Below are 43,768 nucleotides of genomic sequence, written 5' to 3'. Positions count from 1 at the left end.
GAGGTGAAGGAGAAGGGCACGCATGCCGAGTTGAAGGAACTGATGTCGCGCGTGGCCGGCACGCTGGGTGGCGTGTTGCTGGTAGTGGCTGCGCTCTGCGTGCTGTTCGCGCCGCAGGTGGCGACTGTGTTCACGCCGGGTGCGGTGGATGAGCCGCACAAGTTCACGCTGACCGTCGAACTGCTGCGGCTCACGTTTCCGTTTCTATTGTTCGTCTCCCTGACCGCGCTGGCGGGTGCGGCGCTCAACAGCTTCCATCGTTTCGGCTTGCCGGCGTTGACGCCCGTGATCCTCAACCTGTGCATGATCGCTGGTGCATGGTGGCTATCCAGGCATTTGCAAACGCCAATCCTGGCGATGGGCTGGGCCGTGCTTGTCGCAGGTGTTTTCCAGGTGCTGTTTCAATTGCCTGCGTTGCGCACGCTCGATCTGCTGGCGGTGCCGCGCTGGGGTTGGAGCCATCCGCAAGTGCAGCGGATCATGCGGCAGATGGTGCCGACGTTGTTCGGCTCTTCGGTCGCGCAGATCAACCTGTTGTTCGACACGGTGATTGCGTCGCTGCTGATTTCCGGTTCGCAGACGTGGCTGTCGCAGGCCGATCGTTTCCTTGAGTTGCCATTGGGCGTCTTCGGCGTGGCGCTGGGCACGGTGATCCTGCCCTCGCTGTCGCGCCATCACGTGGCGACCGATCATGAAGGTTTTTCCAAGGCACTGGATTGGGGGCTGCGCACCACGCTGCTGATTGCGGTGCCGGCGATGTTCGGCCTGATGCTGCTGGCCCAGCCATTGGTCGCCACGCTGTTCCAGAACGGACAGTTCCGGCCGTTCGATACGCGCATGACCACGCTGTCGGTGACGGCATTGAGTTTTGGCGTGCCGGCCTATGCGCTGGTGAAAGTCTTGCTGCCCGCGTTCTATGCGCGCAAGGACACCCATACACCAGTGCGCGCCGGTGTCACTTCGCTACTTTCCAACATGCTGCTCAACGGCGTGTTCCTGTTGACGCTCTACACGCTGTGGGCGCCCGCGGCATTGAAGTCGCTCCCGTTGCTGGACGGCCTGTCGAAAGTGCCGGGGCTGCATCTGGCACTGGGCATGGCCAGCGCGATAGCGAGCTACGTCAACCTGGTGCTGTTGTGGCGTTGCCTGCGTCGGGCGGATATCTATCAGTTGCAGCCGGGGTGGGGTCGTCATCTGACTCGGTTGGCGTTGGCTTGCGCGGCGATGGTCGCGCTCTTGCTGCTGGGCCGCTGGTATTGGCCGGACTGGACGCAACTGCAGACGTTCGGGCGCATCTGGCGATTGGCGCTGCTGGTCGGTGGTGGTGGCGCGGTCTATGGGCTGGTGCTTTTTGCCGCCGGCTTTCGATGGCGTGATTTGCAGCACGATTGAATGTTTGCGCGCGGCGGATGTTGGGGTTCGCACCCCAACCTACGTGGAAGGCAGATCGTGCGAACAGGGGCATCCCTTATACTCGCCGCATGATGAAACTGTCCCGGGACGTCGCGGGGCCGTGCCTGGCCCCCGGCGGCAGTGTGGTTGCGGTCGGCGCTTTCGATGGCCTGCACCGCGGCCATCAAGCCTTGCTAAGCGAAGTGCGCAAGCGTGCGCAGGCGCTCGGCTGCACGCCGATCGTGGTGAGCTTCGAGCCGCTGCCGCGCGCTTATTTCTCCAAGGAACCGGTGCCGCGCCTGTCGAGCGTGCGTGAAAAACTGCTCGGCTTCGCCGCCGCCGGCATGGAACACACGCTGCTGCTGCGCTTCAACCAGGCGTTGACGGCCATGTCGCCGCAAGACTTCGTGCAACGCGTGCTGATCGATCGCCTCAATGTTCGCGAAGTGTGGGTGGGCGGCGATTTCCGCTTCGGCCACAAGCGTGCCGGCGACGTGCCCATGCTGGAGCGGATCGGCAAGCAACGCGGCTTCATCGCGCACACCATGCCGGCCGTGCTGCTGGATGGCGAGCGCGTTTCCGCCAGCCGGGTGCGGGCCTTGCTGGCTGCCGGCAATTTCGGCGGCGCCACGCCGCTGCTGGGCCGGCCGTTCGTGATCGAGGGCAAGGTGGAATACGGCAACCGCCTCGGGCGCGAGCTGGGTTTTCCCACCGCCAACATTCATTTGCGTGATCGCGTCACCCCGGTACACGGCATCTTCGCCGTACGCGTGGGCCTGGGCGAGGGCGAATGCAGCTGGCCGGGCGTGGCCAGCCTGGGTACGCGGCCCACCGTCAACGAAGTGGCCGAGCCCCTGCTGGAAGTGCACCTGTTCGATTTCGAGGGCGATCTCTACGGCCAGCGCATGGCGGTGGAGCTGGTGGCCAAGCTGCGCGACGAAATGAAATTCGACGGACTGGACGCATTGAAGGAACAAATGCGGCATGATGCGCGTTCCGCCCGGGAAATCCTTGGGATGAACCCGGCATTGATCGACGCGAACCAGGCCGCATCATGAGCAGCACCATGTCCAGTTTGCACATTCCATCCACGGCACCAGCCTTGGCGATCATTATTATTTGACAGCACCCGCCGAAGCGCGTGCGCTTGCCGCCGCGCGCGGCGAGTGAATAGCACGAGGCTTCGGTTCCCCTGCGGGCATCGAAGCGGAACTACCGTCACCACACGGCACCCGAGCGATGACCCAGGACTACAAGAGCACCATCAACCTGCCGCAGACCACCTTCCCGATGCGCGGCGACCTGCCCAAGCGCGAACCGGGCTGGCTGGCCGAATGGGAAAAGGCAGACCGCTACGCGCAGATCCAGGCCAAGACGGCCGGGCGCCCCCTGTTCGTGCTGCATGATGGCCCGCCCTATGCGAACGGCACCATCCACCTGGGCCATGCGATCAACAAGATCCTGAAAGACGTGGTGGTGAAATCCAAGCTGCTGGCGGGCTTCCACGCGCCGTACGTGCCGGGCTGGGATTGCCACGGCATGCCGATCGAAATCCAGATCGAAAAACAGTTCGGTAAGAACCTGCCCACCAGCGAGGTGATGAGCAAGGCGCGCGCCTATGCCAGCGAGCAGATCGCCAAGCAGAAGGGCGATTTCAAGCGCTTGGGCGTGCTGGGCGAATGGGATCGTCCTTACCTCACCATGGCGCCGCAGAACGAAGCGGGCGAAATCCGCGCGCTGGCCGAGCTGCTGCGCAAGGGCTACATCTATCGCGGTCTGAAGCCGGTCAACTGGTGCTTCGATTGCGGCTCTGCGCTGGCCGAAGCGGAAGTGGAATACGAAGACAAGACCGATATCGCCATCGACGTCGGCTTTGCGTTCGATGATCCCGCTGCAGTAGCCAAGGCGTTCGGCTTGGAGAAGCTGCCCAAGCCCAACGGCCAGCTCGTCATCTGGACCACCACGCCCTGGACGATTCCCGCCAACCAGGCGCTCAACCTGCATCCGGAATTCAGCTACAGCCTGGTCGACACGCCGAAGGGCTTGTTGATTCTTGCCACCGATCGCGTCGAAGAATGCTTGAAGACGTACGGCATGGAAGGACACATCGTCGCCTCGGTGGAAGGCCATGAGCTGGGCGATCTGAAATTCCGCCATCCGTTGTATGCGGTCGATCCGGGTTATGCGCGCCTCGCGCCGATTTATTTTGCTGACTACGTCACGCTGGATAGCGGTACCGGCATCGTGCACTCCGCACCCGCGTACGGCGTGGAAGACTTCCAGTCGTGCAAGGCCTACGGCATGAAGGATGCCGACATTCTGAACCCAGTGATGGGCAACGGCGTCTACGCATCGTGGCTGCCGCTGTTCGGCGGCATGTTCCTGTGGAAGGCCAATCCCAAGATCGTCGAGGCGCTGGACCAGGCCGGTTCGCTGCTGCACCAGAACAAATACGCGCACAGCTACATGCATTGCTGGCGCCACAAGACGCCGATCATCTATCGCGCCACCTCGCAGTGGTTTGCCGGCATGGACCTCACGCCGAAAGACGGCGGCAAGACGCTGCGCGAAACCGCGCTGGAAGGCGTGGAAGCCACGCAGTTCTTCCCGGCGTGGGGCAAGCAGCGCCTGCATAACATGATTGCCGATCGCCCGGATTGGACGTTGTCGCGCCAGCGTCAGTGGGGCGTGCCGATGGCGTTCTTCGTCCATCGCGAAACCGGCGAGCTGCATCCGCGCACGCCCGAGCTGCTGGAAGAAGTCGCCAAGCGCGTCGAGCAACATGGTATCGAAGCGTGGCAAAGCCTCGATCCCGTAGAACTGCTGGGCGCCGATGCCGAACACTACGAAAAGAACCGCGACACGCTGGACGTGTGGTTCGATTCCGGTACCACGCACTGGCACGTGCTGCGCGGCTCGCACGCCGACGTGCAGCATTTCCCGGCCGATCTTTATCTGGAAGGCTCCGACCAGCATCGCGGCTGGTTCCATTCCTCGCTGCTCACCGCGGCCATGCTCGACGGCAAGCCGCCGTACAAGCAGTTGCTGACGCACGGCTTCACCGTCGATGCGCAGGGCCGCAAGATGTCCAAGTCGCTGGGCAACGGCATCGAGCCGCAGGACATCATGAACCGCATGGGCGCGGACATCCTGCGCTTGTGGGTGGCGTCGACCGATTACCGCTACGAGATGTCCTTGTCGGAGGAAATCCTGAAGCGCGTGTCGGATATGTATCGCCGCATCCGCAATACCGCGCGCTTCCTGCTCGGCAACCTGGATGGCTTCGATCCGGCCAAGCACCTGATGCCGGTGGAGCAGAGCCTGCTGCTGGATCAATGGGCAGTGGCGCAAGCCTATGAGATGCAGCAAACGGTGAAGGCCGCGTACGAGCGCTACGACTTCCCCGAAATCGTGCAGCGCGTGCAGAACTTCTGCACCAACGAAATGGGTGCGCTGTACCTCGACATCACCAAGGATCGTTTGTACACGATGCCGACGGAAAGCCTCGGCCGGCGCAGTGCGCAGAGCGCGATGTATCGCATCCTGGAAGCACTGGTGCGCTGGCTGGCGCCGATGCTGTCGTTCACCGCGGAAGAAATCTGGCAGCACATGCCGGGCGAGCGTAGCGAAAGCGTGCTGTTCGAAACCTGGTACGACGGCCTGGTGAATACGCAAGGCTCGCCGGAGCAGCGCCGTTACTGGGCCGAGCTGCTGGCGATGCGCGATACCGCCTCGCGCGTGCTGGAAGACATGCGCAAAGCCGAAAAGATCGGCGCCGCGCTGGAAGCGAAGCTCGTGCTGCATGCCGATCCGGCCACGACCGAGCGTTATGCGGCAACAGCGGATGAACTGCGCTTCTTCTTCATCACCTCGGAGCTGAGCTTTGCGCCGTTGCAACCGCGTCCGGCCGATGCAGCGGCGTTGCCGTTTGAAGGCGGTGGCGAGGTGTACGTATCGGCCAGCGTGAGCGATGCGGCCAAGTGCGTGCGTTGCTGGCATCGGCGTGAGGATGTGGGCAGCAACCCGGCGCATCCGGAACTTTGCGGGCGTTGCGTCAGCAATGTGGAAGGGCCAGGCGAACATCGCCGGTGGTTCTAACCCGCGTAGGTTGGGGTGAGAACCCCAACATCGGGATACCCATGCGCGGCCATGTTGGGGTTCGCACCCCAACCTACCGGCATCCGCAAGCTAACAAGGAACATCCATGCACCCCAAACCCAACGCACTTCCCTGGCTGCTGGTTTCCGCCCTCACCATCGTCCTCGACCAGCTCACTAAATGGTGGGCGCTCACGTCGCTGCAACCGGAAGGCGTGCCGCATCCGGTCATCCCCGGCTTTCTCAGCTGGACGCTTGCCTTCAATACCGGCGCCGCCTTCAGCTTCCTCGCGCAAAGCAGCGGCTGGCAGCGCTGGTTCTTCGTATTGCTGGCGGTGGCGATCACCGCGGCCCTGGTGGTGTGGCTTACACGCACGGCACGGCGCGAATGGCGCACCGCCTTGCCGCTGTCGCTGGTGATCGGCGGCGCACTCGGCAACCTGATCGACCGCCTGCACGCCTCGCAGGTCACCGACTTCATCCAGGTCTACTACCGCGACTGGTACTACCCGACCTTCAACGTCGCCGACTGCGGCATCTGCGTCGGTGCGGTACTGCTGATCCTGTTCGGCCTGCGCAAGTAGGTTGGGGTGCGAACCCCAAACACCGCCATGCTGATCACCGCCACAGCCGCCAGAAAGTGACCTAAACAGTCCCTGCCGCGCGGCGGCACAGGAGAATTGCGTCACCGCCACGTGCGCGCCACCGCGCCGCACCGGATCGCCCCTCCGCCAGGATTTCCCCGCTAAACAAGCCATTACCGCGGGTTGCGGCCGTTTTTCGCTCGCGCGTTCCCGGCCGGCCACCGCTTCCATCCATCGATTTGCCACGTGCCAGCCGTCTTCACACGCGCTGGCCCGATTCTTGCGACTCCTCTCCTGCACAGACAAGGGGGTTCGACGGAGCAGGGATCAGCGCTTCAGCGGATTTTTGATGCTTCACGTTAGACGCGAGGGCGGGCACTGGCGATGGGTAAGCGCGTGCCAAACAAAAGGGTATCCACGACGCGGGCAGCGAGGCTGCGGCGTGGGACGCTGGCGGTGCTCGTCGCGCTTGCCTTGTGTTCGGCGTGCGACGGTGTGGTCGCACAAAGCACCGCCGACCGTGACGCACTGCTGGCGCAGGCGCAAACCGAGCGCAACGCCGGCCATCGCGTGGAAGCCTTGGCGCATTGCCAGGACGTGCTGGCGCGTTGGCCCGATGATCGCCAGGCGCAGCTGCTCACCATCCAGCTGTTGTCGGAGCTGGGCGGCGCCGCCCGCGCCAAGGAGCTCTCCGCCACGCTTTCGCCGCCGCTCGGCGCCAGCGAGCGCGAAACGCTTGAGGCCGATGTCGCCTCGCATGAAGTGCGCTGGGCCAAAGGCGTGCCCGCTGATGCCACCAAGCCGTACGCGGATAACGACAAGGCGATCGACGATATCCAGCACATCGCGAACGATCCCGCCGCGCCCGCCGACGTGCGCAGGCGCGCGCAGCTCGATCTGATGGTGGCGTTGGATCAAGGCGATCGCGCGAAGGAAGCATTGGCCGACTACGCCCAACTGAAGCAGCAAGGCGTGCAACTGCCGCCGTATGCGGAAAACGCCGTGGCGGATGCGATGATGCAAGAGCATCGTCCACGCGAAGCCATCGCGCTGTACGAAGACAGCATTCGCCGCGATCCAGGCCCCTATCAACCGGGTGATGTCGATCCGCGCATTGGCTTGGCCTCGGCATATTTCGATGCCGGGCGCATCCACCAATCGCTCGCGATGGTCGACAAATTGGCCGCCGACGAACCGCGCTGGCTGCACACACCAGGTGCGCGTGGCGCGAAACAGAACTCGCGCAAAGTCGACGCCGACACCACCGCCATTCAATTGCACGAAGACGCCGGCCAGCTTGCCGATGCGTACAAACGGCTTGCTGCGATGTGCGCCGAAGCACCCGGCAATGCGGATCTGCGCCGCCAACTGGCGATGGCAGAGCTGGCGCGCGGTTGGCCGCGCCGCGCGGCGGAAACGATGAAAATCGCCGACACGCTCGAAGACGAACACGACACGAACGCCGATCTGGATGACGCCAGTCTGCGCAGCGCGGTGCATGACTATGCCGGCGCACAAGCGGCGCTCGACCAGGCGCAACAGCAAGCCGGCCGCAGTGGACGCGTGCAGGATGCGCTCGATGCATGGCATCGCCAGCTCGACTGGCAATTCGATCTCACACACGACAACGGTTGGGGCAGCAGTCCCGACTACGGCGATCGCGACCAGGAAACGCAGGCGACGCTGGCCAGTCCGCTGATTGACAACCATTGGCGCGTGCTGGCGATCGCACGTGCGTCATCTGCCGCTTTGCCCGAGGGCCACGTCGCGAGGGATCGCGGCGGCCTCGGCGTGCAGGGTTTCATGACCGACCTGTCGTTCTACGCGCAGGCGCTGCTGTCAGCAGATCGCTACGTGCACCGCACGGATCTCGAAGCGGGTTTCAACTGGACCATCAGCGATCACTGGTCGTGGTCCACCGATTGGGCCAGCGCCGGTGCGGATGTTCCGTTGCGTGCGCAGTACTACGGCATTAGCGGTAAAACACTCAGCACTGCCGTGCAATGGCGCGCAAGCGAACTCACCTCCGCACGCCTGGCGCTGTATCGCGATCAATTCACCGACGGCAACGTACGCAAGGGCTGGTTGGGTAATGTCGTGCAGCGCGTGCACACCGGGCCGAACCTGACGTTCGACGGTGGCGTGGAGATCGGCGGCTCCACCAACAGCGAAACCAATCGCCCGTATTTCAATCCGGCGTGGGATCGCTCCTACGCGCTCACCGGCGTGCTGCAAAACGTGCTCGACCAATACGACGACCGCGTGTGGAGCCAGCGCTTCGATGTCGCCTTCGGCCGTTACGCGGAACGCAATTTTGCCACCGGCTGGATGGCCAGCGCGCGCTATGGACAACTGTTCCAGGCGCGCGCCGGCTTGCGTTTCGGCTGGGGTGTGAGCTGGCATTGGCAGCCTTACGACGGCCGGCACGAGTCGCGTGTCGTGCTGGACGTATCCATGCATTGGGGAGAGTAGCGATGCGCATGATCCTGCTCGCCCTGCTTCTGCTGCTTATCGCACCGTTGGCGTGCGCGAACGAGTTCGTGCCGGATGCGTCGCTGATCGTGCTCACCTATCACAACGTGCGCGACGACGTCGGCCTGCAAGGCGATCGCGATCCGGATGCCACCAGCACCGATCATCTGATTGCGCATTTCGATTGGCTGGAAGCCAACGGCTATCACGTGGTCAGCCTCGACCAGGTGATCAAGGCGAAGCAGGGTGGTGCGCCGCTGCCGCTGCATGCCGTGCTGCTCACCTTCGACGATGGCCTGGAAAGTTTTTACACGCGCGTGTATCCGCTGCTACGCGCTTACAACTATCCGGCGGTGTCAGCGCTGGTCGGTTCGTGGATGGACATGCCGGCCGGCCAGACGATGCCGTACAACGGCGGTCCGTGCACGCGCGATTGCTTTATGACGTGGGAACAGGTGCGCGAGATCCAGCAATCCGGTCTGGTGGAATTCGCCTCGCATACCTGGGACCTGCACGAAGGCATCACAGCCAATCCGCAAGGCAACCAATTGCCCGCGGTGGTGACGCTCGAATACGACGCGCACACGAAAAACTATGAAAGCGTGGCTGCCTACACCGCACGCCTGCGCAAGGATCTGGCGCACAGCGCCGAGGAAATCGAACGCGCCACCGGCCACCGTCCGCGCGCAGTGGTGTGGCCGTACGGTGCCTACAACCTGCCAGCCACACAGGTGGCCGCCAGCGAAGGCATGAGCGTGTCCTTCAGCCTGGATGATGTTGTGCCGGTATCGCCGGACGATCACACGCTGCCGCGCTTGCTGGTCAGCGGCAACATCAGCGCCAACCGGCTCGGCTGGCTGATTCGCCATCGAACCCGCGTCGACCCCGTGCGCGCGGTGCAGGTGGATCTCGACTACATCTACGATCCGGACCCGGCGCAGCAGGAGCGCAATCTGTCGCATCTGCTCGACCGCATTCGCCGCATGCATCCCACGCAAGTGTGGTTGCAGGCCTATGCCGATCCGAAAGGTGACGGCGTGGCACAGGCCGTGTATTTCCCCAATCGCCATCTGCCGATGCGTGCGGATCTGTTCTCGCGCGTGGCCTGGCAATTGCGCACGCGTGCTGGCGTGCGCGTGTATGCGTGGATGCCGGTGCTTGCGTTCCGTTTTCCGGATGCGCCAAATTTGCCGTCCCTCGGCGGCGAACCCAGGCCCGGCGGCGATCACTATCGCCTGGCGCCGTGGGATCCGCGCGTGCGGCAGATGATCGGGGATGTCTATGAAGACCTCGCCATGCATGCCAACGAAGCCGGTCTGCTGTTCTCCGACGATGCGTACATTCGCGATACCGACTATCTCGGCCCCTGGTCGAACAACTCTCCGGCCGAACGCACTGCCGCGCTGATCGGCTTTACGCAAGAGCTCACCGCGCGCGTGCGGCGCTGGCGGCCGGAAGTGAAAACCGTGCGCAACATATATGCACGCACGATTTTCGATCCGAAGTCGGAAGCGTGGTTTGCGCAAAGCCTGCCCGCTTTCCTGGCCAGCTACAACGTCACCGCCATCATGGCGATGCCGCAGCTGGACAAGCAGGATGACACCGCCAGCTGGTATCGCGCACTGGTGGCGCGTGTTGCCGCGGCAGGCCCGCATGCGCTGGATGGCGCCTTGTTCGAGTTGGCCACGCACGACTGGCGCACCAGCCAGCCGATTTCCAACGAAGATCTCGACGCGCGCTTCCATCTGCTGCAGGTCGAAGGCGCGCGCCACCTCGGTTACTACCCGGACGACTTCATCCAGAACCATCCGCAGCTCGAAGCGGTTCGCCCGGCGATCTCCATCGCTGACTATCCCTATCCGGAGCGATAACCATGCATACCCATGCGCTCCAAACCTTGCTCAATTTCGCCTTCTTCTATCCGTTGGCGATGTCGCTGATCTGGATGAGCGGCGGACTGATCTATTTCTTCCGTTGGGAACGCCGTGAGCCGTCGCGCGTGAAACCGCCGCCGCTGCCGTCGTATCCGCTGGTGTCGCTGATCGTGCCTTGCCATAACGAAGGCGAGCACGTGCGCGAAACCATCGATCACTTGGCGAAGCAGACCTATCCGAACTTCGAGATCATCGCGGTGAACGACGGTTCCACCGACGACACCGGTGCGCAGCTCGATCAGTTGATGAAGGAAATTCCGGAGCTGCGCGTGCTGCATCTGGCCACCAATCGCGGCAAGGCTACCGGCTTGCGCGCGGCAGCGCTCGCCGCCAAGGGTGAATACCTGGTGTGCGTCGACGGTGACGCCTTGCTCGACAGTTACGCCACTCACTGGCTGGTGATGCACATGCTGGACAGTCCGCGCGTGGGCGCCGTCACCGGCAATCCGCGCATCCGCAATCGCTCGACCTTGCTGGGACGCCTGCAAGTGGGCGAGTTCTCCTCGATCATCGGGCTGATCAAGCGCGCACAACGCGTGTACGGACGCATCTTCACCGTCTCCGGCGTGATCTGTGCGTTCCGCAAATCGGCATTGCACGACGTCGGCTACTGGACCACCGACATGGTGACCGAAGACATCGACGTGAGCTGGCGCCTGCAAATGCGGCATTGGGAAATCCGCTACGAACCCAATGCACTGTGCTGGATCCTGATGCCGGAAACGTTCCGCGGTTTGTGGCGGCAGCGCCTGCGCTGGGCGCAGGGCGGTTCCGAAGTGCTGCTGCGTTACGGTTTGAAACTGCTGCGCTGGCGCCAACGCCGCATGTGGCTGGTGGCGTTCGAATACCTGGTGAGCCTGGCGTGGTCGTTCGACATGGCCGTAATCGTGGTGTTGTGGTTGCTCGGCCACGTGATTCACATGCCGCCCGCCTTGCACGTGCCGGCGCTGTTTCCGGAATGGAACGGCGTCGTGCTGGGCGTGGTGTGCATGCTGCAATTCATGATCAGCCTGCTGATCGATCGCCGCTACGAAGCGCGTATCGGCCGCAACTACTACTGGATGATCTGGTATCCGCTGGTCTACTGGATGCTGACCACCGCCACGTCCATCGTCGCGTTGCCCAAAGCCATCCTGAAGCGCAAAGGCACGTTGGCGATCTGGACCAGTCCTGACAGGGGAATACGATGAAAGCCGATCTCATCATCAACCGCCCGCACCGTCAGCAACCGCTGCAACGGGGCTTGTTCGCCATCGTCACCATCGTGGCGTGGACGTTGTGGATATCGCTGTGGCTGCCGGTGATCACCTTCTTCGCCTGGCTGTTCGGCCTCGGCGATGCGTACAAGCAACTGGGCCTGATGCATCCGCTGCACGCCGCCAATGACTTGAGCATGGTGCTCACCATCGCCGCGGTCTGTGCGTTCTCGATGGGCTCTTGGTCGCAATACAACCGTTTTCGCTTCGCCGGCAAGCAACGCCGCCGCGGCAACCGCGCGCTGGATATCGCCGAAATGGCACCGGCGTTGTCGGCATCGGTGGATACGGCCAAGCAGTTGCGTGCAAGGCAGCGCGCGGTGATCCACTTTGGCCAGAACGGCGAAATGTTTGTCGATACCGCAGCAGACTGATCGAGCTTTTGTAGGTAACCCAACGATGCCGCTCCGAACGGTTGGGTGACGCCGCGCTAACCCAACCTATGTCCGCGCCATGGTCAGCACCGTCGATGCGTAACCCGGCTATTCAAACCTACCCGCTCCAGTCCTAGACTAGCCCGCGCAAGCAACGGCAGAAGATGGCGTCGTCTGTTCGGCGTACCTACCGGTCAAGGGCGAGTGGCAGGGAGCCACCTGCACTTGATCGCTCTCGCGGGGGAGGGGTTATGCGCGTTGTCATCGCTGATGATCATCCCATCATCCTGGTGGGCGTGCGCATGCTGCTGCAAAGCCAGTGCGTCGATTGCCAACTGGTGGGCGAGGCGCATAGTGGCGCTGCGCTGTTGGCATTACTGGCCAGGCAATCCTGCGATCTGGTGCTTACGGATTTTTCCATGCCGGTGGATGGCAAATCGACGGATGGCATGGGCATGATCACCCAGTTGCACGAACGCTATCCGCGGCTGGCCATTGTCATACTCACCATGTCGCATAACCCTGCCTTGATAAAAGGCATGCTCGCTGCCGGCGCCAACGCCGTGGTTGAAAAAACCGCCATGACCAGGGAGTTGGTATTGGCGATCCAGATGGTGCGCAACGGGCGCAGTTACGTCAGCGAATCGCTGCGCAAGCGGTTGGCGGACGGTGCGGCTGAAAGCGGTGCGCAACGCATCGAAGAATCGGGTGGTTCCACGCTGTCCGCGCGCGAGGCCGAGATCATGCGCATGCTGGCGCGCGGCATGACGGTGACGGAAATCGCCAAGGCCACCGCCCGCAGCATCAAGACCATCAGCCAGCAGAAGCACGATGCCATGCGCAAGCTTTGCATCGACAGCGATAGCCAGTTGTTCGAATACATGCGCACGCATGGCATGTGACTGCGTCGTGCCGGCATTGCTTGGGGGTGGGGTTTTCCCACCGGGGTTGGCAAAACGTTCACGCCACCATAACGAACGATTGAGCTAGAGTTTACGCACCGATCACGCTTCTATCGCGTTCCAGTTGTTATGGCCTCACAGGCCATGGACGTTTCAGATGTAAAGCGGAAGAAGCGGCAGAAAGGGAGTAGTGCTGGTAGGACGAACAGCACCTGAGGGACGTTCCCTTAAACCGTGAAACGAGGGATTTCACGTATGACTACTGGCAGTCGAACTACCGCTGTCCCGTCCTGGCGCACCGCGCGCAAAACATCTTTCCCATCATTCACCGCCACGGCATTCATCCACGCACTTGGGCTCGATGATCGACATCGACGCTTACATGTGTTCCGTCTGAAGGTTCGCGCCTAGCACCACCACCTGCTTGGGAACCGGGTTTTCTCTGCCGAGCGAGGCAGGAGCCTGGGCGTCCTCCCGCGCCTGTATTTCTTCACCGCGGTCGAACGCAGGTCGGCCTGTTTTTTTGCGCGGGTAGGAGAGTTCTGATGTCGATGCAAAAAAAGGCTGGATAGCCTTGCGCATAGTCACCCACAGGGGGCATTGAGCATGATCGTTGGAGCGAAGCGGCAAATGGCTACCATTGCCCATCGGCGGCGAGCACCCGTCAAGCTGACCGCGTTGGCTTTGGCTCTGATGAGCGCGGTGCCGCTGTGGGCACAGACCTCGCGCCCGAATGCCGGCCAGCTATTGCAGCAAACCGCTCCGGCCTTACCGCCACCGGCACCAGGCAAAAACCAGGGCGTAGCGCCGCCTGCGGCGCCTGCCATGCCGTCGCAGGCTTCGGCCGCGACCGTGGAAGTCAAGGCGATCCGCTTCTCCGGCAATGCGCATATCGACGACGCCACCCTGCGCAGGGCCATGCCGGAGATCGCACAGATCGAAGGCAGGCCGGCGACGCTGGCGCAGCTTAACGACCTGGCCGATACCGTTACGCATTACTACCGCCAGCACGGTTATTTCGTCGCCGTCGCTTATGTTCCACGGCAGACCGTGGAAGGCGGCGTGATCACCATCCAGGTGCTGGAAGGCAAGCTCGATCAGGTCCACGTCGGCCGTTCGGGCGGCTACGATCCGGCGCGCGTGCAGCGCTATGGCGATGAGGCGCTGTGCGGGCAAAGCAGCGGTTGCACCGATGCCACGTTGACGCGTGCACGCGCCGACCGCGCGGTGGGATTGATATCGAGCCTGCCGGGTGTGGTGAGCGCTTCGGGCACGCTGTCGCCTGGTTCGACGGTTGGCACCAGCGACGTCACCTTGGATGCCGTGCCTGGGCCGAGCATTACCGGTGTGCTGGGCGTCGATGACTACGGCAACGAATACACGGGACGCATCCGCGAAACCGGCGATCTGCGCTGGAACAATCCGCTGGGTATCGGTGATCTGTTGACGGCGGACGTGGCTTTGTCCGATCGCTGGGGCTTGGGTGGCACGCGCGGCCGCGGCGCCTTGAATGGCGTGCTCGATTACAGCTTGCCGATCGGCCATGACGGCTGGCGTGTCGGGGCCAACTATACGCATCTGCTGTATCGCCTCGGTGCACCGTTCGACGTCACTGATGCTTACGGTGGCGGCAACGAGTTCAACACCTACGTCGCCTACCCCGTTCTGCTGTCGCCCTACAAGCATTTATGGGTGCGCGCCAGTTACGGCGTCAAATGGCTGTCCGACAGTGTGCTGCAGCAAACCTTCCACACGCGCGACACCACCGTGGTGCTCAGCGCGAATGGCGACGCCATCGACACCGTGTGGGGCGGCGGGCAGACGCTATACGGCGCATCGCTCACGCGCGGGTTGATCGCCTACGGCAGTGGACCACGTCCGGTCGATACGGTGAATGCGGTGGGGCACTACACCAAGCTGGATTTCACCGTCGCGCGCGATCAGACCGTGGCGTATCTGGCGCACGACGCGCAACGCGTGAGTGTGTATGGCGCTTTGCAAGGCCAGTGGAGCAACCGCAATCTCGATTCGGTGGAGAAGTTCACGCTGGGCGGCCCGGCCGGCCTGCGCGGTTATCCGGTGGGCGAAGCGGTGGGTGACGAAGGTGCGATCGCCACGCTGGAGTTGCGCGACTCGTTCGCCTTGGCCGCGCTGGGTGGCGACAACATGACGCTCTCGCTGTTTCGCGACAACGGCTGGCTGAAGGTCAACCACACGCCGTGGTCGGGTTATGAAGGCGCGCGGCAACGTCATCTGGGCAGCACCGGCATTGGTGCGGATCTGCTGCATCGGAATCGTTACGACCTCAAGCTGATGTATGCGCTGCGCGATCCCGGCGGCGATCGCGATACGGCCACTCACGATCACCGCAGCTGGCTGTGGTTTCAGGCACAGATCTTTTTCTAAGCGTTGCAACGTTCGACGCTCGAATGCGTCGGGGGAATCGTTATGAACGCCAAGCTTTATCGTCACGTGTTCAACCAGAGCCTGGGCTGCCTCGTTGCCGCGCCCGAGATCGCGCACAGCCGCACGAAGGTTGGCGCGACGGGTGCAGCATCGCGTCACCTGCCTGCCATGCGACCGCTGGGCATGGCGCTGGCGATGTTGATGGGCGGCGCCCTGCATGCACAGACATTGCCGACGGGCGGCAGCATCGTCGGTGGGCAGGGACATATCGGCACCGCCGGCAACACGATGACGGTGCAGCAGAACACGCAGCGTCTGGCAATCAACTGGAACAGCTTCAACATTGGCACCGGCAACACGGTGGTGTTCAATCAGCCGTCCAGCCACTCAGTCGCATTGAACAGCGTGCTGGGCAACAACCCGTCGCAGATCTACGGCAACCTGCGCGCGAATGGTCAGGTGTTTTTGATCAATCCGAACGGCGTGCTGTTCGGCAAGAGCGCGCAAGTCAGCGTGGGCAGTCTGTTTGCGAGCACGCTGCCCATCAACGTATCGGCCTTCATGCAGGGTGGCGGTAGTTACACATTCAGCCGCAACGCAGGCAGCGCATCGGGGCAGGTGATCAACCAAGGCCAGCTGCATGCCGTGAACGGTGGCTTCGTGGTGCTGGCCGGCAACCGGGTGATCAACAGCGGCACCATCCATGCAACGCAAGGTACGGTGGCGCTGGCGTCGGGCGATAGCGTTACGCTGAACCTGGACAATGCCGGCGCCATGACCGTCAACGTGAATGCGGCGACGCTTGGCGCATTGATCCAGAACCAGGGCTTGATCGAAGCCGACGGCGGACAAGTACTGCTGACGGCACGTGGCGTCGGCATGTTGCAGTCGAACGTGATGAACCTGAGTGGCGTCCTTGATGCTCGCTCGATCGGCAGCAAGAACGGCAAGGTGGTGATTGACGGCGGCGATGCTTCGCAAGGCGACAGCGGTACGGTGTCGTTGGCCAGCGCCACCGTTGATGCATCAGGCGCCAACGCAGGCGAGCAGGGCGGCGCCGTCACCATCACCGGCCCCCACGTCAATCTGCAGGCCAGTGCGATCAATGTGAGCGGCAACGCTGGCGGCGGCATTGCCTTGGTCGGTGGCGGTGCGCATGGTGAAGGCCCGCTGACGCGCGCATTGACCACGACAGTGGATGCCGGCAGCACCATCGACGCGTCGGCCACCCACAACGGCAACGGCGGCACGGTGGTGTTGTGGTCGGATGAGGAAACCGATTTCGACGGCGCCATCCTGGGGCGCGGCGGCATGCTCGGCGGCAATGGCGGCTGGGTGGAAACTTCCAGCGAAGGCGCCGTGCATTTTCGCGGCAACGTCACCACGCGCGCACCGCATGGTGTGCAAGGCACCTTGTTGCTCGATCCCTACAACATCGTGATCGGCAACGGCAGTTCCAACCCGACCCCGGTGAACTGGACGGACGTGTCGTGCGCGACCGACGTCACTTCCAACATCACCATCGGCATGGCCGATCTGTCGGCGCAATTGAATGCCACCTCCATCCAACTGGTGGCCAAGAACAACATTACCGATCAGGCTGGTGTTGCTGTCACGGGAACGACGGGCACGCTGATCTTCCAGGCCGGCAATGTGTCGTTGACGGGCGCGTACAACGTCGCCGGCGGTCTGGTGTTCAACGTGACGGGCACCGCGCTGGTTTCCGGTGTGATCTCGGGAAGCGGTGGCCTTACTCAAGCGGGCACGGGCACGACCATACTCGCCGCCAACAATACGTATAGCGGCCTTACGGCGATCAATGCCGGCACGTTGCAAGTAGGCAATGGCGGCACCACCGGCACCCTGGGCACGGGCAACGTCACCGACAGCGCCAACCTCACGTTCAATGTCAGCGGCACCACGACCGTCAGCGGGTTGATCAGCGGCACGGGCAGCCTGACCCAGGCGGGAACGGGCACCGCCATCCTGGCGTCCAACAACAGCTACAGCGGCATTACCACCATCAGCGCAGGCACGCTGCAGGTGGGTAACGGTGGTTCGGCAGGCAGGCTGGGCTCCGGCACGGTGACCGATAACGGGGCGTTGGTATTCAACGTCAGCACGCCCGCGGCGATCAGCACCTTGATCACTGGCACGGGCAGTCTGACCCAGGTGGGCACAGGCACGCTGATTCTGGCGGCCAACAATACATACAGCGGCGGCACCACGATCAATGCAGGCACGACGCTGCAGGTGGGCAACGGCGGCGCGACGGGCAACCTGGGTGCTGGCGCGGTTGCCGACAACGGCAACCTGATTTTCAACACCACCGGCACCACGACGATCACCCCGGTGATCGGCGGCAGCGGCAACGTGAACCAGGTCGGCACGGGCATCGCCGTGTTGACCGGCAACAACACCTACAGCGGCAGCACCACGATCAGCGCGGGCACGTTGCAGATCGGCAATGGCGGCACGTCGGGCAGCCTGGGCACGGCGGCCTCCGTCACCGACAACGCCAACCTGACCTTCAACCTCGGCGGCACGACCACGATCAACACGGTGATTGCGGGCACGGGCAATCTGACGAAGGCAGGGGCGGGTACCGTCATCCTCGCCGCCAACAACACATACGCTGGCATCACCACCATCAGTGCCGGCACGCTGCAGGTAGGCAACGGCGGCACGGCCGGCAGCCTGGGCGCAGGCAATGTGGTCGACAGTGCAGCACTGGTGTTCAACCTCAGCAGCCCCACGACGATTGCCAACGTGATCTCAGGCGGAGGCAGCCTGTCGCAGGCGGGCACGGGCACCGTCATTCTGGCGGGCAACAATACGTACAGCGGCGGCACCACGGTCAACGCGGGCACGACGCTGCAAATAGGCAACGGCAGTACAACGGGCAACCTTGGCTCTGGCGCGGTCAACGACAACGGCGACCTGGTATTCAACACCACCGGCACCACGACGATCACGCCGGTGATCGGTGGCAGCGGCAACGTAAGCCAGGTGGGCACGGGCACCACCGTGCTGACGGCCAACAACACCTATGCCGGCAGCACCACGATCAGCGCAGGCACGCTGCAGATCGGCAACGGCGGCGCGTCGGGCAGCCTGGGCACGGCGGCTACCGTCACCAACAATGCCAACCTCACGTTCAACCTCAACGCCGTGACGACGGTGAACGCGACGATTGCGGGCACCGGCAATCTGACACAGGCCGGTAGCGGCACCACCATCCTGGCCGCCAACAATACGTATAGCGGCGCCACCAATATCACCGCCGGCACGCTGCAGGTCGGCAACGGGAGCACGGCCGGCAGCCTGGGTTCGGGCAACATCACCGACAACGCGAACCTGACGTTCAACCTGTCGGGCAACACGACGATAGCCGGCGCGCTCAGCGGCACCGGCAAGCTGCAAAACGCGTTTCTGGGCACCGTCCAGACCTTGTCGAACGTGAGCGGTTTTACCGGAACGTACAGTGTGCTGGCGGACGAGAACAGCGCGTCGACCGCGACGTTCAACGTGCCCACCAATTCGAATATATCCAGGAACACGGTGAACGTGGTGCTGTCCGGCAGCGCGAACGCGAACACCGCGTTCACGCCGTTCCCGGTCTTCAATCCACAGAGCACGGCCTACATCGGCACGCCCACGCTGCAGATAGACGGCAATACGGTGGCCAATGCCGCCGCGGCGCTCGGCGGCACGCTGACCTCATCCGGCACCAACATCACGCTGGGTGGCGGTTATCTGTGGCAACTGTTCAACGGCACCACGACAGCCAACTTCACCACGCTGACGAGCAGCAGCAACTTTGTGCTGAGCGGTAATGCATGGATTGCCGTGGCGCCTGGATTGACCGTAACCGAAAGCGGCGTGCTGAGCGGCACCCCCAATCAGCTCACCGTTCAATGGCCCGGCTACGGACAGGTGTGCACCATCGGGTGCGCCGCGCCGACGGTGATCCTGTCGGGCAACAACACCTATAGCACCAGCGCTTACACCTACGTCGGCTACAGCACCTTGCAGATCGGTAATGGCGGCGCGTCGGGCAGCCTGGGCGCCACCAATGTGTATCTGGGCTACGCCAATTCCACGCTGGCCTTCAATACCAGCGGCACGACCACGGTCAACGGTTCCATCGTCGGCGTCGGCAACCTGATCCAGCAAGGCACCGGCACCGCCATCCTGGCCGGCAACAATACCTACAGTGGCAACACGACGATCGCAGCGGGCACGCTGCAAGTGGGCAATGGCGGCAGCAATGGCAGCCTGGGCACAGCGACCACCATCACCGACAACGGCACGCTGACGTACAACCTCAGCGGCAACACGACGGTGAGCGCGACCATCACCGGCACCGGCAACCTGACGCAGGCAGGTACCGGCACCACCATCCTTGCCGCCAACAACACCTACAGCGGTACCACCACCATCACAGCAGGCACGCTGCAGGTAGGCAACGGCGGCAGCGCCGGCAGCCTGGGTGCGGGCGCCATCGCCGACAACGGCACGCTGGCCTACAACCTGTCACGCAGTACGACCATCGCCAACCCGCTTACCGGAAGCGGCACGCTGCAAAACGTGTTTCTGGGAACGACGCAGACGCTGACCAATGTCACCGGCTTCACCGGCACCTATGCCGTGAGCACGAACGAGGTCAACGCTGCTGTTGCCGGCATCAGCCTGCCCAACGGGACGGACCTGTCCGCCAACACCTTCAACACCATCATTACGGCGAGCAATCCCAACAGCTCGTTCACGCCGTACAAGGTCTTCAATAACAGCTACACGGGCACGCCCATTCTGGAAATCAACGGTTTGGTGGTGAGCAACGGCAGCATGGCCGTCGGCGGCACGCTGACCTCGTACAACACCAATATCACGCTGGGCGGCGGCTATCTGTGGAGCCTGTTCGACGGCACCACGACCACCGGCTTCAACACGCTGACGGACGCCAACAGCTATGTGCTGAGCGGCAATTCGAACATCACCGTGGCGCCGGGTTTGACAGTGACGCAGAGCGGCGCGCTCAGCGGCAGCGGCAACCTGACGATTCAACAGTCGTGCGGCGTATCGCAGTGCAATGCGAGCACGGTCATCTTCACCGCCAACAACACCTACACCGGCACCACCACGGTCAGCAACGGTACGCTGCAGGTCGGCAGCGGCGGCACGACGGGCAGCCTCGGTGCCGGCAACATCGTCAATAACGGCAATCTCACCTATAACCTCAGCAGCACCACCACGGTCGGGGGCGCGATCAGCGGCACGGGCAATCTGTCGCAGGTGGGCACGGGCACAACCATCCTTGCGGCCAACAACAACTACAGCGGCACCACCAATATCAGCGCGGGCACGCTGCAGGTGGGCAATGGCGGCAGTACCGGCAGCCTGGGCACGGGCAATGTCACCGACACGGCCAACCTCGTATTCAACTCGTCGGGCAATTCGACCATTTTTGGATGCCTCAGCGGAAACGGTACGCTGACGCAGAACGGCATCGGCGCAGTGGATATTGGCGGCGGCAACACCTCCACCAACAACAACTTCAGCGGCAGCATCACGGTCAACGCCGGCACGCTGATCGGCGATGGCGGCAACACGGGATACGGCGCACTTGGCAATGGCACGACCATCACTGTCAACAACGGTGGCACGCTCATGGCCGGTGCCAACAACAATGGATTGGTTGGTACGGCACAGAGCGCAACGATCATTCTCAACAGCGGCTCGGTACTGACCACCAGCAGCAACAGCACCACCGACACGCTGGGACGGTTGACGCTCAATGGAGGAACGCTCGCGAACCCAGGGCCGGTGACGGGAAGCGCTGCGACCTACGGCGCCTGGTATCTCACCCAGAACGTCACGGTTACCGCGAACTCGACGATCTCGGCGCTGGGCGTCACCCTGGATCAGTCGGGCGGCACGAACTTCAATATCGCAAGCGGCAATCAGCTACTGGTCAGCGGAACATTGATCAATGCGCCGGGTGCCGCAAACAGCGGCATGAACCTGACCGGTCCCGGCACCATGGTGCTGGCCAGTAACAACAATTACAGCGGCACCACGCGGATCAGCAATGGCACGCTGCAGGTTGGCAACGGCGGCACCACTGGAAGTCTCGGCACGGGCGCTGTCGTCGACAACGCGAACCTGATCTTCAATCTCAGCGGCACTTCCACGGCCCCCGGTGTCATCAGCGGCACGGGCAACCTGTCCCAGGTGGGCACGGGTACCACCATCCTCGCGGCCAACAACACCTACACCGGCACGACGACGATCAGCAGCGGCACGCTGCAGGTGGGCAACGGCGGCACCGCGGGCAGCCTGGGCACGGGTAACGTCACCGACAACGCCAACCTGACGTTCAACACCACCGGTACGACCACAGTCAACGGCTCGATCAGCGGTACCGGCAACCTGACGCAAGCGGGCACGGGCACCACCGTGCTCGCGGCCAACAATAGCTACAGCGGCAGCACCACGATCAACGCGGGCACGCTGCAAGTGGGCAACGGCGGCACCGCGGGCAGCCTGGGTACGGCCACTACCGTCACCGACAACGGCAACCTGGCGTTCAATACCAGCGGCACGACCCTCGTCAATGCGTCCATCGGTGGCACCGGCAACCTGATCCAGAAGGGCACGGGTACGACCATTCTTGCGGCCAACAACGCTTATAGCGGCACGACCATCATCACCGCGGGTACGCTGCAGATCGGCAATGGCGGCACCACGGGCAGTCTGGGTACGGGCAATGTCGCTGATGGGGCCAACCTGACCTTCAACCGGTCGGACAACACAACGATTGCCAACGCCATCACCGGTAATGGCACGTTGGAAAACGTGTATCTGGGCACCACACAGAACCTGACGAACGTGGCCGGCTTCACCGGCACCTATGCCGCGCTGGCGGACGAAGTCGCCGGTACCGCCGCGACATTCAACATACCCACCGGCACCAACCTGGCTGGCAATACGTTCGATGTGATCGTTACGAAAACGAATCCCAACACGTCGTTCACGCCGTTCCCGGTCTTCAATACCCAGAACACCTCCTACACGGGCACGCCGACGCTGCAAATCAACGGCCTGGTGGTCGCCAACGCCACGGCCGCGGTGGGTGGCGAGCTGACCTCGACCAACACCAACATCACCTTGGGTGGCGGTTATCTGTGGAGTTTGAACGACGGCACCACGACCACGTACTACACCACCACCCTGGGAAGCACCACGACGGCATTGACCGGCAATGCCACCATCACTGTCGCGCCAGGTTTGACGGTGACGCAAGCCGGATTGCTCAGCGGCAGCGGCAACCTGACGATCGTGCAATGCGGCTTCGCGCAGTGCGATCCCAGCACGACGATACTCACCGCCAACAACACGTATACCGGCACCACCAATATCACCAATGGCACGCTGCAGATCGGCAATGGCGGCGCCTCCGGCAGTCTGGGCACCGGTAACGTCATCGACAGCAGCAATCTCACGTTCAACGTCAGCGGCACCACGACGGTTGCCGGTTCGATCAGCGGCACGGGCAACCTGACCCAGGCCGGCGTGGGCACCACCGTGCTCGCCGCCAACAACAGCTACAGCGGCAATACCACGATCAGTGCCGGCACCTTGCAGGTCGGCAACGGCGGCACAGCTGGCAGTCTCGGTACAGCCAACACCATCACTGACAACGCCAATCTCACGTTCGATCTCAGCGGAAGCACTACGGTCGGCGCCGTGATCGGCGGCACGGGCAACCTGACTCAGGTGGGGTCGGGTACGACCATCTTGACTGGCAACAACATTTATAGCGGCACCACCACCATCACGGCAGGCACGCTACAGGTCGGCAACAACGGCACCAGCGGCAGCTTGGGTACAGGTGTAGTGACCGACAACAGCAACCTTCTGATCAATCGTTCGGACGCTGCACTCAATCTCAGCACCGTGGCGGCGAATACCGCCGGCATTACCGGTACCGGCAACTTCACCTCGAACGTCGCTGGCAATTTCACCATCGACCGGTCGATCAACCTCGGCGGCAATGTCACGGCGACCGAAGGTGCCGGTACCAATGGCGCAACCGGTGGTGCCGCAGGCGGCGCGGGCGGTTCGGTGATCGAGAGTGCGGGCGTCGCCATTACCGCAGCCAACGTGACGCTCACGGGTGGCGCAGGCGGTGTGGGTGGAACACAACCCAGCCAGACGACTACCGCCAATATTGTCGGTGGCGCGGGCGGCGCGGGTGGTGCGGTGCTTGTGTACGGAACGATCAACGCGACGACGGGAGGTGTCGCACTGACGGGTGGCGCCGGCGGCGGCGGCGGTGGCGGCAGGGGCGGTGTAACCGGCCTGGTCAACCCGACCTCCGGCAGCGGTGGTGGTGCTGGCGGTGCCGGTGGCGCCGTCGTCGTGGCGGGCGGTGTCAACGCAGGCGCAGGCGGCATCGCGCTCACGGGTGGTACGGGCGGCGGTGGTGGCGGCGGTGGAAGCAGTGGTTCGAGTTACCACGCTGGCAGTGCCCCCGGCGGATACGGTGGTGCGGGTGGTGCGGGCGGTAACGTGTCGGTCAACGGCCAGAACCTGGTGACGACCGGCGCGATTACAGCGGTGACTGGCAGTGGCGGCGGCGGTGGCGGTCATGGTGGTGGCCAATACGGCTATGTTGGCGCCAACGGTTTGTCGGGAACGGCAGGAACAACCGGCGGAGCGGGCGGGGCAGGTGGATCCAGTTCTCAAACAGCTGGCGGCGCCGGCGGAGCGGTCGGTGTTGCCGGTGGCGCCGGCAGCATGGGTGGCAGTTCGTCGCGAGGCGCGGCAGGCGGCGCGGGTGGTAACGCGAGTACGCTTGCCTTCAACAACGGTACCAGCACACTGACGGGTGCCAATTTAAGCGTGAGCGCGAACAGTGCCATCGCGCTCAATACAGGCAGCACGGCGGTTATCAACGTGACCGGCTCGCCTAATCTTGCGAACAACATCAGCGGTTCGGGCAATCTCACCCAGACCGGTGCCGGCACGGTGACGTTGTCGGGTGCAAGCAACTACACGGGCACGACGACCGTCAACAACGGCGCGGTGAACATCAGCGGCTCGTTGAATGTCGGCAGCGGAACAGCCCAGGTCGTAATGGCTAACGGCACCACCTTCGCCGCGGCCAACATCACCGCCGGCCTCACGAATATCTCCGGCAGCGGCAACGTCACCCTGGCGGGCGTGAAAGCCAATGGTTCGGTGACAGCGAACACCACCGGCAATCTCACCTTGAGCGCCAATCTTTCCAGCGGCGGCAACGTCACGCTGGTGGCCGGTGCCCAGGGCGCGTCCGGACTTCCCTCCGGCACGGATACGGCCGGTGACGTGCTCACCACCAACGGCGCCCAGATCATTCTGCCCAATGCGGGCACGTTCACCGCTTACACCGGCAACGACAACGTTGCGCAGCTGAGTGCCGCGATAGTCGGCGCCACGGGCGCCACCGATTACCTTGCTTACAACGCCAACCTCGGCAATGTCACCAACGTGACGGCAGGCACGCGCAATTTCGATGTGCGCACGCAGCCCAATCTATCAGGCGTCTTTACGGCCAACAAAACCTACGACGGCACCAACAACGCCTTAAGCGTATTGAACATCGGTTCGTCGAGCGTACTGGGTTCCATCGGCGGGGCAGGCGGTTGCACGTCCGTGGCGATCAACACCAGCAGCCTCAACATCACCGGTGCAGTGTTCAACACCAGTCACGCGGGCAACAACCTGATCGTGACCGTACAGGCGGGAACGCTGAGCTTGAATGCGAGCTTCAGCGGCAAATCCTGGAACGTTTCCATGGCGAGCCCCCTCATCAGCAATCCCAACGGTGGCGGCACGATCACGCCGAAGGCAGTGACAGTGACGGCGTCGACGGACACCAAGGTGTATGACGGCACGACGACGAGCACTGCGGCAGTCACCAACGTCACCGGCGTTCTGGCGGGCGACAGCCTGACCGGCCTGTTCCAGTCGTACAACAATTCGCACGTGCTGGGTACCAATGGCTCGCTGCTGGTGGTCGATGGCAGCGGCGTGGGCGTGAGCGGCAACCACAGCAGCTTGTTGAGCGACTACACGATCAGTTACGCCACCACGTCCGGCACGATCACGCCGAAGGCGGTGACGGTGACAGCGTCGACGGATACCAAGACCTACGATGGCACCATCGCAAGCAGTGCGGCGGTGACCAACATCACCGGCCTTCTTTCCGGCGACAGCCTGACCGGCCTGTCTCAGACGTACAACAACGCCCACGTGCTGGGCACCAATGGCTCGCAGTTGGTGGTCAATGGCAGTGCGGCGGGCGTGAGCGGCAGTCACGGCAGCCTGCTGGGCGACTACGCGATCCGTTACGTCAACACGACGGGCACCATCACGCCGAAGGTGTTGATGCCAGTCATCAACGCCGTGGGCAAGACCTACGACGGCACGACCAGCACAACCTCCACGGTGACGCTGGCGCCTTCCTCTGGCTTCGTGGGCAACGATGCCGCCACGGGCGTTACCGGCTTCTCCCTGGCCTTCGATAACCCGAATGCCGGCACGCGCAATGTGGTGGCCAGCGGCACGGGCAGCCTGGTCGGCTTCACCGGTGCGGCCAGCGGCAACGGCAGCGGCGTTGGAGCGGGCAACGAGGTGGCGGGATTGGCAAGCGACTACACCCTCGCCACGCCAGCTTCGGCCAGTGCCGTGATCAGCGCTGCCAGTCTCGTGGTGACGGCTAACAACGACGCCAAGATCGTCACGCAGAGCGACACGGCCGGGTACAACGGCGTGAGCTTCACGGGCTTCATCGGCGGCGACAACGCCAGCATGCTGGGCGGCACGCTCTCGATCACTCGCACGGGAGTCGGCGTCGACGAGGCGGCCGGCACGTATAACGGTGTGCTGGTGGCATCGGGATATACCTCCAGCAACTACAACATCACCTACGTCAACGGAAACTACCAGATCGTGCCTGCGCAACAGCTGCTGGTGCACATTCAGAACATGAACAACACCTACGGCACCACGCCGGGCTACGCCATCACCAGCGCGCAGTACATGGATAGCGGCAACGTTATTCATACGCTCACGCAAACCAGCCACAACGGCAACACGTTCACGTATGACGACAATGTCGGCGGCAGCGTCACGTTCACCGTGACGCCTACGGGGGCGGTGCAAAGCGGTGCGGACTTCCTGGCCGCGGGGAACTACGGGCTGACGGGCTCGAACACCAGCATCGTGGGCAACGACTTCCTGCAAGCGGTCTATGTCGGTAATCAGATGGTGAGCCGGGCTGCGCTCACGCCGCTGGTCAATGGCGTGTCGAAGGTGTACGACGGCACGACAACCATAACCGGCTTGGCAGTGGGCCTTCAGGGCGAGCTGACGGGCGACACCGTTACCGTCGGTGCTGATGGTGCATTCAATACCACACACGCGGGCAACAACCTTGGCTATACCGTCAACAACATCGCCTTGGGCGGCGCGGATGCCGGCGACTATTACCTGAGCAGCAACACACTCTCCGGTAGCGACGGCACGATCACGCCAAAGGCGGTGACGGTGACGGCGTCGACGGACACCAAGGTGTACGACGGCACGACCACCAGCAATGCGGCAGTGACCAACATCACGGGATTGCTATCGGGCGACAACCTGACCGGTGTATTCCAGTCGTACAACAGTTCACACGTGCAGGGCACGGACGGCTCGCTGCTGGTAGTCAATGGCACTGGCGCGGGCTTGAGCGGCAACCACGGCAGTCTGCTCGGCGACTATGCGATCAGCTATGTCAACACGGCGGGCACGATCACGCCGGCAGCCTTGACGGTGACGTCGAACACCGGCTCCAAGGTCTACGACGGTAGCGTGTCGTCGAACGTGACGGCGACGGTGACAGGTTTCCGCGGCACGGACAGCCTGAACGGGACCGTGACTGAGGTGTACAACTCAAGCCATGCGCAGGGTGCGGACGGCTCGACGCTGTCGGCGGCGACCACCTTGAGCAACGCGTCGATCAACGGCGGCTACATCACGGACTACATCGTGTCCTACGTGAACGCCATGGGCACGATCACACCGGCGAATGTCACCGTGACGGCATCGACCGATACCAAGATGTACGACGGGACGACGACAAGCAACGCAGCCGTGACCAACGTCACCGGTCTCGTCGGGAACGACAGCCTCACGAACCTGTTCCAGGCGTACAACAATTCGAACGCATTGGGCGCTGACGGCTCGCTGCTGGTGGTCGACAGCCATGGCGTGGGGTTGAGCAGCAGCATGGGCGGCCGCCTGGGCGACTACGCCATCACCTATGTCAGCGCCCCGGGCACCATCACGCGCCGGCCGGTGGTGGCGTCGAATGTGAGCTTGAATAGCGACGGCACGTTGAACATTTCGCAGGCCACGCTATCGGGCGTGCTGCCTGGCGAGACGCTGACGATCATGCAGGGTGGCACGCCTGGCACGCTGGTATTGGCCGGACCGACGGCTGGGGATTATGTGTTGATTGTGCCGCGCGTGGAGCCGGCGCAGCCACCGCCTGTTCCATTTGATGTAGACAAATGGCGCGGTGCGCTACGCACGGGACAGCACATGATCGGCCTGATGCCGCCGCCGTGGATCGCGGTGACGCAGAGCGAGGTATCGCCTACCTTGAACCAGGTGGCGCAGAGCGGACAGTTGCCGAGCGAAGCGTTGTATTGCGTGCAGGGAGCGATTCGCGTGCCGGGTTATGTGAATGCGTTGCCGGTGGATGGATGCCGGCAAATGGTGTCGGGACGGCCAGGTGGTTGATGCAGCGCAGGATTGAGATGCGCGCAAGCTGAGCGAAGACGGGGAGAATCCACGTATGAACATCCAAGCAGAGCCTGTGACAAGTGAAACCCCCTCGTCTCCTGCGGAACCGGTTTTTTCGCTGGGACGTTTCGAATCCATCTGCTACGCACGCAAGCACGAAGCCGCGGCGCGCGAGTTCCTCGCCTTGCTGGCCATGCTCGATCGCAACTACGGCGGACTCGACGTAGGGTTTCATGCGCAACCCACTGCCAGCATGATGGGCACGGATCAGGACCCGCACATCATCAACCGGATCTGCTCGGCACTCTCTGCACTGTTCAGTGATCCGGCTTTCAGTCTTTCCTTCGATGGCTATCGGCAGCTGCTGTATTTCCATCGCTGGATCGCCACGCTGTTCGCCGCGAGTTCTTTCAGGAATGCCGACCACATCCTGCGCGCGCTTAACATCAAGGGCGCGGATGCCAGGGCGGTGGAAGTCAACAATCGCGATCTCGCCAAGTTCTGCCTGCTGTATACGCCGAACTCCGAGATTCCCATGAACATGGAAGCCTTGTGGCGGAGCGACCGCCATCTTGCCGCAGCGCTTGCCTGCGCGCTGCTGTCACCCCGTTTTCTGGGAACGGCCGCCGCGCACGACAAGCGCGAGGTATTGCTGCAATGGCTGCCATCCAAGCTGGACGAGATCGAAGACCTCAACGTATTGCCGATCGGCGTGCTGCACGACGTCTACATGCATTGCAGCTACGCCGACACGCCGAAGCGGCACGCGATCAAGGCGCCGATCAATCGCCTGGTGCGCAAGAAGCTGGTAGAGCAGGGCTTCAAGGATGTGGAAGGCCCGGCACGCGTGCGTGCGCCCGGCGAAAAGCCGCTGATGCTGGTGATACTGGAATGGTTCTCCGGTGCGCATTCCATCTATCGCACGCATTCGGCATCGATCAAGGCGGCGCGCGCGCGTTTCCGCGTGGTCGGCATCGGCCATGCCGGCCAGGTGGACGAGTTGGGCAAGGCCGTGTTTGACGAATACATCGAAGTGAAAGGCGAAACCGTTTCCTTCGTGCGTGCGAAAGCGCAGGAGCTACGGCCGGATATCGTCTACTACCCGGCGTTCGGCATGTTTCCGCACAGCATCTACCTGACCAATCTGCGCCTGGCGCCGGTGCAGGTGGTTTCGTATGGACATCCGGCCACGTCGATGTCGCCGGTGATCGATTACTTCGTGCTGCCGGAGGATTGGGTGGGCGATCCGGCCTGTTTCAGCGAAAAACTGCTGGCGTTACCCAAGGCCGCCATGCCTTTCGTGCCATCGGCGCAAACCGGCACGTATCAGCCGAAGTTGCGGGAACATCCCGAAGCAATCCGCATCGCCATTGCTGCCACGACGATGAAATTGAATCCCGGTTTTGTGGAAGCACTTGCACGTATCCGTCGCGAAGCGGGACGGCCGGTGGAGTTCCATTTCTTTATGGGGGCGACGCGCGGGCTGGTGTATCTGGAAGCGCGCGATTTCATCCAACGCTATCTGGCTGATGCGTTCGTGCACCCGATCATGCCGTATCCGGCTTATATGGAACTGCTCAACAGCTGCGACCTGTATCTGAATCCGTTTCCGTTCGGCAATACCAATGGCATCGTGGATGTCACGGCGCTGGGCATGGTGGGTGTGTGCAAGACCGGACCGGAAGTGCTGGAGCATATCGATGAAGCCTTGTTCGCGCGCGTCGGTTTGCCGGATTGGCTGGTCGCCAAATCCGTCGACGACTATGTGAAAGCCGCCGTGCGTCTGGTCAAGGACGATGCGCTGCGATTGTCGTTGCGGCGTGGATTGATGGAGGAGGCGGCTGTCAATGCGTTTTATCGTGGACAGCCGGAGCTATTTGGAGAGCGGCTTCAAGCCCTGGTATAGGCTTTCCGGAGCCGTGTCGGATGAAGCCCCGGCCTTGTTGCGGTTTCCGATGCTGGGATTTCATCCCAGCCTACGATCTGCCGTACGCTGCGCCAATCCAGCCGTTGGCTGCTTTTCCATGCATGCGTATGAAGAGGGCATGCTGGACGCCGCATTGATCTTGCAGGCCGACAACCGCCGCCAGCAGGGCGAAACCATCTTCACCGAAAACTTCGCCTGGATCGGTGCGCCGAACTGGACGCTTCGCCCTGGCCAGCCGTTACCGCTGTCCACGCAAGGCGATGCGTGCGGTATCCGCGCCGCGGCCGTGCGGGCGCTGGATGAAGCAGGTATCGCATGGACGGAAGTGTTTATCGGCAAAGGTGCCACGGTCGTCGGTGCCGCGGCTGCTGCAGGCTTGGCGATTGCAGTGATGGCACGGGGCACGGCGCCGAGCGGTACTGTCGACGTAGGCCCGGCTTTATCGCTGCCTTCGTTGCCGACGCAGGAAGTCGTACTGCATTGCGCACTCAACGATCGCCATTCGCGCCATGCGTTGCGTACGTTGCCGGAAGCGTTCAAGAGTCTTTCTGCTTGATGCGATATGGATTCGGATGTCGACGCTGAATCGTTGGATCCGGTCGTAGGCTGGGATGAATCCCAGCATCGCCATGCCAATCATGCTGGGCTTTCATCCCAGCCTACACGAGCATTGTCGCGCGCATGCGCCAGGTATCAGCGTTGCGGTCTAATGGGCTCAAGCGAGCGCTGCTGAGCTGCGAGCATCATTTCTCCATGAGATATTCGAAAAAAATGACGCTACGTGCAAAGCGCCCGCGCCAGCACATGGAATACCCGGCTATCGGTTGATTGCGCAACGTTGAAACGCAAATAGTCGCTCGCGCTCAATGACTGGCTGAAGGCGTTGCCTGGCGCCAGCACGACGTTATCTTGCAAGCATGCCCGTGCCAGGTTGGCGGCATCCATGCCTGCAGGCAGCCGGCACCAGAGGAACATGCCGGCTTGTGGCGTAAGCCAGGGCGTGATGCCGACGGCTTTGAGTCGGCTGATGGTCTTGTCCATGTGTTCGGCAAGCCGCAGGCGCACCGTTTCCATGTGTTTGCGGTAGCCGCTGTCGGTCAACGCCCGCAGCACGATGTCGGCAGCGAGCCGTCCGCCGCCAAATGCAGTGGCGATTTTCAGGTCGGTGAGGTTTTCGATCCAATCGCCGCGTGCCGCGATGTAGCCACAACGCAACGATGCCGAGATGGTCTTGGAAAAGCTGCCGATATGGATCACGCGCGAGAGACCATCGAAGGCCGCCAGTCTCGGTGCAGGCGTGGTTTCGAAGTCGGCGAAGATATCGTCTTCGATGATTACAAGATCCGAATGGTCAGCGAGCTTCAACAACCGATGCGCCACGACTGGCGAAAGCACCGCACCGGTTGGATTGTGGATGCCGGAGTTGGTGATGTAGAGCCGTGGCGAGTGTTCCTTCAAAGCCGCGGCGAACATGTCTACGTCCGGCCCGTTTGCGCGATAGGGCACACCCACGACATGCACGCGATGCGCTTTGAGCAATGCATGGAAATTGAAGTAGCACGGATCGTCCACCAGCACGGTATCGCCCGGTTCCAACAGGAAGCGGCAGATCAGGTCGATCGCCTGCGTACCCGATTCGGTGAGCATGATCTGTTCGGGTGCTGCTTCGATGCCGAGTGAAGTCATTCGCCGGGAAAGAAACTGACGCAGCGCCGGGTAGCCCAGCGGCGTGGCGTATTCGCTCAACGCCAACGTGTCAGCCCTTGCCAGCGCGCGCAGGGCGCGGCGCATGCCTGCCTCATACAGCCATGCGGCAGGCAGCCAACCACATCCGGGTTTGAGCACGGATGCATCCGTTTCCAACGACTGACGCGAGACCCACAACGGATCGACTTCGCGGTCCAGCTTGGGACCGATTTCCGTCAGCGTCAGCGGGGCGACCGGCCCTGTCACGTAGAACCCCGATCCTGGGCGGGCGGCGATGACGCCTTCGGCCGCCAGGCGCTCATACGCTTCCACCACGGTCGACACCGAGAGCTGCATGGCTTGCGCCTGTGCGCGCACCGAAGGCAGGCGTGCGCCGGGCAGGCAGGCGCGGGAGGCAATCCGCGATTGGATCTCTGCCATCACCGCCCGGATGCGTGTGCCGCTTTGCTTCATGCTTTTCCCCTCAACCGTACTGGCTTTATATCCATAACAGTTCTTTTGAATTGTATATGACTGTACCTGGCCCGGCCAGCTGCACCGATGCTCCACTGAAAGCCGGTGACTGAAGGGTTTTTTCGATGGAAAAAACGAACGGCTGGATCAACGGGTTTATCGGCGTGGTGATGTTTGCGGGATCGTTGCCGGCCACACGCGTGGCAGTGGCTGATCTCAACCCGATGTTTCTGACTTGCGCGCGGGCGAGCATTGCGGCATCGCTGGGTTTGGCGTTGCTGCTGCTGCTTCGTCAGCGCCGGCCGCATGCCGCCGATATGCCATCGCTCGCGCTGACTGCTGTTGGATGTGTGGTGGGTTACCCGCTGCTGAGCGCCTTGGCGTTACAGCACGTCACGTCTGCCCATTCGATGGTCTTCGTCGGACTGCTGCCGTTGTGCACGGCGATTTTTGCCGTGCTTCGCGGCGGGGAACGCCCGCGGCCGGTGTTTTGGCTGTTCTCCATCATCGGCAGCGCTTTCGTCGTCGGCTATGCAGCGTTGACTGGCATTCACGCATCGCCTTTGGGCGATCTGCTGATGCTGGCTGCCGTGATGGTGTGCGGCCTGGGTTATGCGGAAGGTGCACGCCTTTCGCGCGAGCTTGGCGGTTGGCAGGTCATCAGCTGGGCGTTGGTGCTGTCGCTGCCGATCATGCTGCCGATGGCGTTGCTGACCATGCCGTCATCGCTGGGTCATGTCAGCGCGCAGGCGTGGATCGGCCTCGCCTATGTTTCGCTCTTCAGCATGCTGATCGGTTTCGTGTTCTGGTATCGCGGCCTGGCGCAAGGCGGTATCGCAGCGGTGGGGCAACTGCAGCTGTTTCAGCCTTTCATGGGGCTGGCTCTTGCTGCGTTGATCCTGCATGAAAAGGTGAGCTGGATGATGCTGGTGGTGACGCTGGGTACGGTGGTGTGCGTGGCCGGAGCGAAGAATTACGCGAGGTGAATCTGGAAGTTTCTATGGATGTTGCGGGAGAGCTAAAACAACGTCATTCCAGCGAAAGCTGGGATCCAGCGACTTGCATAGCGTTAAAGGCACTGGATCCCAGCTTTCGCTGGGATGACAAATCGATAGCGTTGAGTTTTTCGCAAGAACTCCAGCATTACGCCAGATGCCGCGCATTTCTTTGAAGCGTTTCATTTCCCGGGCGGCAATGGGCTTTCGCTGGAATGACGATTCGCTTTGACATGTCATTGGCGCGAAGCTTGAATTCGCGCCATCGCGCCAAGCTCGGGAACCGCAGCGAGATGCCGCAGACACAAAAAAAGCCCGCGTTTTGCGGGCTTTTCTTCTTTCAGAGCGAAGCAGCTGTTCTCTGAAACCTATATTGGTACCGGTGATAGGACTTGAACCTACACTCTGTCGCCAGAAGCGGATTTTGAGTCCGCCGCGTCTACCATTCCGCCACACCGGCAAGTGCGAACGCCTATTATGCCGGTTTCAGTTCACCGGGTCGAGACTCAATTTACGGTCCTGGCGCTCGTAGCAGCGGTCGCCGTCCTTGGGCTGGAATACGGCGCAGTGGGTCATGTTGCCGGAGTAGATGTGCAGGCTCACCGCGATGGCGTCGTCGCTGGGGTTGCGGATGGTGTGGTACTCGTGCGGCGGGATCAGGCTGCCGGCGGAGCCGGGGCCGGCCTGGATGGAGCCGACCGGCTGGAAGCGGTACGTGCCCTCTTGATCGTCCACCGGGAGCTGCTCGTACTGCACCACTTCCAGTGCACCGCTCCACACGCCTTCCACGCACCACATGCCGCAATGGTCGTGGATGGGGGTGCCCTGGCCGGGCGCCCAGGTCATGGCCACCACGCAGTAGCCGAACTCGTCGCTGTGATACAGCTCGCGGCGGGCGTAGCGGTTTTCGGCGGTTTCGAACACGCAGGCGGGCAGGACGATTTCCTTGCTCTGGATCAACTTGCACAGGCTGTTGCGCAGGCTGTCGGTGATGGCGGGCGTGGAGCCCTTGGCGACAGCTGAGTCGATCGCCTGGATAAGTTTCCGACAGCCGGGGAATTCGGTGGTGAGCATCGAAGGTCTCGATAAATCTGAAAGGCTTGCACCCACGAAAGCTGGCTGTTGACGCCATCTTGAAGCTTCTCTGCTAGCCTTCCTGGACTAACAGGAAGGGGGGAGCGTCCATGGGTGTGATGGTGATTGTAGCGTACCGTCCGAAGCCGGGGTGCGCAGAGGATCTGGAGGCCCTGGTTCGCGAGCACGTGCCGTGCCTGCGCACGCTGGGCCTGGTGACCGATCGGCCTGCACAGGCGATGCGCGGCCTGAACGGCATCATTGTCGAGGTGTTCGAGTGGAAGGATGGCGCCATCGAGGATGCCCACCGCACCGCTCGCGTGGTGGATCTGTGGGAACGCTTCGCCGCCGTTTGCGACTACGTGCCGCTGCGCGAGCTGCCTGAGGCGGAAAAGATGTTTGCCGAATTCCGCTCGTTGGAAATTCCGGTCGAGGCATAAAGGCCAGTGGCCTCGCCGGTAGGCGGGGATGAAATCCCAGCTTCCCAGGGTTCTGATGCTGGGATTTTCATTCCAGCCTACACCCCGTGATCGAAGGCGCGGAATCGACGAGCCCTGACCTTACGCGGCTATGGGGGCATCTGCTTTGGCGTGGATATTTGACCAAGGCACACTTCTCATTCATTAGTGAGAAATGTCTTTATGCCATTCGATGTGACACGTGCCGTGGATTACGCGAAACGCCAGGCGCACTTGAACTCCCTGGGAAGATGCGCCGAGTATGTTCGTGAGGCGATTGAGCGGGGAGGCGTTTCTCTCCCGCGTACCAGCTTTGCAAAAGATTACGGGCCCCCTCTTCAGATGGCTGGCTTTTACGAAGTAGACGGTCAGCCGCAAAAGGGAGACGTCGTGGTGATACAGCCGGCCCCCCGGAAACCCGTATGACCACATGGCCATCTTTGATGAGACACACTGGATTTCAGACTTCATCCAACTGCACGGGCTTTATCCCGGCCCATCGTACAGAGCGGCCAAGCCTGCCTACAAACTTTATCGCCATCCTTGAGGCAAACGTGAAGAAACACAGTTTACGTGCCGTATTGTTCCTCATGGCCATCGGCATCTTGTTTCAGAGCGTTTTACGCGCGCAAAGCACCCAGGCGCCGGAACAACGCGTGACTGCCTTTTACACCTGGTTCGTCAAGAACGACACCGATCAGACTTTTCCCCTGAATTTGGCGGACATCTACCGCTACGTCGCCAAGAACACGGTCGATCGATTGAAAAGCGAATACGCCTATGGTGGCGCACCGCAGGGCGTGGATTATTTTCTAAAGGTCCAGGATTACGATCGCAGCGACTGGCTGGCGCACATCGCTGCGCGTCCGGCGATCATGCTGGGTGACGTAGCCGTGGTGGCGGTGACCTTTGGTGCCAAGCGCGATAGCAGCGTCCTGGTATTTCTTCGCCGGCAAGATGGTGTTTGGAAGATCATCAAGGTGGATGATACGCAGGCTTATTAGCAATCCAACGACGCGTTTGCAATGCGGAGGCTGGGATGAAATCCCAGCATGATCGTGCATGGCGATGCTGGGATTTCATCCCAGCCTACATGGGTACATGCTCCTGTCAGAGCTGCGCGAGAAACCCGCCGATCGCGCGGCTGTAGTTCTCGATATCCACCAGGAATGCATCGTGGCCCTGTGGCGAATCCAGGGCCACGAATTCCACCTTGGCGCCGGCCGCTTCCAGCCCTTCGGCGATCTGCTCCTGCTGTTCCAGCGGAAACAGAATGTCGGTGCTGACGCCGATCACCAGCGCCTGCTCGATGCGGATGCGCTTCAGGCCTTCCAGCACGCTGCCGTTGCCGTATTCGCTGATGTCGAACCAGTCGCTGGCGCGCGAAAGATACAAGTAGCTGTTGGGATCGAAAGTGCGCACGAAACGTCGGGCATGGCTTTCCAGGTACGACTCCACCTGGAATTCAACGCCGAAAGGTTGATCTTCGCGCTGCTCGGGATCGAGGCGGATGCGGGCAAAGCGTCCGTTCCACTCCATCGCGGAACGATAGGTGATCACGCCGAGCTTGCGCGCGATGCTCATGCCGATATCCGGATAGCGTTCGTCGTCGTAGCGGCCGTCGCTCCAGTTGGCATCGAGCCGGATGGCTTCGCGTTGCAGCGAGCGGATGGCAATCGCGAACGGCTGCGCTTGCGGCGCGGTATTCACGCTGATGTGCGCGCGCACGCTGTCGGGATGCAGCACCATGTAGCCCAGCGCGCTCATGCCGCCCATCGAGCAGCCGATCAGGCAGGCGAGTTGTTCGATACCTAGGTTTTTGACCAGCGCATGCGCGGCATTGGCCACGTCTTCCAGTGAGAGATCGGGAAAACTGAGGCGATAGGGTTCGCCGGTGGACGGGTCGATGGAAGCTGGGCAAGTGGAACCTTTGTCGCTGCCCAGCGAATTCACGCAGATCACGAACCAGCGGTTGGTATCGATGGCCTTGCCGGGACCGAGCATGCCTTCCCACCAGCCGTGCGAGGGATCTTGTGCGTTGGCAGCAGCGTGCGCACTCGGGGACAGGCCGGTGAGAATCAGCACGGCGTTGTCGCGCGAGGCATTCAATTGGCCCCAGGTTTCGTAGGCGATGCGCGCGCCATGCAGGCTGCCGCCGCGTTTCATGGCGAACGGAGATGGCAGGGTGAAGTATTGGCGTGCGTCGCTCATGGCCAGTCCTTGCTCAATGGGGTGTTTCACAGTGTCAGGCATGGCCGAACTCGCCTTATCGTCATTCCGGCGCAGGCTGTTGTACAGCACTTCAGCCTGCGCCGGAATGACGATGAGGAAATCGCACATCACGAAAGTGCATAAATCCTAGCCGATTTTCACTCATGCACTTTGTCGATAAGAACCTTCACCGGCGCCTTGCTATCCACGTCGACCGTGCCGCCGTCTCCCTCCAGATCCCCGGCTTGCGCCATCGCATTACCGCTATGGCTGATGCGTGCACCAATCACCACACGCGGCACGGAAGACAGTTTCATCGATGGCAGCATGCTCATCGCATCGGTCAGCGTGACGGTGGCGGGCAATTGGCTGGCATCGAGCCGCGCGACGGCCAACGGCATGGGCGGCCCGTTTTCCGCACGGGCATAGACGAACAACGTGTCGCCGGCGGCGAGCTTGGCTTTGAGCGCTGGCGCCAAGGCCACGTTTACTTGCACGGCTGGTGCGGAAGCCGCCGCGCTCGAAGCACTGGCCGGTGTTCCGCCACGCGCATCCGCCAGGGCGATTTGCTGCGCAACCGCCTGCGCCACATTGGAGCCCGGCTGCAGCATCGGCTGCAGGGTACGCCAGGTGGACGCGGCTTCGGCAAAGCGGCCTTGCTGGAAATCGCTGATGCCCAGCAGCCATAGTCCGCGCTGGTTATCGGGTTCGCGCTTTACCGCTTGCTCCAGCAGGGCGCGTGCACGATCGCCGATGTGGTGGTCCGGGCTGGCGGCGGATTCGGCCTGCGCCCAGCCGACCATCGCGCTGGTGTTGTCCGGCTTGAGCTTCAGCACCTTGTCGTAGGCATCGCGCGCCTGTTCCGGCTGCTGCATTTCCATGTCGGCCTGCGCCAGCAGCAGCCAACCTTGTACGTCGTTCGGCTGCGCCGCAAGATGCGCGCGCAGCTCATCCAGCGCCTTGTTGACGTCGGTGACGGTCTGCGCCTGCGTGGCAACACCATTCAGCGCCACCGGTGTACCGACTTGCTGATACAACAGCGCTGCGCCGATCGGCACCACCAGCGCCATGCACAGCATCAGCACGAACAGGCTGCGCGGACGACCGGTTTGCCGGCCATGCCGCAGCAACGGCAGCAACAGCAGGGCGAGCGCCACAGCGATCATCACTGCGGCGGCAATGTAGAAAAGCGATTTCACCAATCGTCCCCGTTATCGGTCGGTGCGGATGCAATCGGCGCAGCAATGCGGCTGCGCTTGCGGATAGTGTTGACAACGACGATGCCGCCGGCGATCAGGATCAGCAGCGGTCCGAACCACAGCAGCCAGGTGCGGTGATTGACCGGCGGGTCGTAGAGCACGAAGTCGGAATAGCGATCCACCAGGTATTGCTTGATTTGCGCGTCGTTCTTGCCTTGTTGCATCAGCTCGAACACTTTGTGGCGTATGTCGCGCGCGAAATCGGCGTTGGAGTCGGCGAGGTTTTCGTCCTGGCAGACCAGGCAGCGCAGTTCGCTGGTGAGGTGTTGGAAGCGCAGTTCTTCGGCGTGGTCGCGGAAGGGGAGTGGGTCGATGGCCTGGGCTAGAGCGCTGTTTGCGATGAGTGCCAATGCCAATACGACAAGGAGACTGATGCACATCTTCGTTGCCCCGGCGAACGCCGGGGCCCAGGGTATTGAAGGGCAAGCAAAGGCGCTGGGCCCCGGCGTTCGCCGGGGCGACGAAGGTGCGTGTTGCATGGAGGTCATGGCGCCTCCTTCTGCAACGCTGCGATGGCCGGCTTCAACTGCTGCGCAATCACATCCGGCGTCAACGGCCCGATGCGCTTGTAGCGAATCACACCCTTGCCATCGATCAAAAACGTTTCCGGCGCACCGTACACACCGAAGTCGATCGCAGTGTGGCCACTGGTATCGGCAATCACCATGTCATACGGATCGCCGTGCTGCGCCAGCCACGCCTTGGCGTCGTTGGGATCATCCTTGTAGTCGTAGCCGATCACCGGCACGCCGAAGTTCTTGGACTCGGCCATCAGCACCGGATGCTCCTCGCCGCAGGCGAAACACCAGCTGGCGAACACGTTCACCAGATAGGGTTTGCCCAGCATCGAATCCTTGCTCACCGTCTTGGCCGGTTCATTCAGCATCGGCAACGCGAACGCCGGTGCCGGCTTGTTGATCAACGGCGAGGGCACGGCAGTGGGATCATGCGCGCTGTTCCACCAGATGCCGAAGCCGAGCAATGCCGCCAGCAAGACGAACGCGAAGAAAGGCAGCAACCGGCTCATGCCTGTGATTCCTGCAGCGTAGCCGTGACGGTCTGTGCAGCCTCCACTTCACGCTTCACGCGGAAGCGGCGATCGGCTGCGCTGACGAAGCCGCCCAGCATCATGAACAGGCCACCAGCCCAAATCCAGCGCACGAACGGCTTGGTATACAGCCGCAACGCCCACGCGCCTTCCACGTGATTCGGGTCCATCGGTTCACCCAATGCCACGTAGATATCACGGGTGATGCCCGGATCGATCGCGGAGGTGGTCTGCACTTGCTCGCGCGCATAGGTGCGTTTTTGCGGATGCATCACCGCTACCGGCGAGCCGTTGCGCGTCACGGTCACCACGCCTTGCTGCGCCGTCCAGTTCGGGCCGGTGGCTTGGGTGACGCCGTCAAAGCGAAATGCATAGCCGCCGATGGTGGCGACTTGTCCCGGCGACAGGCGCACGTCGCGCGTGACGCTCAGCGATTCGGACAGCAGCACGCCGATCAGAAATATCGCCACGCCGAAGTGCGCCAGCAACATGCCGGCCATTTCGGCGGGGTAGCGGCGTCCGCTGGGCATGTCGCGCCAGCGCTTGAGGATGTACAGCACCACGCCCACGCCTACCCACACCGCGCTGGCTACGCCCGCGATCGCTTTCAGCTGGCCTTGCACAAGGAAGGCTGCGATGACGGCGCATGCGATGGCGCCGATGCCTGCACGCGCCAGCACTTGCTTGAGCACCGGCGCTTCGCTGTTGCCCCAGCGCAGATAGGGGCCGAACGGCAACAACAGCACTACCGGCAGCATCAGCAAGGGGAACAGCAGGCCGAAGTAGGGCGGGCCAACGGAAATTTTGCCCAGGTTCAACGCATCGCCCAGCAGCGGGAACAGCGTGCCGAGCATCACCATCGCCGCGGCCACGGTGAACATCAGGTTGCCGATCAGGATCGCGCTTTCGCGCGAGACCAGTGCAAACGCTTTGCCGCCCGCCACTTTCGGCGCACGCAACGCATATAGCAGCAACGAGCCGCCGACGACGACGGCAAGGAAGCAAAGAATGAAGGTGCCGCGCCTCGGATCGGACGCAAATGCATGCACCGAGGTAAGGATGCCCGAACGCACCAGGAACGTACCCAGCAACGACAACGAGAACGCAAACAGCGAGAGCAGAATGGTCCATGCACGCAGCGAACCGCGTTTCTCCGTCACCGCTTGCGCATGAATCAGTGCCACGCCCACCAGCCACGGCATGAAGCTGGCGTTCTCCACCGGATCCCAGAACCACCAGCCGCCCCAGCCCAGTTCCGCGTAGGCCCACCAGCTGCCGGCGACGATGCCACAGGAAAGAAATCCCCACGCTGCATTCGTCCACGGTCGCGCCCAGCGCACCCAGCTTTGTTCCATCGAACCGCCCAGCAACGCGGCAATCGAAAACGCAAACGCTACCGAGAAGCCGACGTAACCCATGTACAGCACGGGCGGATGAAACGTCATGCCCGGATCTTGCAGTACCGGATTGAGATCCGCCCCGTCCGGCGGCATCGGCAGCAGGCGTGCGAACGGATTGGAGGTAAACAGGATGAAGCAGAGAAAACCGGTCGAGATGATGCCGAGTACGCTAAGCACGCGCGCCAGGAATGCATCCGGCAGACGGCGGCTGAATAGCGTAAGCGCCACGGTCCACACATTGAGGATCAGCACCCACAGCAGCATCGAACCTTCGTGCGCGCCCCACACCGCCGCGATGCGGTAGTACCAAGGCAGTTGCAGGTTCGAATTGTCGGCCACGTATTGCACCGAAAAATCAAAGCGCAGAAATGCCGACACCAGAATCGCGAACGCCAGCGCCACGAACACTGCTTGCCCGGTCGCCGCCGGGCGCGCCACCGCCATCAACGCACGGTTGCCACGCCATGCACCGATTAGCGGCAACACGCTTTGCGCCAGCGCGAGAAACAACGCAAGAATGAGTGCAAGCTGGCCGAGTTCGGGGGTCATAGCTGCTGCTTGTCCTGATTGGCGGCTTCATCGATGCGCTTGCCGGCATGCGCCTTGGCCATCGCATCCTTCAGCTCTTTCGGCATGTAGGTTTCATCGTGCTTGGCCAGCACTTCGGTGGCGATGAAACGCGCACCGTCCATATGGCCGGTGGCGATCACCGATTGGTTCTCGCGAAATAGGTCCGGCAGGATGCCGTTGTATTCCACCGGCATCGCACCGCTCGCATCGACGACGGTGAAGGTGACTTTCAGCGAATCATTGCTGCGCTGGATCGAACCGGCCTTGACCATGCCGCCGAGGCGGAAGGACTTGTAGGAGGTCGCTTCACCTGCCTGCACCTGGCTCGGCGTAAACAGGTAATTCATGTTCTGCTGCAGCGCGTAGACCACCAAGGCTGCGGACACGATCACGGCCGCAAGCATGGCGAGGATGATGGTGAGTCGGCGTTGACGCGTAGGGTTCATGGCAAATCAACCCCCTCTCCCCTCCGGGGAGAGGGCTGGGGTGAGGGGAGAATCTTGCGATGATGTTTGTTTGTTAGCGTGCGGGCATCGCAAAGCAATTCAGTGACAGAGAAAGACATCATGGCAAGTGCGACCCCTCACCCCAACCCTCTCCCCGGAGGGGAGAGGGGGAAGAGGCGCGCGCTTTGCGCGCGCCCTGCCGCGCCATGCGTGCGCGCAATTCACGCAACACGCGGCGGCGACGGAGCTGCGGCGCGAACCAGTCAATCAGCAGCACGAGAAAGAACACGCCATAGGCCGGCCACACATAAACCGCATAACCGCCCATGGCCAGAAACGATTGCAGCGATGCGGGGTTCATCCGTGCACCTCGTTCTCGGCGATTTGCCGTACCCAATCCTTGCCGCCTTCCAGCGACAGCAAATCCGCACGCACGCGACCGCACAGGCTGGCGATGTAATACAACTTGGTGGCGACCATCATGGTGAGCAGCGGCCATAGCATCGACGGCGCGATGGTGGAGGGCCCGAGCAGCTTGATGGTGGAGCCTTGATGCAAGGTGTTCCACCAGTTCACCGAGAAATGCACGATCGGCACGTTGACGATCCCGATCAACGCCAGAAACGCCGCGGTGCGTGCGCCTTGACGGCGATCCTCGAACGAGTGGTACAGCGCGATCACGCCCAGATACAGAAACAGCAGCACCAGTTCGGACGTAAGCCGCGCATCCCAGGTCCACCACGTGCCCCACATGCGAATGCCCCACAGCGAACCGGTCACCAGGGTGATGAAGGTGAACGCCGCACCGACCGGCGCGGAAGCCATCGCCACCACTTCGGCCAATTTGATGCGCCACACCAGCGCGATGAACGCGGCAATGCCCATCACGCCGTAGATAAACAGACCCATCCAGGCACACGGCACGTGGATGAAGATGATGCGGTAGTCATCGCCCTGCTGGTAATCGGGCGGCGCCAGCACCAGGCCGCCGTACAACGCGGCAAGGCCAAGTATCAACGCAAAGGAAATCGCCCACGGCCGCAGCGTGCCGGCAAAGCGGTAGAACACCGGCGGCGAGCTGAGCTTGTGCAACCATAGGGGGATCCAGTTGGCCATGTGCTACGAATCCAGTGCGATGCGGAGGGCTGCAGCGCAAGCGAGTGGAGCCAGCACCACGGCCAGTACGAGCGTTGCGCCCAACCATGCGATGGGGGCGATCCACGGCAGCCCTTCCTGGGCGGCTGCCAGTGCGCCTGCGGCGAAGATCACCACCGGCACGCAGAGCGGCAGCAGCATCAAGGCCAGCAGCATACCAGAGCGCCGCGTGCCGGCCGTCAGCGCTACCAGGATGCCACCCAGCAGGCTCAGCAGCGGTGTGGCGAGCAGCAACGCGGCTATCAGTACGGGCATCGCGGCGGTGGGTAGATGCAGCATGCTTGCCAGCATGGGCGCCACCACGATCAACGGCAGGGCGGTTGCCAGCCAATGCGCGAAGATTTTCATCCCCAGCATCAGCGCCAGCGGTTGGGGCGCCAACATCAGCTGTTCCAGCGAGCCGTCCTCGATATCGCTGCGGAACATCGCGTCCAGCGCCAGCAGCATCGCCAACAAGACCGTCACCAGCACCACGCCGCCGGCAATGCGCTTGAGCAAGGCGCTTTCCGGACCAAGGGCGAACGGGAACAGCGAGGTGACGATCAATGCATACAGCACGGGCAGCACCATGTCGCCGCGCTGCCGCCAGGCCAGCGTGAGGTCGCGGCGCAGCACCGCCATACAGGCGTGAGCAAGACCGGGACGTTTTGTTTCAACCATGGAGACGAACCCGCTGCGGCTCGCCGCCATGGAACTGCACGGCGCCATGACTGGTGACCAGCGCCGCGCCGCCGTGCGCGATATGCGCTTCCAGCAGTGCATCCACCAGTTCGATGCCAGTGCGGTCCAGATTGGCGTAGGGTTCGTCCAG

General features: G+C 62.4%; 28 protein-coding genes, 1 tRNA gene and 1 pseudogene. 16 read left to right on the top strand and 14 right to left on the bottom strand.

Going from position 1 to position 43,768, the window contains the following annotated elements; genetic code table 11:
* From murJ to VJR68_RS06460, 9 genes are all read left to right on the top strand, one after another.
* A partial coding sequence (gene murJ / locus VJR68_RS06500) for a murein biosynthesis integral membrane protein MurJ (protein ID WP_324146855.1) occupies positions 1-1,392 on the top strand: 1,392 nt, incomplete at its 5' end.
* Positions 1,393-1,481: 89 nt separating this feature from the next.
* Positions 1,482-2,450: a bifunctional riboflavin kinase/FAD synthetase gene (locus VJR68_RS06495; RefSeq protein ID WP_324146854.1), complete on the top strand. Its 969-nt coding sequence runs from the start codon at positions 1,482-1,484 to the stop codon at positions 2,448-2,450.
* 181 nt (positions 2,451-2,631) lie between these two features.
* Complete coding sequence (gene ileS / locus VJR68_RS06490; RefSeq protein WP_324146853.1) at positions 2,632-5,490, top strand: isoleucine--tRNA ligase; 2,859 nt, start codon at positions 2,632-2,634, stop codon at positions 5,488-5,490.
* 106 nt (positions 5,491-5,596) lie between these two features.
* On the top strand, positions 5,597-6,073 hold the full coding sequence (lspA, locus tag VJR68_RS06485; protein WP_324146852.1) for a signal peptidase II: 477 nt from the start codon (positions 5,597-5,599) through the stop codon (positions 6,071-6,073).
* A gap of 456 nt (positions 6,074-6,529) precedes the next feature.
* Positions 6,530-8,545, top strand: coding sequence for a poly-beta-1,6 N-acetyl-D-glucosamine export porin PgaA (gene pgaA / locus VJR68_RS06480; RefSeq protein WP_324146851.1), 2,016 nt, complete (start codon positions 6,530-6,532; stop codon positions 8,543-8,545).
* A gap of 2 nt (positions 8,546-8,547) precedes the next feature.
* Positions 8,548-10,416: a poly-beta-1,6-N-acetyl-D-glucosamine N-deacetylase PgaB gene (gene pgaB / locus VJR68_RS06475; protein ID WP_324146850.1), complete on the top strand. Its 1,869-nt coding sequence runs from the start codon at positions 8,548-8,550 to the stop codon at positions 10,414-10,416.
* A gap of 2 nt (positions 10,417-10,418) precedes the next feature.
* Positions 10,419-11,669: a poly-beta-1,6-N-acetyl-D-glucosamine synthase gene (pgaC, locus tag VJR68_RS06470; protein WP_324146849.1), complete on the top strand. Its 1,251-nt coding sequence runs from the start codon at positions 10,419-10,421 to the stop codon at positions 11,667-11,669.
* Positions 11,666-12,109 carry a poly-beta-1,6-N-acetyl-D-glucosamine biosynthesis protein PgaD gene (gene pgaD / locus VJR68_RS06465; RefSeq protein ID WP_324146848.1) on the top strand — a complete coding sequence of 148 codons (444 nt, stop codon included), beginning with the start codon at positions 11,666-11,668 and terminating at the stop codon, positions 12,107-12,109. Before pgaC ends, pgaD begins: the two co-directional genes overlap by 4 nt.
* A gap of 251 nt (positions 12,110-12,360) precedes the next feature.
* On the top strand, positions 12,361-13,011 hold the full coding sequence (locus VJR68_RS06460; RefSeq protein ID WP_324146847.1) for a response regulator transcription factor: 651 nt from the start codon (positions 12,361-12,363) through the stop codon (positions 13,009-13,011).
* Positions 13,012-13,389: 378 nt separating this feature from the next.
* Here VJR68_RS06460 and VJR68_RS06455 read toward each other — a convergent pair whose 3' ends face one another.
* On the bottom strand, positions 13,390-13,593 hold the full coding sequence (locus VJR68_RS06455; protein WP_324146846.1) for a hypothetical protein: 204 nt from the start codon (positions 13,591-13,593) through the stop codon (positions 13,390-13,392).
* Between the two features lie 48 nt (positions 13,594-13,641).
* Here VJR68_RS06455 and VJR68_RS06450 point away from each other — a divergent pair, with 48 nt between their 5' ends.
* From VJR68_RS06450 to VJR68_RS06435, 4 genes are read left to right on the top strand one after another with little or no spacing between them, the layout of a single operon-like run.
* On the top strand, positions 13,642-15,417 hold the full coding sequence (locus tag VJR68_RS06450; RefSeq protein WP_324146845.1) for a ShlB/FhaC/HecB family hemolysin secretion/activation protein: 1,776 nt from the start codon (positions 13,642-13,644) through the stop codon (positions 15,415-15,417).
* 42 nt (positions 15,418-15,459) lie between these two features.
* Complete coding sequence (locus tag VJR68_RS06445) at positions 15,460-28,251, top strand: autotransporter-associated beta strand repeat-containing protein (RefSeq protein ID WP_324146844.1); 12,792 nt, start codon at positions 15,460-15,462, stop codon at positions 28,249-28,251.
* 55 nt (positions 28,252-28,306) lie between these two features.
* Positions 28,307-30,160 carry a hypothetical protein gene (locus VJR68_RS06440; RefSeq protein WP_324146843.1) on the top strand — a complete coding sequence of 618 codons (1,854 nt, stop codon included), beginning with the start codon at positions 28,307-28,309 and terminating at the stop codon, positions 30,158-30,160.
* Positions 30,102-30,737 carry a LysR substrate-binding domain-containing protein gene (locus VJR68_RS06435; protein WP_324146842.1) on the top strand — a complete coding sequence of 212 codons (636 nt, stop codon included), beginning with the start codon at positions 30,102-30,104 and terminating at the stop codon, positions 30,735-30,737. The genes VJR68_RS06440 and VJR68_RS06435 overlap by 59 nt, the downstream gene beginning before the upstream one ends.
* A 221-nt stretch (positions 30,738-30,958) precedes the next feature.
* Here VJR68_RS06435 and VJR68_RS06430 read toward each other — a convergent pair whose 3' ends face one another.
* Complete coding sequence (locus VJR68_RS06430; RefSeq protein WP_324146841.1) at positions 30,959-32,341, bottom strand: PLP-dependent aminotransferase family protein; 1,383 nt, start codon at positions 32,339-32,341, stop codon at positions 30,959-30,961.
* A 125-nt stretch (positions 32,342-32,466) separates the two neighbouring features.
* Here VJR68_RS06430 and VJR68_RS06425 point away from each other — a divergent pair, with 125 nt between their 5' ends.
* Positions 32,467-33,327, top strand: coding sequence for a DMT family transporter (locus VJR68_RS06425; RefSeq protein ID WP_324146840.1), 861 nt, complete (start codon positions 32,467-32,469; stop codon positions 33,325-33,327).
* 383 nt (positions 33,328-33,710) lie between these two features.
* Here VJR68_RS06425 and VJR68_RS06420 read toward each other — a convergent pair.
* Both VJR68_RS06420 and VJR68_RS06415 read right to left on the bottom strand, forming a co-directional pair.
* Positions 33,711-33,796: transfer RNA gene (locus VJR68_RS06420), tRNA-Leu, on the bottom strand.
* Positions 33,797-33,822: 26 nt separating this feature from the next.
* Positions 33,823-34,410: a cysteine dioxygenase family protein gene (locus VJR68_RS06415; protein ID WP_324146839.1), complete on the bottom strand. Its 588-nt coding sequence runs from the start codon at positions 34,408-34,410 to the stop codon at positions 33,823-33,825.
* Positions 34,411-34,520: 110 nt separating this feature from the next.
* Between VJR68_RS06415 and VJR68_RS06410 the strand changes: the two genes are divergently transcribed.
* Entirely contained in the window at positions 34,521-34,850 is a 330-nt protein-coding gene (locus tag VJR68_RS06410) for a hypothetical protein (RefSeq protein WP_324146838.1), read from the top strand.
* Positions 34,851-35,290: 440 nt separating this feature from the next.
* On the top strand, positions 35,291-35,872 hold the full coding sequence (locus VJR68_RS06405; protein ID WP_324146837.1) for a DUF3828 domain-containing protein: 582 nt from the start codon (positions 35,291-35,293) through the stop codon (positions 35,870-35,872).
* Between the two features lie 106 nt (positions 35,873-35,978).
* On the opposite strand, the gene metX is transcribed toward VJR68_RS06405, so the two are convergent.
* The 10 genes and pseudogenes from metX to VJR68_RS06355 all read right to left on the bottom strand — a co-directional run.
* Complete coding sequence (metX, locus tag VJR68_RS06400; protein ID WP_324146857.1) at positions 35,979-37,079, bottom strand: homoserine O-acetyltransferase MetX; 1,101 nt, start codon at positions 37,077-37,079, stop codon at positions 35,979-35,981.
* 158 nt (positions 37,080-37,237) lie between these two features.
* A complete protein-coding gene (locus VJR68_RS06395) occupies positions 37,238-38,278 on the bottom strand; it encodes a tetratricopeptide repeat protein (RefSeq protein ID WP_324146836.1) in 1,041 nt (346 codons plus the stop codon).
* A complete protein-coding gene (locus tag VJR68_RS06390; RefSeq protein ID WP_324146835.1) occupies positions 38,275-38,718 on the bottom strand; it encodes a cytochrome c-type biogenesis protein in 444 nt (147 codons plus the stop codon). The genes VJR68_RS06395 and VJR68_RS06390 overlap by 4 nt, the downstream gene beginning before the upstream one ends.
* 104 nt (positions 38,719-38,822) lie before the next feature.
* Positions 38,823-39,365 carry a DsbE family thiol:disulfide interchange protein gene (locus tag VJR68_RS06385; RefSeq protein ID WP_324146834.1) on the bottom strand — a complete coding sequence of 181 codons (543 nt, stop codon included), beginning with the start codon at positions 39,363-39,365 and terminating at the stop codon, positions 38,823-38,825.
* Complete coding sequence (locus tag VJR68_RS06380) at positions 39,362-41,335, bottom strand: heme lyase CcmF/NrfE family subunit (RefSeq protein ID WP_324146833.1); 1,974 nt, start codon at positions 41,333-41,335, stop codon at positions 39,362-39,364. The genes VJR68_RS06385 and VJR68_RS06380 overlap by 4 nt, the downstream gene beginning before the upstream one ends.
* On the bottom strand, positions 41,332-41,802 hold the full coding sequence (gene ccmE, locus VJR68_RS06375) for a cytochrome c maturation protein CcmE (protein WP_324146832.1): 471 nt from the start codon (positions 41,800-41,802) through the stop codon (positions 41,332-41,334). Before ccmE ends, VJR68_RS06380 begins: the two co-directional genes overlap by 4 nt.
* Before the next feature lie 118 nt (positions 41,803-41,920).
* A complete protein-coding gene (gene ccmD / locus VJR68_RS06370; RefSeq protein WP_324146856.1) occupies positions 41,921-42,148 on the bottom strand; it encodes a heme exporter protein CcmD in 228 nt (75 codons plus the stop codon).
* An 11-nt stretch (positions 42,149-42,159) separates the two neighbouring features.
* On the bottom strand, positions 42,160-42,918 hold the full coding sequence (locus VJR68_RS06365) for a heme ABC transporter permease (protein WP_324146831.1): 759 nt from the start codon (positions 42,916-42,918) through the stop codon (positions 42,160-42,162).
* A 3-nt stretch (positions 42,919-42,921) separates the two neighbouring features.
* Positions 42,922-43,617, bottom strand: coding sequence for a heme exporter protein CcmB (gene ccmB, locus VJR68_RS06360; RefSeq protein WP_324146830.1), 696 nt, complete (start codon positions 43,615-43,617; stop codon positions 42,922-42,924).
* Positions 43,610-43,768 (bottom strand): annotated as a pseudogene (locus tag VJR68_RS06355) (heme ABC transporter ATP-binding protein CcmA); the annotation flags it as partial. The gene ccmB and the pseudogene VJR68_RS06355, both read right to left, overlap by 8 nt.

Source organism: Dyella sp., assembly GCF_035277725.1.
Lineage (GTDB): Bacteria > Pseudomonadota > Gammaproteobacteria > Xanthomonadales > Rhodanobacteraceae > Dyella_B.
The sequence above is the reverse complement of the archived record's forward strand: the minus strand, read 5'-3'. Positions and strand labels throughout refer to the sequence as shown.

Coding starts and splice junctions, on each gene's coding strand:
- ccmE (WP_324146832.1), bottom strand. CDS start 41,802: ATGAACCCTACGCGTCAACGCCGACTCACCATCATCCTCGCCATGCTT.
- VJR68_RS06410 (WP_324146838.1), top strand. CDS start 34,521: ATGGGTGTGATGGTGATTGTAGCGTACCGTCCGAAGCCGGGGTGCGCA.
- VJR68_RS06435 (WP_324146842.1), top strand. CDS start 30,102: ATGCGTTTTATCGTGGACAGCCGGAGCTATTTGGAGAGCGGCTTCAAG.
- pgaD (WP_324146848.1), top strand. CDS start 11,666: ATGAAAGCCGATCTCATCATCAACCGCCCGCACCGTCAGCAACCGCTG.
- VJR68_RS06450 (WP_324146845.1), top strand. CDS start 13,642: ATGGCTACCATTGCCCATCGGCGGCGAGCACCCGTCAAGCTGACCGCG.
- VJR68_RS06365 (WP_324146831.1), bottom strand. CDS start 42,918: ATGGCCAACTGGATCCCCCTATGGTTGCACAAGCTCAGCTCGCCGCCG.
- ileS (WP_324146853.1), top strand. CDS start 2,632: ATGACCCAGGACTACAAGAGCACCATCAACCTGCCGCAGACCACCTTC.
- ccmB (WP_324146830.1), bottom strand. CDS start 43,617: ATGGTTGAAACAAAACGTCCCGGTCTTGCTCACGCCTGTATGGCGGTG.
- VJR68_RS06440 (WP_324146843.1), top strand. CDS start 28,307: ATGAACATCCAAGCAGAGCCTGTGACAAGTGAAACCCCCTCGTCTCCT.
- VJR68_RS06415 (WP_324146839.1), bottom strand. CDS start 34,410: ATGCTCACCACCGAATTCCCCGGCTGTCGGAAACTTATCCAGGCGATC.
- VJR68_RS06390 (WP_324146835.1), bottom strand. CDS start 38,718: ATGTGCATCAGTCTCCTTGTCGTATTGGCATTGGCACTCATCGCAAAC.
- VJR68_RS06385 (WP_324146834.1), bottom strand. CDS start 39,365: ATGAGCCGGTTGCTGCCTTTCTTCGCGTTCGTCTTGCTGGCGGCATTG.
- VJR68_RS06460 (WP_324146847.1), top strand. CDS start 12,361: ATGCGCGTTGTCATCGCTGATGATCATCCCATCATCCTGGTGGGCGTG.
- VJR68_RS06455 (WP_324146846.1), bottom strand. CDS start 13,593: ATGCGCAAGGCTATCCAGCCTTTTTTTGCATCGACATCAGAACTCTCC.
- metX (WP_324146857.1), bottom strand. CDS start 37,079: ATGAGCGACGCACGCCAATACTTCACCCTGCCATCTCCGTTCGCCATG.
- VJR68_RS06380 (WP_324146833.1), bottom strand. CDS start 41,335: ATGACCCCCGAACTCGGCCAGCTTGCACTCATTCTTGCGTTGTTTCTC.
- pgaB (WP_324146850.1), top strand. CDS start 8,548: ATGCGCATGATCCTGCTCGCCCTGCTTCTGCTGCTTATCGCACCGTTG.
- VJR68_RS06425 (WP_324146840.1), top strand. CDS start 32,467: ATGGAAAAAACGAACGGCTGGATCAACGGGTTTATCGGCGTGGTGATG.
- VJR68_RS06445 (WP_324146844.1), top strand. CDS start 15,460: ATGAACGCCAAGCTTTATCGTCACGTGTTCAACCAGAGCCTGGGCTGC.
- VJR68_RS06405 (WP_324146837.1), top strand. CDS start 35,291: ATGACCACATGGCCATCTTTGATGAGACACACTGGATTTCAGACTTCA.
- pgaC (WP_324146849.1), top strand. CDS start 10,419: ATGCATACCCATGCGCTCCAAACCTTGCTCAATTTCGCCTTCTTCTAT.
- VJR68_RS06495 (WP_324146854.1), top strand. CDS start 1,482: ATGATGAAACTGTCCCGGGACGTCGCGGGGCCGTGCCTGGCCCCCGGC.
- VJR68_RS06430 (WP_324146841.1), bottom strand. CDS start 32,341: ATGAAGCAAAGCGGCACACGCATCCGGGCGGTGATGGCAGAGATCCAA.
- lspA (WP_324146852.1), top strand. CDS start 5,597: ATGCACCCCAAACCCAACGCACTTCCCTGGCTGCTGGTTTCCGCCCTC.